Genomic DNA, 56893 nt, shown 5'->3' on the forward strand with positions numbered 1-56893 from the left:
CGAGCGTGCCGTGGAATGGCTCGACACCGCGCTCGCCGAGAAGCGCAAGATCATGGGCTTCGGGCACCGGGTCTACAAGAACGGCGACTCGCGCGTGCCCACCATGCGCGACTCGATGGAGCGCATGGTCGAGCACTACGACCGGCCCGACCTGCTCGAGCTGTACGTCGCGCTCGAGCAGGCGATGGGCGAGCGCAAGAACATCAAGCCGAACCTCGACTATCCGGCCGGCCCGACCTATCACATGATGGGATTCGACACCCTGACCTTCACCCCGCTGTTCGTCGCGAGCCGCATCACCGGTTGGACGGCGCACATCATGGAGCAGGCCGCGTCGAACGCGCTCATCCGCCCGCTCTCGGTCTACAACGGCCACGACGAACGGCACGTACCCGCGAAGGGGTGACGCCATGTCGCACGTGTTCCTCGAGATGACGATGACCCTCGACGGGTTCACGGCGGCCCACGGCGTGAGCATCGAGCACCCGCTCGGCATCGACGGGGAGTGCGTGCACGAGTGGATCCGCAACTCGGTGTTCCAGGGCGCGCCGCCGCGCGACGACCGGCACGGCGTCGTCGACCGCCTTCCCGACGAGGTCGATCGGCGTGCCCGCGCGGCGATGTTCGAGTCGACCGGCGCGTTCGTGATCGGGCGACGCGCGTTCGATGTCGGCGAGGGGCCTTGGGGCGACGACCCCGTGTTCCAGGGCCGGCCCTGCTTCGTCGTGACGAGCCGCCAGCGCGATGCGTACGAACGCGGCGGATCGCGCTACGAGTTCGTCACCGGCGGGGTTCGCGAGGCGGTCGAGCGGGCGAGCGCGGCCGCGAGCGCCGCGTCGGTCTGCATCATGGGCGGTGCGGATGTCGCACGCCAGGCATTGCACGCCGAACTCGTCGACGAGGTGCGCCTGCACCTGGCGCCGTTCCTACTCGGCGGCGGCTCGCGGCTGTTCCCCGACTCGACGGAGCACCGCATCGATCTCGGACCCGTCGCCGTCGAGCAGGGCGCCCTCGCCACACACCTGCGCTACCGGGTGCTGCGCCAGGTCGCCTGACCGCTGGCGCGCGCCGCCCCGGCCCCCTCCACAACACCGAGAGTGCAGTGGGCGCCCTCGCGTGGGGCGCGGAGTGCACTTTCGGTCATGAGGCGCGCCACGCTCCTTCGTCGAGAGTGCAGTGGGTGCCCTGTGTGGGGCGCGGAGTGCACTTTCGGGCATGAGGCGCGCGCCGCCCCGGCCCCCTCCACAACATCGAGAGTGCAGTGGGTGCCCTGTGTGGGGCGCGGAGAGCACTTTGGGGCATGAGGCGCGCCACGCTCCCTCGTCGAGAGTGCAGTGGGTGCCCTGTGTGGGGTCGGGAGTGCTCTCTCGGTGCGACGCGAGTGATCGAGCGTTCGCACAACCGCCCCCCGTGGCATCCGCATCGCGACTGTGGCAACTCGCCAACGCGAGACAATCTACGACGGAATCGACGTACAGTCGTGGACTATGCACATGATCTTCCGCACGCTGCTGCACGTGCTGTTCCTCGCGCGCCGTAAGCCCGACCTCGCGCACGACGAGGTCGCCCGCACGAACTTCATCACGCTGCCGACCGACCTCGACATCAACCGGCACATGAACAACGGCGTGTACTTCTCGATCATGGATGTCGCGCGCTTCGACATGCTCGTGCGCAACGGCGTCTGGCAGATGATGCGCGACAAGGCCTGGTACCCGGTGGTCGCGAGCGAGACGATCACGTTCCGCAAGTCGCTGAGCCTGTGGCAGCGCTTCACGATCGAGTCGCGGCTCGTCGGCCATGACGACAAGGCGGTCTACATGGAGCAGCGCTTCGTGCGCCCTTCGACAGGCTCAGGGAACGGTGCGGGCGGCGAACCCGAGATCTACGCGACCGGCTTCATCCGCGCGCGATTCCTGCGCAAGTCGGGCGGCACCGTGCCGATGAGCGAGATCGTCGAGGCGCTCGGCGTGACCGACGCGCACGGCATTCCCGAATGGCTCGAGCGATGGGGCACGGATGTCGCACTGCCCCCCACGCGCGCCGCGGCGCCGTCGGTCTGGCACTAGCCCGCCGGTCGAGTAGCCGCGAAGCGGCATATCGAGACCTGCCCGTCTACGACAGCGCCTTCTTCGGCACCAGGACGTTCGCCGGCATTCCTACGTTAGGCACGGTGAACGTTTCGCGGGCAGTTTCGTGAGTCAAGCCGGGCGCTCGACAAACACCAGAGCCGGGTATCTAATGGCCAGTGGAGACGTCCTGCAAAGGAGGCACCCGTGGGTGCGGACACTGGGCGGGAGGCCCCCACGACGAGGGGTGACAGAGTGCGTATCCCCCCTGTGAGTTGGGGTCTGCTCGCACTGGCAACGATCCTTGGCGCGCTCAACGGCCTCTATGTCCTTGTCGTCCCAGTAGGTGGCCAGACGGAACTGACCGGGCGCACCTGGGACCAGTTCGCTGCGGACGACGCCGAGATGGCGTCCCTCTATTCGATGGACCTGGCTCTCCTGGGCATCACCTGGGTGGCCTTTGGCCTCCTCGCCGCTGTTGTGTCGCTGTTCGCCTACCGACTCGGGGAGCGCTGGTCCTGGTACGCGCTCTGGCTCGTGCCTCTCGCGTACGGCGGCGCCGCAGCCCGGATGCTTGTCGACGAGTACTCGGCCGGGTGGTCGGATCCGCCTACGCGGTCCTGGCGGTCGTTGGCCTCCTGATCCCCGCCCGCCGCGTTCTCGCGCCGGGAGGGCGGAGCGGCGATTAGAGCGTGTGTGCTAACTATCGGGGGACGGGTCGGGAATCGTGGCCTTCGTGCTTCGCGATGGTGTGATCAGTGACGATTTGTGGGATGTCCTCGAGCGGGTGATGCCGGGACGCCGGTCGACCCGGCCGCCCGTGGAACTGCCATCGCACGACGCTGGGGGGATCATGCGGCGGTTCCGCCGTGTTCGAGGGCCGGTCCTGCTTCACCGTCACCAGTCGCGAACGCGACGGGCATCCCCGAGTGGATGGAGCGCTGGGGGGCGGATGTCGCACGTCCGCCCACCCGTGCCGAAGCGCCGTCGGTCTGGCGGTAGCGGGTCTCGATACGCGCTTCGCGCTACTCGATCCACCGCTCGACCGACGTCGTCACGATACCGCCTTCTTCGGCACCACGACCTCTTTGATGATGAGCAGGATGCCGGCCGCCACCGGGATCGCGACGAGCGCGCCGGGCAGACCGGCGAGCGTGCCGCCGGCGAGGGCGGCGATGAGCACGATCGACCCCGGCACCTGCACCGCCTTGCTCATGACCTTCGGCGTGAGCACGTAGGCCTCGACCTGCATGTAGATGAGCATCGCGACGAGCACGATGAGCGCCGCGACCGGTGAGACGAACAGCGAGAGCACGGTCATCACGATGGTCGTGAGCACGGTTCCGATCAGCGGGATGAGCGTGATGAAGAACGCCGCGACCGCGATCACGAGGGCGAACGGCACCTGCACGAGCCACAGCAGGATCAGGCTGTACAGCGCGTTGAAGAACGCGAGCACGACCATGCCGCTGAGGTAGCGGCCCACGTTCTGCATGATGCGCTCGGCGTAGCCGACGACCCGCTCGCGATGCGACGCCGAGATCAGTGTGTAGATCGCCGCCTTCGACACGTCGAGCGTGGCCGTGAAGTAGATGGTCAGGATGAAGATGAAGAACGCGCTCGAGATTCCGCCCACGATCGCGAGGCCGACGTTCAGTGCGCCGCCGCCGATCGTGGCCCAGAAGTTCGGATCGCTGAGCAGGCCGGTGATCCACGTGTAGATCGTCGTGAGCACCCCGCCCGTGCCCGATGACGCCTCTTGGAACCAGTCCTGTGCGCGCAGGTTCGCGAGCATCTGCGGCAGTTGATCGATGAGCAGGGAGATCTGTGAGATCACGAGCGGCAGCACCAACCACAGCATGCCGGCGATCACCAGGATGAAGAGGATGATCACGGTGACGATCGCGACGCCCCGCTTCATGCCCCGGCGCTCGAACCACCGCACCAGCGGGTCGAGGCCGAGGGTGATGAACGCCGCCGCGAGCACCGAGAAGACGACGCTCGAGATGCTCGCGAATGCGGCGGCGAGCCCGAGCGCGACGACCACGCCCAACGTGGCGACGAACGCCCACTGGAACGGCCGGTTCGCCATGAAATCGGCAGCGCGCCTGGGGCCGCGTTCGGTCGCCTGCTCGGCCTCGCGGGCACGTCGCTCGATGCGTTTCACGGCGTCAGTCTAGGGCTTCGGATGTCGCGTGGTCGGGACATCCGCATCGCCGGCGACGATGCCGGGCTCAGGCCTTCGCGGTACTCGGAACCGTCAGCTCGCGGTAGTGGGGTGCGAATACGGGATAGTACGTGTCCCACACGGGGAGTTCTGCCCCGGCGCGGGCCGCGATGAGCCGGTCGAGGTAGTAATCCCAGCCTGGGCCCATGCTCTCGGCCTCGGCCGCGTCGTTCATGCGCTGGCCGAGGGTGAGCGTGGTCATGCCGCCGCCCTCGATGAGGTGGCAGAAGACGCGGATGCCCTCGGGCCCGGAACCGGAGTCCGCAGTGAAGCGGTACGGTCGCTCGCACTCGAGAATGCTCACGTTCTGCCACTCGGCCTCGGCGCCATCCTCAGCCGTCATCTGGAAGCGCACGCCACCGGTGGAGGGTCTGCCCGTGTACGTGCCGATCCACGCCTTCATCGCGTTCGGATTCGTGAGGCTGAACCAGACGTCTTCGATGGGGGCATGGAACAGCCGATCGAACTGCAGGTACAGACCATCGGCCTTCAACACGTAGTGTCCGGTCGGTTTCGCGGTCATCTTCGCCTCCTGTCGCTCGTCTCCTCAGGCTAATGCGGTGCGGTGGCTATCTCTAGAGCGACGGGGCTCCACTAGAGTGACGCCATGGGTTCCAGTGGAGGCGCGAAGCGCAAACCGAGTCATCCGTCGAGCGGGCAGGCGCACGAAGAGACGATGAACGTCACTGACGGCAAGTCTGGGCTGTGGGGCGCGCTCGCCGGGCTCTTCGTGTTCGCGCTCATCGCCATTCCGTTGTCGGCGGCGTTCGCGTTCGCGACCAACCCGCACACGCAGCAGCTCTTCGCCGGCCGGCTCTCCGACGCGACCCAGGGCGGGTACCAGGCCTTCTGGTGGATCGTCACACTCTTCCTGCTCGCGCTGCCCTTCCTCGTGGGCTACGGCGTCGCGAGGCTGTCGGCGAAGTCGCTCGCGATCGTCGGCGCCATCGTGGCGCTGTTCGTGATCGCGATCCTCGTGCTCGGGCAGCTGTTCGTCTTCTAGTCGGTCAGCGACCGACGAGATCATGCAGTTGGCGAAGGCCTCCGACGAGGCGAAGGCACTGTTCCGTTCGGTGATTCCGGATGCCCCGGGCGTCGAGGTCAAACCGATGTTCGGCAATCTCGGCGCCTTCGTCAACGGCAACATGTTCGCGGGGTTGTTCGGCGACCGGATCGGCGTGAAGCTGCTCGACGACGAGGTGCGCGCAGAACTGGCCGCGATCGACGGGGTCGGGCCGTTCGGGCCCGCTGAGCGGCCGATGGGCGGGTATCTGTCATTGCCCTCTGCGTGGGCGGGGCAGCCCGCGAGGCTGAGCGAGTGGGTCGGGCGTGCGCTCGAGGGGGTGGCGGCGCTGCCGCCGAAGGCGCCGAAGGGGTCGAAGGCTCCGAAGAAGGGCTGAGGTCGCTCGACGGGCTGACGTGTCGTTCGACACGCTCTCGGCGTTCTCGCGCGCTCGCGCGCGGGGGACGAGAGAAACTGTCGTGCGTCACCGTTGACAGCGTGAACGATGTCCGCTAGCTTGCCGGAATATAGTTACTATAGGCGTTGCCTAAAGTAGGTCACAGCGCACCAACGGACGAAGGAGTTCTGCATGCGAGACCGGACCCGACCCCCGAGGCCGAGCGCGGCACGAGTCGCGATTGTGGGCGTGCTTTCAGCCGTCGCGCTGCTCGCCACGGCGATCTCAGCGCCGGCTGCGGCGGCAGAATCGGCGGCGCCGGTCACCGGCGAGAACGTCGCACTGGCCTCCGCAGGCGGGGTGGCGACCGCGTCGGGCAGCGAAGGCGACGGGTCGTTCGGCTGGACGCCCGACAAAGTGATCGACGGGGTCACCAGCGGTCCGGCAGGCACCGGCACCTCGCGCTGGTCATCGAACTACTCAGATTCCGCGTGGATCACCGTCGAGCTGGCCGAACCGACGGTCATCGACCACGTCAACATCTATTGGGAGGCCGCCTGCGCAGCCCAGTACCGGCTGCAGGTCTCGACCGACGGCGCCTCGTGGACCGACGCGACCGGCGTCGTGCGCCCGGCATGCGGCGCCCTCGACACCCAGGCCATCGGTGCCGCTGCCGACCCCTCGGCCGCGTACAGCCACGTGCGCATGCAGACGATCGAGCGCACGCCGATCGGAGGCAACAAGTACGGTGTCTCGATGTGGGAGTTCGAGGTGTGGAACGGGGCCGAACCCGAGCCGGTTCGTGAACTTCCGCTGGTGCCGAAGCCCGCGGTCGTCGAGACCACCGACGCCGAGCCGTTCACGATCACGCCGAAGACACGGGTGATCGCGCTCGGAGCGGCGATTGCGCCGGCAGAGTTCTTCGCCGACGTGCTGCGCCCGTCGACCGGATTCGACGTGCCGGTCAAGGACGACGGGCCCGCCGAGCGGGCGATTCGCATCACGGTCGACGCGGATGCCGACTACACCGTCGACGGCGCTGCGCCGACCGAGGAGTCGTATGTACTCGACGTCGCCGCTTCCGGCATCAACCTCACGGCGACGACGGCGCACGGTGCGTTCAACGGGGTGCAGACGCTGCGCCAGTTGCTGCCGGTCTGGGCCGAGTCGGATGTCGCGGTCAACGCCGACTGGGAAGTGCCCGCCGTGCACATCGAAGATGCGCCCAGGTTCTCCTACCGCGGCGTGATGCTCGACGTGGCGCGGTCGTTCCAGACCGTCGCCGAGGTGAAGCAGCACATCGACGCCCTCGCCCAGCTCAAGCTGAGCGTGCTGCACATGCACCTGGCCGACGACCAGGGGTGGCGCATCGAGATCACGAACGAGGGTCGCGCCGAGGGCGACACGATCGACTACTCCAAGTTGACGAGCGCATCGGGCATCACCGCGATGAACAGCGGAGGTTATCGTAACGAGGTCGGCCGCACCGGCTTCTACACGCAAGACGACTACCGCGAGATCGTCGAGTACGCGAACGAGCGCTTCATCACGATCGTCCCCGAGGTCGACGTGCCCAGCCACACGAACGCGGCGCTGCACGCCCTGCCCGAGCTGAACACGGCACGGTCGCTGCCGGCAGCCGACCCCGAGACCGGCGTGGTGCCGTGGAACGGCACCGGCTCGGTGGGGTACTCGGCGCTCGACGAGCAGCATGACGCGTCGTACGCGTTCGTCTCGCACGTCTTCACGCAGCTCGCCGAGCTGACCGGTGGCCCCTACGTGCACATCGGCGGTGATGAGGCCCACGCAATGGGGCACTCCCGCTTCGTCGACTTCATCACCCGGGCCGTGCCCGAGGTGAAGGAGGCGACCGGGGCCGGCGTCATGGGCTGGAGCGAGTTCGCCGAGGCCGGTCTCGACCAGCCCGAGGGGTTCTGGGACGGCTCGGTGGTGCAGTACTGGATCGGCTCGGGCGACTGGGTGCGCAACTTCATCGCGAAGGGCGGCAAGGCGGTGATCTCTGCCGCGACCGGAAGCTACCTCGATCAGAAGTACAACTCGGCGACGCCGATCGGGCTGAGCTGGGCGTGCGGGGGCTCGTGCGACTTCGACCGGTACTACGGCTGGGACCCCACGACCACGGTGGCCGGCGGGGTTGCTGAGGCGGGCGTGCTCGGCGTCGAGGGCCCGCTCTGGTCCGAGACCGTGCGCGGCGCCGACCAGGCGCAGTATCTGGTGCTGCCGCGAGCGGCATCGATCCTCGAAACAGGCTGGACGCCGAAGGCCGACAAGGACATCGAATCGTTCCGGCAACGGCTCGGCGACTTCGGTGCCCGGTTCGCCGTGCAGGGGCACAACTTCTACGAGTCGCCCAACACGACCTGGGCCTTCGGAGTGGCAAGTGCCGACGTTGCGCCGCGCACCGGCGCCGAGGCCGAATGGCCGGTCGGATACGTCTCGGCGCCCGGTACGAAGCTGTCGCAGGACGGTACGCAGATCCTCGCGGACACCGTCTCGACCGACGGCGACCCGGCGTCGAAGAGCGCGCTCGCCGAGCCGCTCACGGCCGAACTCGTCTGTGGCACGGATCGATACCCCGTGGTGTTCAGCACGAGCCGGGCACGCGACATCCTGCACGGAGCAGGGGTGTACACGGCGACCGTGACCGGCGCGTTCCACGGTGACATCGACTGCGAGCTGACGACCTCCACGGGGCATGAGGGCGCGGTCCGCGTCGACGTCGGGCCGAAGCATCCGCTTCCGGCCGACGCCCCGGCACTCGGTGAACCGACGCTCGCGGTGGGCGACGGCGGGGTCGTGCGCGCCGGCGACTGGGTGTCGCTCGCGCTCGACGGGTTCTCGCCCGACGGGCACGTCGAGATCCTGATCGACGGTGCGATGGCATTCACCGTGCGGCAGCCCGTCGGCGGCTTCGAGGGCTACGCGCCGATCCCGGCGGCCACGTTCGACGGCGAACGCGAGTTCACCGCGCGGCAGGGTGACCGCACGATCAGCCTGGTTGTCGAGGTCGAATCCGACGTCCGCGACCTGGCGAACCGCATCGACCAGTCGCAACTGACCATCGCCGATGTGTCGAGCGAAGAGACGGTCGGCGAGAACGCCCCGGCGACGAACGCGATCGACGGCGACCCGAACACCTTCTGGCACACCAAGTGGCAGGGCAGCGCGCCGGCGTATCCGCACCACATCACCATCGACCTGGGGGCGAGCTACGATGTCACTGGCTTGCAGTACCTCACGCGCCAGAACGCCGCGAACGGGCGGATCAAGGACTACCAGGTCTACGTCTCGCTCGACGGAGCGACGTGGGGCGATCCGGTGGCGACCGGGTCGTTCACCTCGGCCCTCATCGCGCAGACGGTCGACATCGACGCCGTCGCCGGTCGGTACGTCAAGCTCGTTGGATTGAACTCGATCCCGGGCAACGCGTTCGCCGGCGCGGCCGAGATCAATATCGGCGGCGTTCCGCGATGAGTCCGCTGCGCCCCACCGGCGGAACGAACGCCGTGGGGCGCAGCGGATCTCACCCGTCGAACTCACCGTCGTCTTCGTCGCGCGCGAGTAGCATCTATCCGATGCATCCCCTGATGGCCCGCGCGGACCTCCGTCACCAGAACCTGCGTCGCGCCCTGCAGATCGTGGTCCGCGACGGCGGCGAGGCGACCCGCGCGAAGATCGCGCGCGAGACCGGGCTGACCTCGGCAACGGTGTCTTCGCTCATCGCCGAGCTCGAGCAGTCGGGGTTCGTCGACGAAGGCGGGCAGGCGTCCAGCACGGGTGGCAAGCGAGCCACGCTGCTCCGGGCTGCCGAGCGCGGGCACGAGATCATCGCCGTGGGCGTCCGGCCGCACCGAATCTCGGGCGGCGTGTTCAACCTCGCAGGCGAGAAGCTCGCCGAGGCTCGCGCCGAATTCGAGTCCGGCGTGCGCGCCGATGACGTCGTCGACTTCGTCGAGCGCCTGGCGAACGATCACTGCGAACGGCTGCTGGCGGTGGGCATCCAGGTGCCGGGTGCCGCCGAATCGCGCGTCGTCGTCGAGAGTGTGCAACTCGGATGGTTCGAACTCGACCTCGGCGGGCTCGTCGAGAAGGCGGTCGGCGCGCCCACCCACGTCATCAACGACGCCCACGCCGAGGCGCTCGGCGAGTTGATCGATGATCGCGAGCGAGAGGGCGTTCATCTGTTCGTGCACCTCGGCGAGGGCATCGGTGCCGCCGTCGTGCATCGCGGCGAGCTGCTTCGCGGCGCCTCGGCCAGGGGAGGCGAGATCGGGCATGTTCGCGTCGTGTTCGAGGGCGAGCGCGCGCAGTGCCGTTGCGGGCTCTACGGCTGCCTCGAATCCGCAGCATCGATGAGCGCCATGATCGGCGACGAGTTCCGTGATGAGCTCACGGCCGTCGAGGTCGCGCAGCTCGTCGGCGGTCCGTACATCAGGGCACGGCTGGCAGCGGGCGCGTCGGCGTTCGCCCGGGCGTTGCGGCTACTGTCGGCGATGCTCGACCCCGACGACGTCGTCATCGGCGGGGCCGCGCCGTCCCTCGGTCCCGACTTCCTCAACATGCTGCAAGACGAGTTGGATCTGTACCGTGCGAAAGGCGCCGGTCCGGTCGCCGTGCGGTACGCCCGCCCGACCGACCCCTTCCTCGGTGCGGCCCAGCACGCCCTCATGTCGACGCTCGGCGTGCGGTGGAACCGCCCGGGCGTTGCACTGGCCGGCTGAGCCGCGCGGCGCTCGATAGGGTTCGAGCATGAGTGATGCGATGCCGCTGCCCGACGACGCCCGTGCACGAATCCTGAACGCCGAGATCGCCGGTTACGCGTCGAAGGGATGGACCGTGCAGACGGTCGCGGCCGGCCAGGCGGTGCTCGCGCGCAACAAGCGCATGGGCTGGTTCTGGAATCTGATCCTGGTGCTCATCACCGGAGGGCTCTGGCTGATCTACGTGATCTACCGAGCGCTCAACCGCAAGAAGCAGACGCTCGTCGTCACGGTCGACGAGTTCGGTCGGGTGCACGTCTCGTAGCCGCGGCGCGGCCGCTCAGGCGCCCGATGCCTCGAGCACGGCCATCGCCGCGTTGTGTCCGCCGATGCCGCTGACGGCGCCGCCGCGCACCGCGCCCGAACCGCACAGCAGGATGCGCTCGTGCGCCGTCGCCACACCCCAGCGCTGGGCGGGCGTCGCGAGCGAGGCATCGTCTTCGGCCCAGGGCCACGTGAGCGGACCATGGAAGATGTTGCCGCCCGGCATGCGCAACGCCTCCTCGAGGTCGTGCGTGGTCTTCGTCTCGATACAGGGCCGGCCCGAGGCATCCGTCGCAATGATCGCCTCGATCGGCTCGGCGAGCACCGAATTCAGGGACTCGATAACGGCCGCCTGCAGGCGCTCGCGCAGCGCGTCATTACCGTAGCGCTCGACGAGGCGGTCGGGCGCGTGCAGTCCGAAGACGGTGAGGGTGTGCATGCCGGATGCCGCGAGCTCGGGTGCGAGGATCGACGGGTCGCTCAGGGTGTGGCAGTAGATCTCGCACGGCAGCGGCGAGGGGATCTCGCCGCGTGCCGCCGTGGCGAAGGCGCGATCGAGCTGCGTCTCGAGCTCGTTGATGTGGAAGGTGCCGGCGAACGCGGCCTCGGGGGCGACTTCGCTGTCGCGCAACCGCGGCAGGCGCGTGAGCAGCAGGTTGACCTTCACCTGGGCGCCCTCGGGCACGGCGAGCCGGCGCAGGCGCTCGCGCACGACGGCGGGCACGGCGAGCGACTCGTCGCGGGTGAAGGGGGGCTGGTCGCGTGGGGCGATGGCCGGTGCGGTGTCTTCTGAGGCGGTGCCTTGCGGCAGGGTGTCGACCGGCCCCGACGCACCCGCGTCGAGCAGCCGCTCGAGCACGGCGGGGGCGACGTTGGCAAGCACGGTCGCGGTGGTGATCGTGTGCTCGGCGCCGTCGAGCCGGTACCGCACATGCCCGTCGCCCGAGACGCCCAGTACCTCGGCACCCGTCACGAGCTCGGCGCCGGCCTCGCGTGCGGCACGGGCGAGCTCGCCCGGGACCGCGCCCATGCCTCCGACCGGGACATCCCAGTCGCCGGTGCCGCCGCCGATCACGTGGTACAGGAAGCAGCGGTTCGCGTCGAGTTCGGCGTCGTCGAGGTCGGTGAACGTGCCGATCAGCCCGTCAGTCGCGACGACGCCGCGCACGAGGTCGCTCGTGAAGCGGGCATCGATCGTCTCGCCGAGCGGCTGGTCGATGAACTGCTGCCAGATGTCGTTGTCGCCGACCAGGGTGCGCGCCTCGGAGCGGGTGGGCAACGGCTCGGTGAGGGTCGGGAAGAGCCGCTCGGCGAGCCGCGCGGTGTCGGCGTAGAACGCATCCCATGCGCCGTGGTCGCCGGCCGCGTCGACGCGGGCGAACGCGGCGACGGATGCCTCGGCCCCCGCCTCGTTGTCGATGAGCAGACCACGCTCGGGGTCGGCGGGGTCGGGCGTGTACGACGAGTAGCGACGGCGCACGAGCCGAACATCGAGGCCGAGGTCGTCGATGATGCGCTGCGGCAGCAGGCTCACGAGGTACGAGTAGCGCGACAGCCGTGCGTCGACCCCCTCGAACGCCTGCGCCGACACCGCCGCGCCCCCGAGGTGGTCGTCGCGTTCGAGCACCAGCACAGCGAGCCCGGCGCGGGCGAGGTAGGCGGCAGCGGTAAGGCCGTTGTGGCCACCGCCGAGGATCACGACGTCGTGGGGCATGGTTCGAGGGTAGGCGACGCGGATGGGACATCCGACCGGCCTCACGCGCTGCGCAGCACGTTGCGCCAGATCGAGATGAGCATCGCCGCAAATGTCACGAGCCAGGCCGCGAGGGCGATCCAGATCGCGACGGAGCCGATCGCGTGCACGATCGGCAGATGGTCGACGTCGCCGAGGAACTGGGACCCGACGCTGTACATCCCGAGCGGGAAGATGATGCTCCACAGCGTCGCCTCGTAGCGAAGCGGCACGCGGTGGCGCACATGGCGCCAATAGCCTGCGATCACGAGCGGCGGGATGAGCCAGGTGCCGAACGCCCAGAAGAACACGGAGGCGCCGGCGATGAGCCCGCGGGTGGCGTCCACCATCGGGGCATCGGCCATCTCGACGATGCGGGCGCCGGCGACCACGGTGATCGCGGTCGCGCCCATCGCGACCCAGTACGGCGGCGTGAGATCGGCGGGGCGGAACGGGTAGGCCAGCATCCGCACGCCCACGAAAACGCCTACCGCACAGTACAGGAACGTGCCGACCGACCACGAGAACACCGCGAGGAGCGCCATTGCCGGGCGCCATTCGGCTGCCAGCTGCACCTGCAGCGTCGCCGCGAGCATCGCGATGGACTGACTGGCCACAGCCCAGATGAACCAGGTGCCGTTCGCCGTCGCGAGGGCGGTGACGGCACGCTGCCCGAGCACGGCCGTCCACGGCACGGTGTAGCCCAGTGCGATCCATGCCGCTGACGCGATCAGCAGCAGTGCAACCGAGAGGGGGAGCAGGCCTTCCAGAACCAGCCGGCTGCCCAGCACGCAGGTCGCTGCCACGAACGTGAAGTACCCGAATGCGCGCGCCGGATCCGCGAAGTCCGCCGCCATCTCGCCGCGGTGACGGAAGAGGCGCACGAGGTTGAGGGCGATGAGGGTGACGTACGCGACCGCGGCGATGGCGAGCAGCAGCATCGAGACCGGCATCGCATCGTTGGTGCGCATCGCCACGGACAGGATGCCGGTGGCCATCACCAGAGCGAAGTAACCCGGAGTGAGCCCGGTCACTGCCGCATCGGCGCGGGAGATCAGGGTGCTGCTCTCAGCACGCGACGGGCGGTGCAGCGTGGACACGCCCTCAGCGTATCGCCGCGGGTCACGTTGTCGTTGGGGCATAGCTTTCCGTGCGCTCCCACCGCGGCGTAACGATCGAGGATAGAAATCGCAGTCCGCACCTCACCGCGTGGCCGGCCGAAGCGCCACCATTTCGTTCGGAAACCGGGATCGGCGTTCTCGTCACGAACATGGTCTTTGCATTCGACGACGACCACAGCATGGGCGTCCTGCTCTCCCGAGCACGCGACGCGTGGGCATGGGCGCGGTCGTCGACGCTCAAAGGCGACCTTCGGTACTCACCGACCACGGCATTCGCGACGTTCCCGTGGCCCGACCCAACGCCAGCGCAGCGAGAGGCGGTGGCCGCGGCATCCGTCGCCCTGTATGCGAAGCGAAGCGAGCTCTGCGTCGAGCACGGGCTTGGACTCACGAAGCTCTACAACCTCATGGACGAGGGCGGGTTCACCGAACTCGCGGCGCTGCACAAGCAACTCGATGAAGCGGTCGCCGCGGCATACGGGTGGCCGAAGTCCGTCGCACAGCAGCCGACCGAACTCGTCGCCCGGCTCAATGAACTGAACCGTCGCATCGCGGAGGGCGAACTCGCCTACGCACCGTTCGCGTAGGCGAGCTCGCCCGATTGGCGCCGAGGTTTCGAGACGCTCGCTTCGCTCGCTCCTCAACCCGCGACTGATGGGTCAGCGAGCGCGGCGCATTGCGCGCACGCCGACGAACACGCCGAGCGCGCAGGTGGCGACCGCGGCGATGACGCCGCCCACCACTGCGGGAACCCCGAAGTCGCCCGCGAGCAGTGCGCGCTCGGCGCCGACCAGGTAGCTCAGCGGGTTGATCGCCGCGGCGACCTGCATCCACGCCGGGCCGTCCTCGAGCGGAAGCAGCATGCCCGAGAGGATCATCAGCGGGAACAGCAGGGTCTGGTGCACCATCCAGAACATCCAGTCGCGGTTGCGGCACGCGAGCGCGAGCGTGTAGCTGAGCGCCCCGAACCCGATGCCGAACACTGCGAGCACCACGAGGCCCGCAACGAGCCCCGGCACATCGAGCGAGAACCCGAACGGCACCGCGACGAGCACCACGATCGTGCCCTGGATCGTGAGCGGCACGACCTCCTTCAGCGCCCGGCCGACGAGCAGGGCGCTGCGTGAGAGCGGGGCGACGAGGGTGCGCTCGTGCGAGCCCGTCTGCATCTCGAAGAGCAGGTTCGCGCCGGTCGAAGCGGTGCCGAACAGCGCGACCATCACGAGGATGCCGGGCACGAACCACTGCAGCGTACCGGCGACGTCACCGCCGGCCGCGCCGACGAGCAACGGCCCGAACAGGCCGAGGAAGACGAGAGGCTGCACGAGCGAGAACATCACGCTGAACGGGTCGCGCACGAGCGGGCGCGACTCCCGCACGAACACGGCGGCGGTGTCGCGCACGAATCCGGTGGGGCGAGCGGATGCCGCGTGGCGGTCGCCCGCGTTCGCACCCGGTGTGGCGGTGGTCGGGGTGATCGTGTTCATTTCGGTGCTCCTTCATGTAGCGAAAACAGGAAACCGTGTTGCGAGACCGCACGTCGAGCCTGTTCTCGGTGCCGTCGCGGCGTGTATTCCTGTTTTCGGGGAGGGGGGAGGGGAGGTGAGGGGTTGATCAGGCGAGTGCGGGCTCGGGGGCCGTCGGCTCGGCCGCGGCGGCCTCCTCGCGGAGGCTGCGGCCGGTGAGGGCGAGGAAGACGTCGTCGAGCGTGGGCTGGCGGTGCGTGGCGGCCACGACCTCGAGACCGGCATCCGCGAGCGAGCGGATGTACCGGGGCAGCGCCCGATCGCCGCCCGGCGCCGTGACGGCCACCACACGGGCATCGGCACCCTCCTCCGCGGAGACCTCGCCGCCGATGCGCGCGGCTGCGGTCGCGGCATCCGATGCGGTATCGAACGTGAGCGTCACGCGGTCGCCGGCCAACGAGCCCTTGAGCGCGTCGGCCGTGTCGTCGGCGATGACCGCGCCGTGGTCCATGACCATGACGCGCTCGGCGAGCTGGTCGGCCTCGTCGAGATAGTGGGTGGTGAGGAAGATCGTGGTGCCGGTCGCCCGGCGCAGGTCGACGATGTGCTCCCACAGGTTGGCGCGCGAGTGCGGGTCGAGCCCGGTGGAGGGCTCGTCGAGGAACAGCAACTCGGGCCGGTGGATGAGACCCAGCGCGATGTCGAGCCGCCGCTTCTGCCCGCCCGACAGCGACTGCACCGTGCGGTTCGCGACCTGGCCGAGCTCGAGCGACTCGATGAGTTCGGCGGCCCGCGCGCGGGTCTCGCCCCGGCCCATGCCATAGAACGCGCCCTGCGCGTGCAGCTCGTCGCGCACCCGCTGGGTGTGGCCGCCCGAGTTGCCCTGGCCGACGTAGCCGATGCGACGGCGCACGCCCGCGGCGTCGGTGCGGATGTCGCAGCCGGCCACGATCGCCTCACCGGTGGTCGGCGGCAGCAGGGTCGTGAGCATTCGCAGCGTCGTCGACTTGCCGGCGCCGTTCGGCCCGAGGAACGCGACGAGCTCGCCGGCGGCGACCGACAGGTCGACGGAGCGGACGGCCTCGACGACCTGCCCCTTCGAGCGGAACGTCTTCGTGAGGCCCTGTGCGGTGATCATCTGGTGTGTTCGGTTCGTCATACCTGCAGTCTTCCGAGGCATCCGGTCACTTTCTGTCCTTATTGCAGCAATACTTGAGCCATGGCCGCCACGACCTCGCGAACCCTCGAGCTCCTTTCTCTCCTGCAGAGCCACCGGCACTGGTCGGCACGCGAACTCGTCGATCGCCTCGGCGTGAGCGATCGCACCCTGCGCCGCGATGTCGAGCGGCTGCGTGAGCTCGGCTACGGCATCGAGTCGATGCGGGGGAGTGCGGGCGGCTACCGGCTCGAGGCCGGCACCGGCCTGCCGCCGCTGCTGCTGAGCGACGACGAGGGCGTCGCGATCGCCGTCGGCCTGCGCTCGCAGGCGACCGCCGGGCTGCGCGGCGCCGAGCACACGACGCTCAGCGCCCTCGCGAAGATCGAGCAGGTGCTGCCGCCCGCACTCCGGCGCCGCATCGACGCGCTCGCGTCGCACGCGACGGTCGGCGCCGTTGGGCGCGGGCCGGGCGGCAACGGCGCCGGCGGGCGGCCGGCACCTGAGGTCGACGCCGAACTGCTCGGCCTGCTCGCGCTGGCCTGCCGCGATTCCGAGCGGCTGCGATTCCGGTACACGGATGCCTCGGGCGAGGCATCCGCTCGCTCGATCGAGCCCTACCGGCTCGTGCCGGTCGCCCGCCGCTGGTACCTGCTCGCGTGGGATCGCGATCGCGACGACTGGCGCACGTTCCGCCTCGACCGCATGAGCGAGGTGTTCCAGACCCGGGTGTCCTTCGAGCCGCAGCCGATGACCGACGACGAGGCGCGCACGCGCGTTGAACGGGCGCTGCGCTGGCGGGCACGCAGCGTGAGGGCCCGCGCCGTCGTCGAGATGCCCGCGGCCGAGCTCACCGAGTACCTCGGCTGGTACGGCCGCGACATCGTCGCCGACGGGCCGACACGGTGCGTGTGGCCGCTCAAGTCCGACGCCGTCGAAAGCATGTTCCTGGCGCTCATGTGGCTGCCCCGGGGCATCCGCTATCGCGTCGAGGCGGAAGCCGACGTGCTCGCCTTCCTCGCCGAACAGGGTGAGCGGTTCTCAGCGGCGGCCGGCGCCGAGGATCTCGTCGACCCCTGAACACGGGGGTGCCCCGGCCGTCGTCGGAACGACCGCCGGGGCACCTGTTGGGGGCGTCTTCACCTCGTTGCGACGAAGATGTCGCCGTCGCGGCCGAAGTACAGCCGGTGGCCATCTCGCGACAGTGACGGTCGTGACTCCGCTCCGGCGGTGTTCACGTTCGGGCCGAGCCTGACCGGCGGCTGCCAGGTGCCGTCGGGTCCGCGCACGGACGAGTAGATGTCCATGCCGGCACTCCCGGGTCGAGACGATGCGAAGACGATCTCCCGGCCTCCGGGAAGCACGTTGGGCATGACGTCGGCGGCATCGGAGTTGAGCTCCGCGACCGGCGTGGGCGCGGCGAACCGGAAGTCGCCGACCATCGTGCTCACGTAGATGTCCTGCCCGGCTCCGGGGAGCGGCGGACCACTCGAGAAGTAGAGCGAGAGACCGCCCGGCCCGCTCGCCAGCGACGGCCCGTACTCCATGCCCGGCAGGTTCGGCCCGTCGGGCGCGCACCCGAGGTTGCGGGGTGGTGCCCACTCGCCACTGGCCGGGTTCTGCGACGTGATGTAGATGTCGCCCAACCCGCACGCGACGGTGCCATATGCGTCGGTGCCGCCGCGCGTGGAGACGAACAGCAACTCATTGCCGGGCAGCGGCGTCGGACAGAAGTCCTGGGCGGTGCTGTTGACCGGTGCCGGAAGTATCGTCGGCGCGCCGAACGAGGTCACGGCGCTCTCTCGGGTCGCCACCCAGATGTCGTTGTCCCCGCCGTCGCGCGTCGATGCGATGTAGAGACTCTTTCCGTCGGGGGACTCGATGGGGCAGCCGTCGGCTCCCGGCGCGTTGACCGCTGAGACGGGCGCGGACGGTCCCCACTCATCGATTCCGCCGCCCGCGGCGTGGGCGGGCGCGGTGACGAGCGCTCCGATGACGATCGACGTCGCGACCGCGGCGAACGCGACCGTTCTTCTGGTGCCTAGCATGCCGATTCCCCTTTTCTCGGGTCGGGGCAGCGAATGCTGCGGAACCCAGTGGAGCGCAACCCGTTATCAGCCTGTTAACGGCGCCATTGACGGGGAGCGGCCGGCGTTCCAGAGTGGACGCGTGGAGATCGGCGTACTCGGGCCGGTGACCGTCGGCGGTGGGGCGGTCGCGCTTTCCCCACGGGACCGCGTGGTGCTCGCCGCGCTCGTCGCGCGGGCGGGCGAGGCGGTGCCGGCGGCGGAGCTCGCCGACGCGCTCTGGAACGGCTCGCCGCCTGCATCATGGACGAAGGTCGTTCCCGGCTGCGTGATGCGTCTACGGCGTGCGCTGGGCGACGCGGGCGCGATCGAAACCGTGGGCTCCTCCTACCGCCTGGTCGTCGAACAGGTCGAGATCGACGCCGCCCGCTTCCGGCAGCGTGTGGCGCGGGGGCACGAGCTTCAGCAGCTCGGCGAGCCCGACCGTGCCGTCCACGTGTTCGCCGAGGCGCTCGAGCTGTGGCGGGGGCGCGCATACAGCGAGACCGACGAAGCGCCGATCGAGCGCGTCGAGGCGAGCGCCCTGGAGGAACTGCGCGCCGACACCGAGGAGGCGCTCGTCGCCGCGCGGCTCGAGGTCGGGGCGCTGGGTGAAGCGGTCGGGGAGGCGCAGGCACTCGTGGTGCGGGAGCCGCTGCGCGAGAAGCGCTGGGCGCTGCTGGCTCAGGCGCAATATCGGGCGGGCCGACAAGGCGACGCGCTCCAGACGCTGCGCGATGCCCGCACGACCATCGCGGAGGAGCTCGGGCTGGACCCCGGGCCCGAGCTCGCGGAACTCGAGCGAGCGATCCTGCGTCACGATTCGAGCCTGCGCGTCGGCGAGGCCGCGACGCCTCCCAGTCTCGACTGCCCCTACTTCGGTCTGGTCCCCGCCGGACTCGACGATGCCGACCTGTTCTTCGGTCGAGAGCACGAGCTGCGGTCCTGGCTGCCCGCTCTCGCGGAGTCAGGCGTGCTCGTCATCGCGGGGCCGTCGGGCGTCGGCAAGTCCTCCCTGGCGCGGGCCGGTGTCGCCGCCGCCCTGCGCTCACAGGGGCGAACCGTCTCGGTGATCACGCCCGGGGCTCGGCCGATGGCGGCGCTCGAGGGCGGCGTCGCGTCCGGCCCTCGCGCGCTGATCATCGATCAGTGCGAGGAAGCGCTCGTGCTCTGCCAGGATCCCGCCGAGCAGCAGCGGTTCTTCCGCACCCTCGCCGAGGGCTTCTCACACGAGCTCCTCGTCATCACCCTGCGCGCCGACCGGTTGGGCGACTTGGCGAATCACCCCGAGTTCGCCCGCCTCGTCGAGCGGAACCTCGTGCTGCTCGGGCAGCTCGACACCGACGGGCTGCGCGCCGTGATCGAGCGGCCCGCGCGTCAGGCGGGTCTGCTGCTCGAACCCGGTCTCGTGGATCTGCTGCTGCGTGACGTCGCGGACGAACCGGGCGCGCTGCCGCTGCTCTCGCATGCACTGCGGCAGACGTGGCTGCGCCGGGAGGGTCGCACGCTCACGGTCGCGGGTTACACCGAGGCGGGTGGCATCAGCGGTGCTGTCGCGCAGACCGCCGAGCAGCTCTACGGCGAGCTTTCCGAGGAGCAGCGACGGCGTCTGCAATCACTGCTGCTGCGCCTTGTGGACGCGACGCCTGAACTGCTCCCCACCCGACGTCGGATGCCGATCGACGTCGTCGCCGCGGACCCTCGTCGTGCAGAGCTCGTGCGCCTCCTTGTCGATGCACGGCTGCTCACGAGCGACGACGGCACCGTGGAGGTCGCGCACGAAGCGCTCGCGCGGGCATGGCCGCGACTCACGGAGTGGCTGGAACAGGACGTCGACGGGCAGCGCATCCTTCGGCACCTCAGTGCGGCAGCCTCGGGGTGGGACGCCATGTCGCGTCCCGACAGCGAGTTGTACCGGGGCGCGCGGCTCAGCGCCGCCCTCGCGTGGCGGGATGCCGAAGCTCCCGAGCTCACCTCGATCGAGGAGTCGTTCCTCGATGCCGCGGTCGATCGCGAGCAGGCCGATCTGCGGGCCGCCACCATTCAGCTGGCGAAGCAGAGGCGGAGCGTCGCCTGGCTGCGGCGGCTCGCGGCGGGCGCCGCCGTCCTCGCACTGGTGGCCGGTGCGGCGGCGACCTTCGCGTTCATCGAGCGCGGGCGGGCAGACGAGCGCGCGTTGGTCGCCGAGGCGCGCCGCGTCTCGGCACGTGCGCTCGTCGACCGACCGTACGATCGGGCGCTCCTGCTGGCCACCGAGGCGATCGGGCTCTGGGACAGCGTCGAGACACGGGGAAGCCTGCTCAACACGATCCAGCGCAGTCCGCTCGCGTCTCGCGTCATCCGCAGCGGCGACGCGTCGATCATCCACTTCGATCTCTCGTCCGACGCGACGCGTGCGGTGGCGGTGGACAGCCTCGAGAACGTCGCCCTCATCGAGACTGAAGGCCGATCGCTCGTCACCGGCCTCGACGAGGAGGGTACGTCGTACATCGATGCCGAACTCAGCCCCGACGGCCGGAACGTCGCCGTGTCGTCGGTCAACGTGGAGTGCTGGTTCGCCGACTGCCGTGATGTCGGCGTGCGGTTGGTCGACGTCGACGACCTCACCGGACAGGGCGCGAAGCTCGGTGGCTTCCCGCTGCCCGTCGCCGACGTGTCGTTCTCGCAGGACGCCGACATGATCGCCGCCATCGCGCCGATCCCGTGGTATGCGGCGCCGGGCAACATCGCGGTGTGGAACGCGGACGACCTCGAGGCGCCCGTCGTCGTCATGGACCTGACCGAGCTCGGGGAGAACCCGGCGTTGACCCCCGACCACTTCGTGTTCGGCACGGTCGAGTTCGCGCCCGACGGGGACACGCTGTATGCGAGCGGCTACGGCCCCACGATGGCCTTCGAGACCGCGACCGGGCAGGCCACCGCCACGTACGGCGGGCTCGGTCTGCTCGCCGTCAGCCCCGACGGCCGGACGATCGCACTCGTCGGCCAGGGCAATGAGGCGCTCCTCCAGGACACCGCCACCGGCGAGACCATCGAACTCGTCGGGCACACGGCCCCGGTGCGCGATGCCGCATTCAGCCCCGACGGTGCGGTCGTCGCGACGGTCGGGAACGATCACACCGCCATGGTGTGGGACGCGCGCACCGGTGCGCGGAACCACATCCTCGCAGCCCACGTGGGGGCGGTGCACGGCGTCGAGTTCGGGCCGTCCGGTGCCCTCTTCACCGCGGGAGCGGACGGCGCCGTCATCGAATGGGACCTCACCGGCGATTCCGGCCTGTTCCGGGAGATCCTGTCGGATCGCCCGCTCGAGCACGTCGTCGCCGGCCTGCCGTTCGTGGATCCGCGGGGCGAGCGCGTCGTGGTGATGGGCGAGACGAGTGTGGACCTCATCGAGGTGACGACGGGTACGGTTCGCTCGATCCCCGCCGGGCCCGCCCGGTGGGCGGCGTTCCATCCCGACGGCCATCGCTTCGTCACCGTGACCGATCGCGGCGTCGCCGAACTGTGGGATGCATCGACCGGCACGCTCGTGGCGGGAAGCGCTCCGGGTGGGACGAACGACGGGGCGATCGCGTTCACCTCCGACGGCCGGAGCGTGGTCGTGGCCGGGCATGCGGGCGACGTGCGCATTCTGGACGCCCGAACGCTCGAGCAGCTGCGACCGACGATCGATGTCGGTGCTTCGGCGGCCGGTGTTCGCGCGGCCGACGGCGTCATCGCGGTGACCTCGCAGGGACTCGACACCGGGTCGGGCACCGAAGTGGTGTTCGTCGATGCGAACGACGGCGCGATCCTGCGTCGCGTCGAACTCGACTCGTGGGGCGTCCGCGCTGCGTTCAGTCCCGACGGTTCGCGGTACGCGTTCGGCGGGCGCGACGGCGACGTCGGCGTCGTGGACGTCGCCACCGGCGAGGTCGTGTACGGCTCGACGGAGCCCATCCATCAGGGGCCCGTGGCGGGGGTCGTCTTCAGCGACGACAGTGAATCGCTCGTGAGCCTCGGGTTCGACGGCGAGGTCGTCGTCTCGGCAGGTGATTCGGCTGTGCCCTTCGCCCGCCTCTCATCGGCGCACCCGAGCAAGGCGGTGCACGGGGTGTTCCGCGATGCGACCATGCTGCGGATCGGTTACGCAGACGGCTCGGTCGCCGAGTTCGACACCGATCCCCGGCTGTGGGTGCGGCATGCGTGCACCGTCGCAGGACGCGACCTCACCCTGTCGGAATGGCAGGATGCATTCGGCGCGCGTGAGTATCGGCCGACGTGCGGAGGGCACACGGCCGCCGCGGGTCGCCGTAGGCCGCGCACGTCCGTGGTGGCCTAGTACCCCGAGGGTGCGTCGGCGCCGGCCTGCTCGAGCGTGCCGATCTCGGCGCCGTCTTGGCCGAGCACGGTCATCGTGGTGTCGGCGATCGTCGCCTCGGTGAGCCCGGCGAGCCACGTGTCGACGTCTTCGCACGCCATCCTCGTCGAAGCGACGTCGTCGAACTGCACATGGTCGGCCTCGTCGACCGACCATGAGCCGTTGAGCCGATTGCAGCCGTCGGTGCCGCTGAAGGTGCCGTCGTCGGCGAGGTCGAGCGAAGGCGCGGTCGTGTCGGAGGTATCGCCCCACGTGCCGACGGGATCGACCGAACCGCCCTGCGCCTCACCCTGCATGCCCGCGCAGCCCGCCAGCATGAGCGCGGCGATGAGGGCCGTGCCGACCAAGATCTTCCGAGTTCCAGCCATGCTCGCAGGGTAGACCCGCGGGACACGCGCCGCCATGGAACCGGGTCTCGATTCGGGTGTCGGCATGACCTCATCGCGACCGGGCGCGAGTTCGCCCGCCGCGGGTATTCGGCGCCGCGCTATCGGCCTGCGCCGGCTGAAAGCTCGACGACCACCGAAGCGTCGACGCCGAGTCCGTAGATGCCGCCGCCGGAGCCGCCGCTCGACGGGCACCCGGTGAGCGTCATGACGGCAGCCGCTGCGACGATGACCATGCCGACGCGGGTCGTGGAACGAGATGTCCGTGCCATGGGCCCAGCGTAGGCCGAGGTTTCCTCAGGTTGGGTGGGAATCGTGATCGGCGTCGGGCGTCGCGTGGTGCCGCCGTCGCCGTCGCGCTCGCCGTCGCCGTCGTGGTCGTGGTCGCCGTCGCCGTGAGCTCAGGGGGTGCCGTCGGCTGGGGTCGCGGTGGCTCGGGCGGCGCGCGCCAGCGCATCGCGGCACGCGACGACGGCCGGGCGGGCTGCGGCGGCATGCCGGGTAGAGGTGAACACCTCGCGCTGCGGATGTCCCGGCAGGTCCACGAGCGTCACGCTCGGCGCCTCGCCCGCCCAGACGAGATCGGGCAGCAGCCCGACGGCGTTGCCCGAACGGATGAGCCGGATGTGCGCCATGAGGTCGGCCGTCTCGAATCGCACGTCGGGCTCGAACCCGGCGTCGCGGCAGAGCTGCTCGGCCCAATCGCGCGACGCCGTGCCCTCGGGCTCGAGCACCCACGGCATCCCGGCCGCAACTGACAGACCGTCGGTCGAGTAGGCGCGAATCGCCGTATCGAGGCGCAGCGCGCTGGTCTGCTCCGCCGGTCGAGTAGGCCGCGCAGCGGTCGTATCGAGACCCGTTGGGGTGGGCATGGTCTCGATACGCTCGCCGGCGCTCGCTACTCGACCGACGGGCATGGTCTCGATACGCTCGCCGGCGCTCGTTACTCGACCGGCCGGGGGCCGGCGACGCGAGGGGTGCGGCGGCAGCGCCAGGCGTATCGCGTCGGCGGCGAGGGGCACGCGGTCGAGCTCGACGCGGTGCGCGCGGGTGTGGCCGGGGTACTGCTCGGCGACCACGAGGTCGAAGTCGCGCGCGGCGACGTCGAAGAGCGCGAGTTCGGGCTCGCGCTCGGTGATCTCGACGCGCAGGCCGGGGTGCTCGGCGCGCAGCAGCGTGAGCGCCTGCGGCACGACGGCGTGCGCGGCCGACTGGAATACCGCGATGCGCACCGTGCCGCCCACGGTCGTGAGCGATCGGGCGACCTCGGCCTCGGCCTCCTCGAGGCGGTCGAGCACGGCGCGGGCGTGGGCGACGAGCAGCTCGGCCTGCGGAGTGAGCTGCACGCGACGGCCCGACTGCACGAGCAGCGGCACGCCCGCCTCGCGCTCGAGCTGGCTGAGCTGCTGCGACACCGACGACGGGCTGTACGAGAGCGCTTCGGCGACGGCCGCGAGCGTGCCGCGCTGGCTCAATTCGACGAGCAGGCGCAGGCGTCGCACATCGAGCATGTGGGCCTCCGGGACATCCGTTCGATCATTCGGTTTCATCGAACAGTATCCGTCAGAATCATTCGCTGTACTGAACGGATGTCGCGGCGCACACTTAACCCGACAGGCGCGCGGTCCCCAACGCGCCCGAAGAAAAGGAACGTACCCTCGTGACCATGTCGAATGCCGCCACCGACGCCCGGCCGAACACCGATCACGTCGTCGCCCTCGTGCGGCGCTGGCTCGCCGAGAGCGCCGAGCATCCCGTCGAACCCGCCGCCGAGCGCCTTGCCGGTGTGCTGAAGGACCCGAACGGGCTCGCCTTCACCGTCGGATTCGTCGACGGCGTCATGCGTCCCGAAGACCTCGGCGTCGCGGGCCGCAACCTCGAGCAGGTCGCGAAGCTCACCCCGAAGTTCCTGCCGTGGTACCTGAAGGCCGCGATCCGCGTCGGCGGCGTGATGGCGCCGGGGTTCCCATGGCTCGTCATCCCGATCGCGCGCCGCGTGCTGCGCCAGATGGTCGGCCACCTCGTACTCGACGCGACGCCCGAGAAGCTCGGCCCTGCTATCGCGACGCTGCGCGAGTCGGGCAACCGTCTCAACCTGAACCTGCTCGGCGAGGCCGTGCTCGGCGAAGACGAGGCGAACCGTCGCCTGCAGGGCACCCATGAGTTCCTCGCCCGCGACGACGTCGACTACGTGTCGATCAAGGTGTCGAGCGTCGTGAGCCAGCTGTCGATGTGGTCGTTCGACGAGGCCGTGCAGAAGGTCGTCGCGAAGCTGACGCCGCTCTACGAGCTGGCGGCGCAGAGCCCGACGCCGAAGTTCATCAACCTCGACATGGAGGAGTACCGCGACCTCGATCTCACGATCGCGGTGTTCACGACCCTGCTCGACCAGCCGCAGCTGCGCGGGCTCGAGGCGGGCATCGTGCTGCAGACCTACCTGCCCGACGCGCTCGGCGCCATGCAGGAGCTCACTGCGTGGGCGAAGCAGCGCCGCGCGGCCGGCGGCGCCCCCATCAAGGTGCGCGTCGTCAAGGGAGCGAACCTCGCGATGGAGCACGTCGACGCCGCGATCCACGGCTGGCCGGTCGCGACCTATGACACCAAGCAGGATTCCGACACCAACTACAAGCGCGTGCTCGACTGGTCGATGACCCCTGAGCGCACCGACGCCGTGAAGCTCGGCGTCGCCGGACACAACCTGTTCGACGTCGCGCACGCCTGGCTCACCGCGATCGAGCGCAACGTCGCCGACAAGGTCGAGTTCGAGATGCTGCTGGGCATGGCGACCGGCCAGGCCGAGGCCGTGCGACGCGACGTCGGCAACCTGCTACTCTACACGCCCGTCGTGAACCCGAGCGAGTTCGACGTCGCGATCGCCTACCTGATTCGCCGCCTCGAAGAGAACGCGAGCCACGACAACTTCATGTCGGCCGTGTTCGAGCTCGCTGACGACCGCGGGCTGTTCGATCGCGAACTGGCCAGGTTCCAGCGTTCGCTCGTCGCCCTGCGTCCCGAGCTCGTCGAAGGGGCGGATGTCGCGACCCCGACCCCGAACCGCACCCAGAACCGTCACACCGAATGGGAGGGCGACGCACTCGCCGCCGCCATGGCGATCCCCGAGGCGCCCGCCCCCGGCAGCGAGCTCGACGACGACGCGTCGCTCACGGCCGTCGTGCTCGGCATCACCCGCGGGTCGGGCGGTGGCTTCGACGCAGCTGACGCTGCGACATCCGCTGATTCGCAGGCGCTTGCCGGCGCGCCCGCCGGCGTGCCCGCGGGCCCGGGCGCGACGCCCGGCTTCCGCAACGAGCCCGACACCGACCCGGCGCTCGCCGCGAATCGCGACTGGGGCCGGCGAATCCTCGCCCGCGTGCCCGAATCGCGGCTCGGCCTCGACACGATCGCCGCCGCACGGGTCGACGATGCCGCAACGCTCGAACACATGATCCAGACGGTCTCGGCTCGCGGCCGGGCGTGGGGCGAGCTGCCGGGCGCCGAGCGTGCCGCGGTGCTGCACCGTGCGGGTCTCGCGCTCGCCGCGAACCGCGACCGGCTCATCGAGGTCATGGCCGCAGAGGCCGGCAAGACCATCGCCGAGGCCGACCCCGAGATCAGCGAGGCCATCGACTTCGCGCACTACTACGCCGAGCGCGCCCGCGAGCTCGACCACGTGCAGGGCGCCGTCTTCGTGCCGCCGCAGCTCACGGTCGTCACCCCGCCCTGGAACTTCCCCGTCGCGATCCCCGCCGGCGGCGTGCTCGCTGCGCTCGCCGCGGGCTCGGGCGTCATCATCAAGCCCGCGAAGCTCGCGCAGCGGTCGGGCGCGGTCATGGTCGAGGCGCTGTGGGAGGCGGGCGTGCCGCGCGAGCTGCTCGCACTCGTCGACCTGGCGAACCACGACCTGGGCCGGCAGCTGGTCTCGGCCCCAGAGGTCGGCAGGGTCATCCTCACCGGTGCGTACGAGACGGCGCAGCTGTTCCGGTCGTTCCGCAACGACCTGCCGCTGCTCGCCGAGACGAGCGGCAAGAACGCGATCATCGTCACGCCCTCGGCCGACCTCGACCTCGCGGCATCCGATGTCGTCAAGAGCGCGTTCGGGCACGCGGGCCAGAAGTGCTCTGCCGCGTCGCTCGTGATCCTCGTCGGGTCGGTAGCGAAGTCCGAGCGGTTCCACCGTCAACTCGTCGACGCGGCGATGTCACTGCGCGTGGGCTACCCGGCCGACCCGCAGAGCCAGATGGGCCCGATCATCGAGCCCGCGAACGGCAAGCTGCTGCACGCGCTCACCCAGCTCGGCATCGACGAGGAGTGGCTCGTCGAGCCCAAGCAGCTCGACGCCACCGGCAAGCTGTGGTCGCCTGGAATCCGCACGGGCGTCGCCGCCGGATCGTACTTCCACCTCACCGAGTTCTTCGGGCCGGTGCTCGGCATCATGCACGCGAAGGACCTCGACGAGGCGATCCGCATGCAGAACGCGGTCGACTACGGACTCACCGCAGGCCTGCACTCGCTCGACTCCGACGAGCTCGCGACCTGGCTCGACCGCGTCGAGGCGGGCAACCTCTACGTGAACCGCGGCATCACCGGCGCGATCGTGCAGCGCCAGCCGTTCGGCGGCTGGAAGCGTTCGGCCGTCGGCGCCGGAGCGAAGGCGGGCGGACCCAACTACCTGTTCGGCCTCGGCGACTGGATGCCCCAGCACGGCCCGAGCTCGAGCACCCTGCACCTGCGCGGACTCGAGCAGCGGGTCACCCAGCTCATCGAGCTCTCGCAGCCGGCCCTCGACTTCGAGGCGTTCGAGGTGCTGCGCCGCTCGGCCCTCAGCGACGAACTCGCGTGGGCCGAGGAGTACGGCGCGGTGAAGGATGTCTCGGGCGTGGGCGTCGAGCGCAACCTCTTCCGCTACCGGCCGCTGCCGGTGACCGTGCGCGTCGGCGAGCAGGCGACGCTGGCCGAGGGCCTGCGCGTCATCGCCGCCGGACTGCTCGCGAACGCGCCCATGATGGTGTCGACCGCGGTCGAGCTACCGCAGGGCGTTCGCACGCTGCTGTCGGCGCGCGAAGTGACGGTCGTGCGCGAGGGCGACGGCGACTGGCTCGCCCGCGCCGCTCGAGGCGGCATCACGACGCCGCGCGTGCGGCTCATCGGCGGCGGGGCCTCTGCCCTCGCCGATGCGCTCGGCGGAGCCCCCGACATCGCCGTGTGGTCGCACCCGGTGACACCGTCGGGTCGGGTCGAGCTGCTGCCGTTCCTGCACGAGCAGGCGATCTCGATCACGAACCACCGGTTCGGCAACCCGACGACGATCTCCGACAGCGTCATCTGACCGGCGTCACCTCGTCGGTCGAGTAGCGCGAAGCGCGTATCGAGACCCAATCCCCGGGCCGTGGTCTCGATACGCTTCGCTACTCGACCGACGCCGTTCAGACCCGCGGTGTCGGCGCGTGCCGGCCGCGATTGCGGCGACGGATGCCCCGTGGCGCGCGCCCGCCCAGGAACGAGCGTGCCGGGTCGACCATGAACCCGTGCCGCAGCGCCTCACGGCCGATGAGCATGCGGAAGCCCATCTCATCGCGATTCGTGAGTGTGACCTCGGCGGTGACGGGCTGGCCCATGAGCACGACCTGCATGAGCACGACGACGCGCTCTTCACCGTGCCCCGACGAGCTGCGCACATGCCGGCGGTCGTATACGGGGCACTCGTACACGACGGCGTCGTCTTCACTGTCTTGCCACGGGTGGATGCCGAAGCGCACGAACGGCTGGTCGCCGCGGCGCAGCTCTTCGACGTCGAAGGCATGCAGTGACGAGGTGCGTGCACCGGTGTCGAGCTTCGCCTTGATCCATGCGACCTCGGCCTCGGGAAGGCTCACCCATTCGCGCCATCCCGCGATGGTGTTTGAATGGTGAGGCTTCGACACGACACCATCTTCGCAGGGACAATGATGAAACTCGCGATTCTCTCGCGCGCTCCACAGGCATACTCCACCCAACGACTCAAGGCGGCCGCGCAGCAACGCGGCCACGACGTCAAGGTGCTGAACACCCTGCGCTTCGCGATCGACCTCTCACGCGGCGAACCCGACCTGCAGTACCGCGGCCGACAGCTCAGCGACTACGACGCGGTGCTGCCGCGCATCGGCAACTCGATCACGTACTTCGGCACGGCGGTCGTGCGCCAGTTCGAGCAGATGGACGTGTACACGCCCAACACCGCCAACGGCATCTCGAACTCACGCGACAAGCTGCGCGCCACCCAGATCCTCTCGCGCCATAACATCGGCATGCCGCCGACGGCATTCGTGCGCAATCGTGCCGACGTGCGGCCGGCGATCGAACGGGTCGGCGGCGCGCCGGTGGTCATCAAGCTGCTCGAGGGCACGCAGGGCATCGGGGTCATCCTCGCTCCCGAGGTCAAGGTCGCCGAGGCGATCATCGAGACGCTGCATTCGACGAAGCAGAACGTGTTGATACAGCATTTCGTGAAAGAGAGCCGCGGTCGCGACATCCGTGCCCTGGTCGTCGGCGATCGTGTCGTCGCGGCGATGCGGCGCGTCGCGAGCGGAGACGAGTTCCGCTCGAACGTGCACCGCGGCGGCTCCGTCGAGCCGGTCGAACTCACGCCCGAATACGAGCAGGCGGCAGTGCGATCGGCGCAGATCATGGGCCTGCGGGTCGCCGGTGTCGACATGCTCGAGGGCGACGACGGGCCGCTGGTCATGGAGGTGAACTCGTCGCCGGGCCTCGAGGGCATCGAGACCGCGACGAAGCTCGACGTCGCCGGCGCGATAATCGACTACATCGCGAACCAGGTCGCGTTCCCCGAGATCGATGTGCGCCAGCGGCTCACCGTCTCGACCGGTTACGGCGTCGCCGAACTGCTCGTGCACGGAGCCGCCGACCTGATCGGCAAGTCGCTCGGCGAGTCGGGGCTGTGGGATCGTGACATCACGGTGCTCACGCTGCATCGCGGCACGACGGTCATCCCGAACCCGCGCAAGGGCGTCGTGCTCGAGGCCGACGACCGGCTGCTGTGCTTCGGCAAGCTCGAGGAGATGCGCTCGATGATCCCCGAGCGCCGCCGCCGACGGGCGAAGGTGCGCAAGCTGCCGAAGCAGCCCATCCCTGCGCCCGCCGAATAGGGGGCGGGCGCTCGTTCCGAAACAGGAACACGCACGCGACACGCCGCTGCCCCACCTGTTCTCGGTCGCGAGTCGGCGCGTCCACCTGCTTTCGAAACGGGGCAGGCTGGTGGAGCCGGGTCAGCGCGGCGCGTCAAGGGCCGACGACACGAGGCGCAGCGCCTCGTCGCGCTCGACGCCGAGGTGGTGCATGCGGTCGGCGAAGGCGAGTGCGGCGTGCTGCGCCTGCTGCGCGACGGCGTCGCCCCGCGCCGAGACGAAGCTGCCCGAGCGACCACGCGTCTCGATCACCTGGTCGGCCTCGAGCGCCCGGTACGCCTTGGCGACCGTGTTGACGGCCAGGTCGAGCTCGTCGGCGAGCGCGCGGACGGTGGGCAGCCGCGTGCCGGGTGCGAGCGTTCCGTCGGCCACGGCGTTCGTCACCTGCCGACGTACCTGTTCGAACGGGGGCTCGGATGCCTCGTGGTCGATCGTGAGCCGCATGGCGTCGGTCAGTCGCGGTTGCGGTTGACGAGGCGCGACAGCACGATGGCGCTGCGCGTGTGGTCGACGTTCGGCGCGACCCGCACCCGTTCGAGCGCGTCTTCGAGCGAGGCGATGTCGCGGGCCCGGATCTGCACGATCGCGTCGGCGCTGCCGGTGACGGTGCCGGCGTAGACGACCTCGGGCACGCCCTGCAGAATGCGCTGCAGTTCGTCGGGCGCGACGGTGCCGCGGCAGAACAGCTCGACGTACGCCTCGGTCGACATGCCGTCGACCGTCGGGTCGACCTGGATCGTGAACGAGCGGATGACGCCGTCGGCGACGAGCCGGTCGACGCGCCGCTTCACGGCCGAAGCCGAGAGGCCGACCGACGATCCGATGTCACCGTACCCCGCCCGGGAGTTCTGCCTGAGCAGATCGAGGATCGCGCGATCGAGGTTGTCCATGCTCGGAGTGTACGTGGATCCGTTGCGTTCGAATAGCGCTCGACGCGGATTTCCTGCGCACACGTGGAAGACCCCCGACCATGTGGTGGATCCATGCGTCGCGATTCCCCCGTGGCCCTGGGGGCTGCCCGGCTCAGTGCGGCGTTGCGAGGTGAACGACACCGTCGGGGGTCCAGGCGACCTCGACGACGATTCCGGGTGCGCCGGCCGTCATTCGCAGGCCGTCGGTCGGGAATCGGCCTCGCTGGGTGCACACCGAGGCGGCACCGCCGTCGCCGAAGTCGGCGACCAGGCAGAGGTCGGTGTCGTCGCGCGCCGCGAAGAGGGTGACGCCGTTCGGGCTCGTTGCCAGCAGTCGCGTGTCGACGGGCGCGAGGAGCGCCGTGAGCTCGGTGAGCGGGGTCTCGAGGTCGAGTGCGTCTGCAGGGGTCGGCTCGCGTTCGAAGACGCGCGCGGCATCGGTCTCGAGGGCGATGGGCATCGAGGCGAACACGTCGGCGTGCAGGCGGGGGCCCAGCTCGACCGGGCCGGACGAGCCCGCGAGTGTCGTAGTGCCCCCGAGGTCGCCGGGTCGCGACTGCCAGCCCACGGCGAAGCCGGCGGCGACGCCGAACACGAGGGCGACTGCGCCCGCGATCACGCCAGCACGCACTGTGAACCGCCTCGATCGGCGCGGCACCGGCGTCGCGCGGCCGTCGACGGCAGCTTCGGGCCCGGCGCCGTCGACGGCAGCCTCGGGCTCGACGCCGTGGGCGGGGTCGGGGGTCGCTGCTGCCGAAGCGTCGTCGACGCTGGCCGTCTCGAACCGCCCGAGCCGATCGAGTTCATCGAGGGCGGCGCTGCGCTCCTCGGCAGAGGCGTTCGCACCGTACGCGATGCGCTGCAGCCGGCGGACGTGTTCGTCGTCTCTGCCGTCCACGATGCTCCTTCCGGCGTGATCGTGTCGCGTGATCGCGCCGTCGCTTCAGGATGCCCCAGCGCCGGGCATGCGGCAAGCCGATGTCTGCGACATCCGTGGGGTTTCGCGCGAGTTCGTTGCGAACGGCGAGCGAATGCGCGCGAATCATGCGTTCGAAGCGCCCAACCGCAACGGATTTCGGTTCACACTGAAAGGAGTCCCCGGCGGCTGCGCAACCCGAACGTCGTCGCCGGGGTCACGCACCGCGCCCTACGAAGGAGTGAGATGTCGACTCTGGCCCGAACCCAGCCGCAACCCGCCACGACCCCCGAGCGTCGCCCCACGGGCCGCTCCGTGTTGATGTGCCGCCCCGAGCACTTCACGGTGGTGTACCGCATCAACCCGTGGATGAATCCTGCGGCGCCGACCGACACGAACCTCGCCCTCGCGCAGTGGCAGACCCTCTATGACACCTACGTCGGGCTCGGCTACGACGTGGCGCTCATCGACCCGGTCGACGGGCTTCCCGACATGGTCTACGCCGCCAACGGCGGCTTCGTGCTCGACGGCATCGCCTACGGTGCGAAGTTCACGCACCCCGAGCGGCAGCCCGAAGGGCCCGCCTACATGCGGTGGTTCGGCGAGGCGGGCTTCGACGTGCATGTGCCCGACGAGGTCAACGAGGGCGAGGGCGACTTCCTGCTCGTCGGTGAATCCATCCTCGCGGGCACGGGATTCCGCAGCGACTCGCGCTCTCATGAAGAGCTCGCACGAGTGTTCGGCCGCGAGATCGTGACCCTGAAACTCGTGAACCCGAGCTTCTACCACCTCGACACGGCCCTCGCCGTGCTCGATCCGACGCCCGGTCAAGAGCACATCGCCTACCTGCCGAGCGCGTTCGACGAGGCATCCGTCGCCGTGCTTCGCGAGCGGTATCCCGACGCGATCATCGTGAACGAGACCGACGCCGCGATCCTCGGCCTCAACTCGTTCAGCGACGGGTACAACGTGGTCATCGCCTCGCGTGCCGCCGACTTCGAACGCCAGCTGCGCGAGCACGGCTACAATCCGATCGGCGTCGATCTGTCGGAGCTGCTGCTCGGCGGCGGGGGCGTCAAGTGCTGCACCCTGGAGCTGCGGCGATGACCACGTCCCCTGCCTCGACCTCGACCGATGCGACGAGCGCCGCCATCGCGCTCGAAGACGAGCACACCGCGCACAACTACCATCCGCTGCCCGTCGTGGTCGCGTCAGGCGAGGGCGCATGGGTGACGGATGTCTCGGGCCGCCGGTACCTCGACTGCCTCGCCGCGTACTCGGCGGTGAATTTCGGTCACGGCAACCCACGGCTCGTCGCGGCGGCACGCGAACAGCTCGACCGCATCACACTCACGAGCCGCGCGTTCCACAATGACCGGCTGGGGCCGTTCGTCACCGAGCTCGCCGAGCTGTGCCGAAAAGACATGGTGCTGCCGATGAACACGGGCGCCGAGGCCGTCGAGTCGGGCATCAAGGTCGCGCGGGCCTGGGGCTACCGGGTGAAGGGCGTCGCGCCCGACACCGCGAACATCATCGTGATGGCGGGCAACTTCCACGGGCGCACGACGACGATCATCTCGTTCAGCGACGACCCCGACGCGCGCGACGACTTCGGGCCGTACACGCCGGGCTTCCGTACCGTGCCCTACGGCGACGCCGCCGCCGTGGCCGAGGCGATCGACGACAACACCGTCGCTGTACTCGTCGAGCCGATCCAGGGCGAGTCCGGAATCATCGTGCCGCCCGCCTCCTTTCTGCCGCGACTGCGTGAACTCTGCACCGAGCGCAGGGTGCTGCTCATCGCCGACGAGATCCAGTCGGGCCTGGGCCGGGTCGGGGCGACCTTCGCGTGCGACCTCGTCGGAGTCGTGCCCGACCTCTACCTGCTCGGCAAGGCGCTCGGCGGCGGCGTCGTACCCGTGTCGGCGGTCGTCGGCGACCGCGACGTGCTCGGGGTGCTGCGGCCGGGCGAGCACGGCTCGACCTTCGGCGGCAACCCGCTCGCCGCGGCGGTGGGCCTCGAGGTCGTGCGCATGCTCGCCACGGGCGAGCCGCAGCAGCGGGCGCGCGAACTCGGCGCTCGGTTGCACGAACGCCTCGGGCTGCTCGTCGGGCACGGTGTCGTCTCGGTGCGCGGGGCCGGACTGTGGGCGGGCATCGACATCGATCCGTCGATCGGCACGGGGCGCGAGGTGTGCGAGGCACTCATGCGTCACGGGGTGCTCGCGAAGGACACGCACGGCTCGACCATTCGGCTCGCCCCGCCGATCGTCGTCGAACCCGCCGACCTCGACTGGGCGGTCGAGCGGTTAGCCGAGGTGCTCGAGGAACTCGGGGGGTAGGCCGCCGATGCGGTTCGTCAGGGCTCACGTCAGTTCCCGGATCTGCGTGTATGTATACAGTCCTCTCCGATCGCGCGATCTGCGTCGATGACGCGGGGCGATGTGCCCGCGCTATGTATACAAATACGCCGCTTGCCGCGTAATCCATACCACTCGTCGCGCACCGCGGGCGGTCGCCGGATCGGAGTCGTAGTGTTGGCTACGTCGCGATGACGCGGCGCCGGTCGCGTCATCTCCGAACGGAGGAAGCGCATGACCGAGACCAACGTCCGTCGTCACGCCGACGAATATCGCCGCAGCATCGAGTCGCCCGACGAGTTCTGGCTCGAGGCATCCGCACTCGTCGACTGGCGTCACGCTCCCACACGGGCGCTCGACGACAGCGCGGCTCCCATCTACCGCTGGTTTCCCGACGGAGTCCTCAACGTCAGCGAGAACGCGCTCGACCGCTGGGTGACGGCGGGCCGTGGTGATCAGGTGGCACTCGCCTACGACTCGGCCATGACGGGATCGAAGCGCACCTTCACCTACCGCGAACTGCTGCATGAGGTTGCGCGCTTCGCCGGCGTGCTGCGCAACAACGGCGTCGAGCAGGGCGACCGCGTCGCCATCTACCTGCCGATGACGCCCGAGGCCGTGATCGCGATGCTCGCCTGCGCCCGCATCGGTGCCGTGCACTCCGTGGTGTTCGGCGGCTTCGCGGCGAACGAACTCGCCGTGCGCATCCAGGACTCCCGACCCCGGGTCATCGTCACCTCGTCGGGTGGCCTCGAGCCGGGCCGCGCCGTCGAGTACCTGCCGATCATCGAGAAGGCGCTGGCGATGATCGTCGGCGACCGGTCGGTGACCGACACGGTGACGCAGTCGATCAGCGTCATCGCCCCCGACGAACTCAGCGTCGAATCAGTCATCGTGCGCGATCGCGAGGCCGTGCCCGGCACTGCCGCCGAGTTCGACGGTCACGTCGGCGTGCGATGGAGTGACTGGGACGAGGAGCTCGCGACCGCCGTGCCCGTCGAACCCGTCGCCGTCGCGGCGACCGACCCGCTGTACGTGCTCTACACGTCGGGTACGACCGGTACGCCGAAGGGCGTCGTGCGCGACAATGGCGGGTACGCCGTGGCCCTCGCGTGGTCGATGAAGAACATCTACAACATCGACGCGGGCGACGTCATGTGGACGGCCTCCGACGTGGGCTGGGTGGTCGGCCACAGTTACATCGTCTACGGCCCGCTGCTCGCCGGAGCGACGACGGTGCTCTACGAGGGCAAGCCCGTCGGGACGCCCGATGCGGGGGCGTTCTGGCGCATCGTCGACGAGTACGGGGTGAAGGTGCTCTTCTCGGCACCGACCGCCGTGCGGGCCATCCGCCGCGTCGATCCCGACCTCGAGGAGCTGGCCGAGCACGACACGTCGAGCCTCGATGCCCTCTTCCTCGCCGGGGAACGGCTGGATACCGAGACGTATCACTGGATCAGTGAGGCCCTGCATTGCCCGGTCATCGATCACTGGTGGCAGACCGAGACGGGGTGGGCGATCGTTGCGAACGCACGTGGTATCGAACCCCTGCCCGTGAAGCCGGGCTCGCCCTCGATGCCCGTGCCCGGCTACCGCCTCGCCGTCGTCGACGGCAAGGGAAGGCCGGTCGAGACCGGAGTGGAAGGCAACATCGTGCTCGGGCTGCCGCTCCCGCCCGGCAGTCTCCCCACTCTCTGGAGCGGCGACGAGCAGTACGTCTCGTCGTACCTCACCGCCTTCCCCGGGTACTACGCAACCGGCGACAGCGGTTACGTCGACGACGACGGCTACGTCTACGTCATGGGTCGCACCGATGACGTCATCAACGTCGCCGGTCACCGGCTCTCGACCGGCACCCTCGAAGAGGCCATCAACCATCACCCCGCGGTCGCCGAGGTCGCCGTGGTCGGCCTCAAGGACGAGTTGAAGGGACAGCGCGCCGCCGGATTCGTGACGCTCAAGCACGGGACATCCATCGACCACGACGTGCTCGTCGAAGAGATCGTCGCGCTGGTTCGCGAGACAGTGGGGCCCGTCGCAGCGTTCCGGGACGTCACCGTGCTCGAGCGCCTGCCGAAGACTCGCTCGGGCAAGATCCTGCGCAAGACCATGCGCCAGATCGCCGACGGTGAGCCCTACAAGGTGCCCGCCACGATCGAAGACCCGACGGTGCTCGAGGCGCTGAAGGCGGCATTGCGTGGGTGAGGGGGTGCTGCAGCACCGTCAGGTGGCGTGAGTCCCGCGCTATCCTTGCACCGACCGCACGGGTTCGACCTTGCGGCGTCGGGTCAGGGGTGGGCAATGGCACGGAGCAAGGCCGAGAAGGCTGAGAAGAAGGCGAAGAAGGCGCTCAAGCAGGCGCGTCGTGCACTCGATGCGGCGGCGGAGGCGCTCGCCGAGGCGAAGCGACTCGCCGACAAGGCCGACAAGAGCACCAGGAAGCGCGCGGCCCACGCCGAGGCGAACCACGCCCGTGTCGCGTCGCGCCTGCGCGTCGAGGCGGCCGTCGTGAAGCAGCGGCTCGAGAATGCGGCGAAGGCCGACAGGCCGGCGAAGCCGGTGAAGCCGGTGAAGCCGGTGAAGCCGGTGAAGCCGGCCAAGCCGGTGAAGCCGGTGAAGCCGGCCAAGCCGGTGAAGGCCGACAAGCCGGTGAAGGCGGGCGCGTCCAAGGTCGCGAAGCCTGCAGCCGAGAAATTGGAGCCCGCGGCCGCGAAGGCCGCGGCCAAGAAGTCAGCTGCCGCGAAGCCCGCGGCCAAGAAATCAGCCGCCGCGACGCCCACGGTGGTCAAGAAGTCCACCGCCAAGCCGGGGGCGGCGAAGTCAGCGACGGCCGAGCCCGCCTCGCCAACGAAGCCGACGGTCGCCGGCGCCGCGGCGACGCAGCGGCTCGAGGAGATGACGGTCGTGCACCTGCGCAGCCTCGCCCGAGAGCGCGGCATTCCCGGATACTCCCGGTTCAGCAAGGCGCAACTGATCGTCTTCCTCCGCGATTGACACGTGATCGCTCCTCCGCGGTACCGCGCAGGGCGGGCCGCGTCGGCAGCGAATCCTCAGAGGAGGTCGCGTGACGACCGATGCACCCGGAATCCTCGATCGCACGAACGAGGTCACTCCGCCGCGCACCCTGCTCGACGTGTTGCGCGATACGACGCAGCGGCATCCCGACGCCTCGGCGCTCCAAGACGCCGACGGCGCGCTCAGCTACCGCGAACTGATGGCGCGGGTCGTGCGCACGGCGGCGCGGCTGCACGAGGCGGGGGTGCGCCGCGGCGATCGCGTCGGCGTGCGCATGGCCTCAGGCTCGCGCGACCTGTACATCGCGATCCTGGGGGCGATGGCCGCGGGTGCGGCGTACGTGCCCGTCGACGCCGACGACCCTGAAGAGCGCGCGCAACTCGTCTTCGGCGAGGCCGTGGTGCGGGGCGTCATCACGGGTCGCGGTGAGTTCCGCCCGAGCGGCGAGTTCCGCCCGAGCGGCGAGTTCGGGCCGAGCGGCGAGTTCCGGTCGGGCGTCGGGTTCGCGGATGTCCCATCGCCGGAGTTGTTCGACGGCGATCCGCCGCACCCGAGCACGCACGCGACGCCCATCGCGACGCCGCCCACCCTCGACGACGACGCGTGGATCATCTTCACCTCAGGCTCGACCGGCACGCCCAAGGGCGTCGCGGTGACGCACCGTTCGGCGGCGGCGTTCGTCGACGCCGAGGCGAGGCTGTTCCTGCAGGGCGAGCCGATCGGGCCGGGCGACCGCGTGCTGGCCGGGCTCTCGGTGGCGTTCGACGCCTCGTGCGAAGAGATGTGGCTCGCCTGGCGGCACGGCGCCTGCCTCGTGCCGGCGCCGCGCAGCCTCGTGCGCAGCGGCATGGACCTCGGGCCGTGGATGATCACGCACGGCATCACCGTGGTCTCGACGGTTCCGACCCTCGCGGCACTGTGGCCGGCCGAGGCGATCGAGAACGTGCGGCTGCTGATCTTCGGCGGTGAGGCGGTGCCGCCCGAGCTCGCGGCTCGGCTCACGTCGCCCGAGCGAGAGGTCTGGAACACCTACGGGCCGACCGAGGCGACCGTCGTCGCGTGCGCGGCCCTCATGGACGCCGAGGGGCCGGTGCGCATCGGCCTGCCGCTCGACGGCTGGGCCCTCGCCGTGGTCGATGCCGAGGGCAACCCCGTCGCGCAGGGCGAGCCGGGCGAGCTCATCATCGGCGGAGTGGGTCTTGCACGGTACCTCGACCCCGAGAAGGACGCGCAGAAGTACTCGGCCATGCCGACCCTCGGGTGGGAGCGGGCGTACCGCTCGGGCGACCTCGTCGTGTTCGACGGCGTCGGGCTGCTCTTCCAGGGTCGCGCCGACGATCAGGTGAAGGTCGGGGGGCGTCGCATCGAGCTCGGCGAGATCGAGTCGGCGCTGCTCGAACTGCCCGGCGTGAACGCGGCCGCCGCCGCGGTGCGCACGACCGAGGCGGGCAACAAGGTGCTCGTCGGGTACCTCGCCGTGACCGAAGCGTTCGATCGGGGCGCGGCTCGCGCCCGGCTCACCGAAGAGCTGCCGGCGGCACTCGTGCCGCTGCTCGCGGTGCTCGACGACCTGCCCACCCGCACGTCGGGCAAGGTCGACAAGGCCGCGCTGCCGTGGCCACTGCCCGGGGTCGAACTCGACGCCGCCGGCCTGGGCGAGTCGGCGGCCTGGCTCGCCGAGCAGTGGCAGGCCGTGCTGGGCGTTCCGGTCACCGAGCCCGACGCGAGCTTCTTCGACCTCGGCGGCGGCTCGCTCGCCGCGGCGCAGCTCGTGAGCCGCCTGCGCACCCGCGACCCCGAGTTCACGGTCGCCGACATCTACGACCACCCCAGGCTCGGCTCGATGGCCGACGAGCTCGACGCGCGGGTCGGGGACGGGTCATCCGAACCGGCGACGTTCCACCAGCCCGAGCCGACGCCGCGAGGCACGCAATGGATGCAGACGCTCGCGGGTGTGCCGCTCTTCATCTTGAGCGGGGCGCGGTGGCTGCTCTACCTGCTCACCGCGACGAGCATCCTGCGCGCGGTCAGTGACGAATTCGACGTCCTGCCCACCGTGCCGCTGTGGCTGCTCATCGTCGGCCTCGTGATCTTCGCGACCCCGTTCGGCCGCATGGGCATCGCCGTCGTCGGGGCGCGCGTGCTGCTCGCCGGCCTCGAGCCGGGCGACTACCCGCGCGGCGGCTCGGTGCACATGCGCATGTGGCTCGCCGACCAGATCGCGCACCAGGTCGATCCCGTCGGCCTTGCGGGGGCGCCGTGGGTGACGAACTACGCCCGCGCGCTCGGCGCGACGATCGGCCGCGACGTCGACCTGCACACGCTGCCGCCCGTGACCGGCATGCTCACGATCGGCGATCATGCGGCCATCGAGCCCGAGGTCGACCTCGCGGGCTACTGGATCGACGGCGACCTCGTGCGCATCGGGCGGGTGCGCATCGGCGCCGAGGCGACCATCGGCACGCGCAGCACGCTGCTGCCCGGCGCGCGCATCGGCCGCGGAGCCGAGGTCGCGCCGGGCTCGGCCGTGTTCGGTCGTGTGCCGTCGGGCCAGCGCTGGGCCGGGTCGCCCGCCGAGCGCGTCGGCCCGGCCGAGCCGAAGTCGGCCGAGCCGCCTCGCCCCAACGGGTGGCTCTTCGCCTACGGGCTGTCGTCGGTGTTCCTCGCGCTGCTGCCGCTGACCGCCTTCGCCGCGGGTGGCGTCGTGATCGCTTTCGGCATCGCCGGATCCGAGGACCTCGGCGAGGCGGCGCTGCGCGCGCTCGCGTGGCTCGTTCCGGCGACCCTCGTCACCGGGGTGGTGTTCGCCGGACTCATCATCATCGCGGTGCGGTTGCTGGCGATCCGGCTCGACGAGGGGCGCCACCCGGTGCGCAGCCGCATCGGGTGGCAGGCGTGGACGACCGAGCGCCTGCTCGACGCGTCGCGCACCATCCTGTTCCCGCTCTACTCGAGCCTCATCACCCCCGTTTGGCTGCGCCTGCTCGGCGCAGATGTCGGGCGCGGCGTCGAGGCATCCACCGTGCTGCTCATCCCGTCGCTCACGACGATCGGCGACCACGCGTTCCTCGCCGACGACACCATGGTCGCCTCGTACGAGCTGCAGGGCGGGTGGATGCGGCTCGCGCGGGCCCGCATCGGCAAGCGTGCGTTCCTCGGCAACTCGGGCATCGCGACCGCCGGCCACCGGCTCGCGAAAGATGCGCTCGTGGCCGTGCTCTCGGTCGCGCCCTCGAAGTCGAAGCCGGGCACGTCTTGGCTCGGTTCGCCGCCGGTGCGGCTGCGCCGCGCAGCACTCGCGTCAGACGAGGGTCGCACCTATGCGCCGCCCTACGGCCTTCGCCTGGCTCGCGCCCTGTGGGAGCTCTGCCGCATCGTGCCGGTGTTCGCCACGTGCGGCATCGGTCTCGGCGTGTTGTTCACGCTCGCGTGGCTCGCCGACGCCTACGGCGTGTTCATCGCGCTGCTCGTGAGCGGCGTCGTCGTGCTCGCGGCGGGCGGTGTCGCGGCGCTCGTCTCGACGATCGCGAAGTGGGCGTTCGTCGGGCGCATCACGGTCGCCGAGTACCCGCTCTGGTCGAACTTCGTGTGGCGCACCGAGGTCTCGGACACGTTCGTCGAGATGGTCGCCGCGCCGTGGTTCGCGAACGCCGCCGCGGGCACCCCCGCGCTCGCCGTGTGGCTGCGCTCGCTCGGCGCGCGCATCGGTCGCGGGGTGTGGTGCGACAGCTACTGGCTGCCTGAGGCCGACCTCGTCACCCTCGGCGACGGATCGACCGTGAACCGCGGCTGCGTCGTGCAGACGCACCTGTTCCATGATCGAATCATGAGCATGGACCACGTGACCCTCGAACCCGGTGCCACGCTCGGCCCGCACAGCGTGATCCTCCCGGCCGCGACCATCGGCGCCCACGCGACCGTCGGCCCGGCTTCGCTCGTGATGCGCGGCGAGGCCGTACCCGTGGGCAGCCGCTGGAGCGGCAACCCCATCGGTCCATGGCGCGCGGTGCGCGTCGCCGACTACCACGCGCCGGTGCGCTGATGCAGGCTGGCGAGATCGGTGCCGAGACCGCCGGCGACTCGTATGTGCCGCACAGCGGCAACGGCGGGTATCGCACGCTGTCGAACTCGCTGAACCTGAAGTACCGCATCGCGCGCAACCGGCTCGACGGGGTCGCCGAGCTGCGCCTGCAGGCCACGCAGCCGCTCGCCCGGTTCACGCTCGACCTCGTGGGGCTCGCCGCGTCGCGCGTGCGGGTCGACGGGCGCAAGGCCGACTTCCGCCAGGTGCACGGCAAGCTGCGCATCACCCCGCCGCATGCGATCGAGGCGGGCGCCGAGGCATCCGTCGTCATCGAATACGGCGGCGCCCCGAAACCGCGACGCACCCGCTGGGGCGCGATCGGCTGGGAGGAGCTCGACGACGGCGTGCTCGTCGCATCGCAGCCGTCGGGCGCGCCCACCTGGTTCCCGTGCAACGACCACCCGAGCGACAAGGCGAGCTACCGGCTGCGGTTCGAGACCGACGAGGCGTACACGGTCGTCGCCAACGGCGAGCTCGTCGAGCACCGCGTCGTCGCCGGGCAGGGCGTGTGGGTCTACGAGCAGCGCGAGCCGACGGCGAGCTACCTGGTCATGCTGCAGGTCGGCCGGTACGCGAAGCGCGAGCTCGCGAGCACCGTCACCGAGACCGCGGTGTTCTTTCCCCGGCCGCTCGAACGCCGGGTGCGCGCCGACTTCGACCCGCTGCCCGCGATGCTCGAGGTGTTCGACGACTGCTTCGGGCCGTACCCGTTCGAGCAGTACTCGGTCGTGGTCACGCCCGACGAGCTCGAGATTCCGCTCGAGGCCCAGGGGCTCGCGGTCTTCGGCGCGAACCACGTCGACGGGCAGGGCGGTGAAGAGCGACTCATCGCCCACGAGCTCGCGCACCAGTGGTTCGGCAACAGCGTGGGCGTCGAGCGCTGGCAGGACATCTGGCTGAACGAGGGCTTCTGCTGCTACGCCGAGTGGTTGTGGTCGGATGCCGCGGGCAAGACCTCTGCCGACGAGCTCGCCCGCGAGCACCACGCGCTGCTGTCGCGGTTGCCCGCCGACCTGATGCTCGGAGATCCGGGGCCCTCCGACATGTTCGACGACCGGGTGTACAAGCGTGGGGCGCTGACCTTGCACGCCCTGCGCCTCGCGATCGGCGACGACGCGTTCTTCGACCTGCTGCCCGAGTGGACCGCAGCCAACCGGCATGCCACCGCCACGACGACCGCGTTCATCGAGCTCGTCGAGCGCCGCACGGGCGATGACTTCGGGTCGTTCTTCGAGTCGTGGCTCTACGACCCCGCGCTGCCGGCGCTGCCGCCCGCCCCCGTGGTCGACGAGTCGTTCGCCGGGCGCGTCAGGTCGTGGGTCGCGCGACGGCGAGACTGACGAGGCACCCCTCGATGCGGCGGTCGAACAGGTCGTAGACGGTCGGCGCGTCGGGCAGTCGCGCGGTCACGCGACGGCCGCTGCCGCCGCTGCCGCCGCTCGTCTCGGTGAAGGCGACCCGGCCGGGTTCGACGCGCAGGCCGCGGCCGTCGGCCTTCAGCACGGCCTCGGCGCGCACCCATCGGCGCACTGCGGTGCGCGTGGTGCCGCCGAGCAGCTCGACGATCGCGCCGCGGCGGGCCGCGTCGGCCTCGCGAGGCACGCGGGCCGGTTCGACGTCGACGCCGACCGTGATGCCCGCGGGTGCGATGGCGGCGATCACCAGGTGCGCGCACGAGGCGAGGCTCGCGGTCGGTGGCGGGGCAGGGGCATCCGACCATCGCAGCTGGGGCCGGCCGTGCTCGGCGCCGCAGCGTTCGCAGACGGCGGCGACCTCGACGGCCTCGGCGCGCATGCCGCCGGCCTCGGCGGCGAGGTCGCGCAGCAGCATGCGCCCGAGCAGGAACCGGTCGCGCAGGCCCTGGTGGGTGGTCGCGACCGCGCGGGCGCGTTCGGTGCTGCCGAGCAGGTGCAGGGCACGCCCGCGATCGAACTCGTCGGGGTTCGCCCACGCGAGGCGCACCCCGCCGTCGAGCGTGGCCGATCCGGGCATCTCGTCAGTCCACCACTGCGGCCGGAGCGACGCAAGGCTAGGCTGCCCCCATGGGCAAGGTCACCGAACCTGCCCCGGGGGAGTACGGGCCGCCTGAGCCGGCCGCGAACGGCGCCGAGCCGATCGAACGCGACACCCGGGGAGACCACGGCTTTCTCGGGCAGCCGCGACCACTCGTGCACATCTTCGGCGTCGAGATGTGGGAGCGGTTCAGCTTCTACGGCATGCAGGGCATCCTGCTGCTGTACCTGTACTACTCGGCCGCCGAGGGCGGCCTCGGCATGGACCAGACCTCGGCGGCCGGCATCGTCGGCGCCTACGGCGGGGCGGTGTACCTCTCGACGATCCTCGGCGCGTGGATCGCCGACCGGCTGCTCGGGTCGGAACGGGTGCTGTTCTACTCCGCCTGGGTGATCATGGCCGGGCACATCGCGCTCGCCGCGCTGCCCGGGTTCCTCGGCGTCGGCGTCGGACTGGTGCTCGTCGCCATCGGCTCGGGCGGACTCAAGGCCAACGCCACGAGCGTCGTCGGCACGCTGTACTCCGAGCACGACCCCCGGCGCGACGCCGGGTTCTCGATCTTCTACCTCGGCATCAACCTCGGTGCCTTCTTCGGGCCGATCCTCACCGGCATCGTGCAGCAGCAGTGGGGGTTCCACTGGGGCTTCGCGCTCGCCGCGGTCGGCATGGCGTTCGGATTGACGCAATACGCGTTCGGCCGCAAGAGCCTTCCGCCCGAGGCATCCGTCGTGCCCAACCCGCTGCCCGCCGCGCGACGCCTGCTCGTGATCGGCATCGCGATCGCGGCCGTGCTGCTGATCGCGGTGCTCGTGCTCACCGGCCTCGTTAACGCGACGAACCTCGTGACCTGGGTCATCGGCGGCACCGTGATCGCGGCCGTCGCCTACTTCGTGGTGATCCTCTCGAGCCATCGCATCACGCCGACCGAGCGCAGCCGGGTCTACGGGTTCATTCCGCTGTTCATCGCGAGCGTCGCGTTCTGGTCGCTGTACCAGCAGCAGTTCACCGTGCTGACGATCTACTCCGACGAGCAGCTGAACCGCAACCTGTTCGGCTGGGAGATGCCGGTGCCGTGGGTGCAGTCGATCAACCCGATCTTCATCATCATCCTGTCGGGCGCGTTCGCCGCGCTCTGGACGAAGCTCGGCGACCGCCAGCCCGCGACGCCCGTCAAATTCGCGCTCGGCACGGCGGTCATGGGCGTTGCGTTCCTGCTGTTCCTGCCGTTCGCCGGCGGCGGCGCCAACTCGACGCCGCTGCTGTGGATGGTGCTGATCCTCTTCGTGTTCACGGTCGCCGAACTGCTGCTCTCACCGGTCGGGCTCTCGGTCGCGACGAAGCTCGCGCCCACCGCGTTCCACACGCAGATGGTGGCGCTGTTCTTCCTGTCGGTCGCGCTCGGCACGTCGATCGCCGGGCAGCTCGCGGAGTTCTACACGGTCGTGAACGAGGCGACCTACTTCGGCGTGCTCGGTGCGATCGCGATCGTGCTCGGCGCCGCGCTCTGGCTGGCGCGCAAGCCCGTGCTGCGGCTCATGGCCGGGGTGCGCTGACGCCGTGCGCTGACGCCGTGCGCTGACGCCGTGCGCTGACCTACCTGTTCGACTCGACGGTGATCGAGCCGTTCGACGTCGACAGGTCGAGCGTGAACTCGCCTGAGGAATCGTTCGGCACGTCGACGTTCGTGCGGCCGTTCGACGTCTCGGCGCTCACGCGATAGCTGCCGTCGGGCACCGCGAGGTCGATCGAGCCGTTCGACGTTCGCGCCTCGACGTCTTGCGCGACGTCGAGGCGAAGGTCGATCGCGCCGTTCGAGGTCGACACGACGATGCCGCCGTCGCCGTCGAGGCCTGAACCCTCGATGCGCCCGTTCGACGTCGCCGCCCGGATCGTGCCGGTGACGCCATCGAGCGTGATGCGCCCGTTGCTCGTCTCGACATCGACGTCGTGCACGAGCGTCAGGTCGACCTCGCCGTTCTCGGTGTGGCCGCTGATGTCGAGCCCCGCCGGAACCTCGAGGACATACCTCACCGAGCAGTTGCGGCCGCAGCCGCCGAGCACGAGGGTGTCACCCTCGACGGCATGGGTGTCCTCGAATGTGCGATCGCCGCGGTAGCGGATGGTTCGTTCGAGTGAGATGTCGGTGGCCCCTTCGACGCCGCGCACGATGACTCCGCCGTCGTTGTCGTCGATCTCGATCGTGCTGATCGCCGCGTCGACGGTGGCCTCGTCGCTCAGGGTCTTGGGTGGTTGCAGCAGCGCGCATCCGCTGAGCAGGAGTGCAGCGATGCCGACGCCTGTGGCCGCCGCGAGCCGTGTGTTCCGTCTTGCCGAGTGCATGTCTTCGACGGTACCGCGCCTCGGTGCGGCCGGCTCGGGGGCATGCCCCCGGCGGCTCGGGAGCATCCCCCCGGAATGGGGCGGTTACGATTGCGTGGTCACGACGTGAGGAAGGAACGCGATGCGGCGACCCCTCGTGGTGATCCCCACCTACAACGAGCGCGAGAACCTCGCGTCGATCGTGGGCCGGGTGCGCGACGCGGTTTCGGATGCCTCGGTGCTGGTCGTCGACGACAGCTCGCCCGATGGCACCGGAGAGCTGGCCGACGAGCTCGCCTCACGCGACGCCGCCGTGCACGTGTTGCACCGGGCCTGCAAAGCAGGGCTCGGCGCCGCCTACCTCGAGGCGTTCGAGTGGGCGCTCGCGCAGGGCTTCGACCCGATCGTGCAACTCGACGCCGACGGGTCGCACCTGCCCGAGCAGATGCCGTCACTGCTCGCCGCGCTCGAGGGAACCGATCCCGCGGGTGAGCCGGTCGACCTCGTCATCGGTTCGCGGTGGATCCCCGGGGGCTCGATCGAGAACTGGCCGCGTCACCGCGAGCTGCTCTCGCGCGGCGGCAGCGCGTACGCCCGGTGGGTGCTGCAGTTGCCCACGCGCGACGCGACGGCGGGCTACCGCGCGTTCCGCGCCGAGGCGCTGAGGCGCCTCCACCTCGATGAGGTGCACACCCGGGGCTACGGCTTTCAGGTCGACATGCTCTGGCACGCCCGCGAGGCAGGGCTCACGGTGGTCGAGGTGCCCGTGACCTTCGTCGAGCGGGTGCAGGGCCGGTCGAAGATGAGCCTCGGCATCGTCGTCGAGGCGATGTTCAAGGTCACCGGCTGGGGCATCTCGAGCCGGCTTCGCCGGCGACGTCAGCCGACGAGCAGCAACGGGTCAGCCACCAGGCGTTCGCGCGCCTGACGCCGGGCACCTACGAGCGCCGCATCGGGGCCGAGCCGGGCAGGCGCGAGGGTCGGGATCGCGCGCAGCGCACCGCCGCCGATCGTCGGCCGGTTCGCCCGGAACGCGGCCTCGATGTCGCCGAGCAGCGGCGCCCAATAGCCGCCGATGACCACGGCGGTGGGGTCGACGGTGGGCACGACGACCTGCAGCGCGCGACCGATCCAGAGCGCGGCGTCGAGCCACGACCAGCGTGCCCGGTCGTCGCCGTCGTCGACCCTCGCGACGAGCTCCTCGAGTGCGGCAGCGTGGCCGTTGGCAGCGGCGAACTCTGCGAGTCCCGCGCGCTCGAGCACGACTCCCGACGCGGCCACCGTGGCGAGGCATCCGGTCTGCCCGCAGTCGCACCGCACGCCGCCCTGCACGACCGGCAGGTGGGCGAACGTCGCCGCGAGTCCGTGAGCGCCGATCAGCGGCCGCCCATCCGAGATCACTGCCGCGGTGATGGCGCCGTCGCCCGAGAGGAAGAGCACATCGTCGACGCCCGGTAGCTCGGCGCGTTCGGCGTGGGCGGCCGCGGCAGCCGTCGACTGCAGCGCGAGCGGCAGCGGCAGGGCGGCCTCGGCATCGTCGAGTCCGGGCGTGGCACCGCGCAGCACGCTGACCAGGTCGACCGGTTCGGCGCCCAGGCGTGCGTCGGTGATGACCACTGCGGGTTGGCCGACGACGGCGCCGTCGACGAGCACGGTGACGTCGGCGATCGGATGTCCCGCCCGGTCGGCACGCGCGAGCGCTCGGCTCAGCGCGGCGGCGAGGAGTTCGGCGGGCGTCGGCAGCGCCTCGGTCGCCCGGTCTGGGTCATCGTCATCGAGCGCAGGCGTCGGCGGTGTCACGAGGGGCGCGACGAAGCGTGCGATCTCGTCACCTCCGAGGGTCGCGACCGTGGCGATCGCCTCGTCGCGCGCGAGCATCGCCGTGACGAGCACGTGATCGGATGCGGTCAGGGCGAGGGGTGTGGTGCGGCCGTCGGCCGAGGTATCGGCCTGGTTCGCCCGGATGACGCCCGCCTCGAGCAGGCGCGCCGTCAGGCCGGCGATTGCGCCGCGACCCAGGCCGGTCGCCGTTGAGAGCTCGCTGCGAGTCGCGGGGCCGTGCACGATGAGGTGCTCGAGCAGGCGCGCAGCCTGCGCGCGATGCGCGTCGTCGATGGGGCCGGTGTGGGTAGGGGCGGATGTCTCGCCGACCTCAGTCATGAGTGAAGCATGGCGGTCGGAAGGCATCGCGGTCACGTACCCCGTTCGGGGGGCACATCGCTGCGACTTCCTCTGACGGCATCGCGGGAATCGAACGGTGCGCATCAGACTGCCGCATCACGCGCGTTTGCGCACGTGCCTCGTGCCTCGTGCCTCGTGCCTCGTGCCTCGTGCCTCGGCCCGCGCACCGCGCCAAGCGCCCGGTACCGCGCCGCGGCAGGCGCACCGCGCCAAGCGCCCGGGACCGGGTGTCGACACTTGCGCTCGGTGGTGGGCAGAGTTCTACCCCGCGATCGAGGTGAGGCGTTCGCGCTCGGGTGGATGTTCTCGCATTCGGGTAGGCGATGCGGTCGTCGCCGCGGGCAGTCGCGTCGGGTCGATGGGGTTGATGATGTCGGTGGGGGTGTTGGGTCGCATCAACCGGGGTGTCTGTTCGGGGTCGATGCCGGGTGGTGGGATGAGCCAGTAGGTGGTGCCGTCTCGGCGGACTTCCCAGCCTTGGTTGTGGTATCTCAAATGGTCTCTTCGGCAGAGGAGGATGCCGTCGGCGAGGTCGGTTCGGCCCTCGTCACGTTCCCAGTGGTCGATGTGGTGGGCTTCGCACCAGGACGGGGGCCGGGTGCAGTCGGGGTCGAGGCAGCCGCCGTCGCGGACGGCGAGGATGGTCTTCTGTTTCGGGGTGAAGAGGCGTTCGTCACGGCCGAGGTCAAGACACTCGCCCTGTTCCCCGAATCGGATCGGCAGGTACCCGGTGCAGAGGCCGGTGTGCACGTTGGTGAGGGGGATGCGGTCGGGGTGGCCCTCGAGCATGCCCGACCCGTGCCCGGTGGTCAGGGTGTGTTCGTTGACCACGATACGCACCGAGGGTTTCTGCAGGTTCAGCACCCGGCCCGGGTCGACGCTCGCGCCGGCGCGGAGCAACTGGACGAGCCCGTCGGCGGCGTTGCGTTCGCGGGTCGCTTTCGCGTCGGCGTAGGCCTGGTCGCCGTGTACCGGGTCGCCGAACCCGCGCCGCACTTTGGGTTCGATCAGGCGGGGATGGGTGAGCTGGTCGAACACCGCCTTCACGTACATGCCTTGGCTTCGGGTTCGAGTTCGAACTCGCCGCGCACCGAGCCGTCGGGTTTGACCCAGACCCGCCAGAACTGCGCAAGCTGCTGCCGATCGGCGCGGGTCTGGACCCCGGCGGTGTCGATGCGGTCACGGGCCTGCCGGGCGGCCCGCCGCGCCGCATCAGCATGCACGGTGCGGCAGAGGGGGATCAGGGTCTCGAGTTCGGTGCGCAGGCACCCCTCGTCGGCGTCGCCGCCGGGTTCGCCCAGGCCCGAGCGGATCGCGTCGGCCAGGGCCACGGTCAGCAGCCCGGTGACGACGGCGTCCCCGAGGGCTGCGAACCACGGCGGCGCCACGTCGGGCAGCACGGCGGCGATGTCGGGGTCGTGGCGCAGGCGGTCGAGTTCGGCGGCGGCCTCGACGTCGGCGACCATCTCACCCACCGCGACCAGTGCGGCCGCGTCACGCTTCGACGACCGGGTGATCGACTGCAGCATCGCCCCGGCCGAGGTGTGCCCGTCACGCCGCGCCAACCACTGCTGCCCGAACCCGGCCCTGGAGCGGCGCGCGAGTTCGGCCGCGGCGAGCGCCTGATGCCGCTCGACCTCGTGCCGCAACACCGAGATCGCCTCGAGCGCGACCACCAACGCCCGGTCATCGGCCGCGTGAAACACCGCCGGGGTCAGCCCGAACGCCCGCAACGCACCGGTGATACCAGCGAAGTCGGACAACGGTTCGGACATGACCACATCCTCCCAGCAGCCACCGACACTCGAACGAAGATTCGACAGACTGTGAACAACCCCGTGGAAAACCCATTGTTGAGGACGGGAGCCGGAAGAGGAGGGGGAGAGGATGGGTAATGAGACGGGCGAGCGGGAGGAGGAGGAGCAAAAGAAGAAGAAGTTCCGCCCACCGCATCGACCAGGACCGATACTGGAGACGTAACCCGACAGGAGGGTGACATGGCGCGGATAACCGACCCTCGTCGCGACGAGCGACGTGAGGCGCGAAAGGCGGTCGCCGAGGCCAGGCGCGCGAGCGCCGAGGCGGGAAAGCTGGCGAAGACCCTGTCACGCGAAACGAGGGCGAACCTCGAGACGCTCACTGCGGCCGCCCGCGCCGACGTTCGGGGCGCGCGCAAGGAGCTCTCCGACGACCCACGGCACGCAAAGCACCGGGCGAAGCAGGCGGCGGCGCGGCTCGAACTCGCATCGCTGCGGGTCACGGCCTCAGGCGATGCAGAACGAAAGACCCTCGCCGACGCCGCTGCCAAGAAGCACGCCAAGGTGATCAAGCGCAGACGGGTGCAGTCGCAGCAGGCGCGCAAGATGGCCCGCTCCGCTGCATTCCACGCCATCGTGGGATCCGTCACCCTGTCGACCGACCGCGAGCAGGCGAAGGCCGACTTCGCGCTCGATGAGCGGCTGCGCGATCGCGTGGCCAAGTACGCCCACCGCTGACGAACGGGCGACGCAGGCGACGCGGCCGAGACGCGGGTCCGCGGCTCCGAGCCCGCCCTGAGACGACGCAGGCGTGACGGAGCGAAATGCCGCTCCACGAGGCATCCGTCAATGGGTGCTTCTCCCGATGCGGGGCACCCCGGCGTTCCGTACGTTCGGTGCCATGGATGTCGCCGTGCTCGCCGGCGTCGTATCGACCGGCCTCTTCGCGATGAGCTATATGCCCATGCTGGTGAAGGCGGCGCGCACGAAGGACCTTTCGTCGTACAGCCTCGGCAACCTCGCGATCACCAATCTCGGCAATGTCGTGTACTCGCTCTACGTGTTCAGCCTGCCGTTCGGGCCCATCTGGTTCCTGCACTCGTTCTACCTGGTCGCGTGCGGGCTCATGCTCGTGTGGTTCCTGCACTACGGAGGCGCATGGCGCCGGTTCGTCGCCCGGCGGCGTGCGGCATGGCGGGCGCACGCTGCGGCGAACGACGGGTCGAGTCAGTCGCCGGTGCGGTCGGCCGCGTAACATCCGGGCGGATGCCGCGCGCCCTGGTCTGCACTCGAGCGGCGCGCCGCTTGCCGCGCCGAGCCGCTTGCCGTGCCGAACACCCGGCGGTACCGTGACCGTGAGTGGCGGATGCACGGCGCGCTGCCGAGCATGGGTGCGCCCGCCGCGGAGACGCCATGACGTCACCTGACGTAGTCGAACGTGGACTCGAGGCCTACGCCCAGCAGCGGTGGCGCGAGGCGTTCGACGCGCTGACCGAAGCCGATGCCGATGCCGAGACGGAGTTGCCCGCCGACCTGATCTCGAGGCTCGCGACCGCGGCGATCCTCGTCGGCGATCCATCGGGAATCGACACGGCGACTCGGGCGCATGAGGCGTTCCTGCGTGCGGGCGACGGGGCTGGAGCCGCACGGACGGCCGTGTGGATCGGCATGCACCTGCTCGACGAGGGCGAGGTCGCGCGTGCGGGCGGGTGGATCGCGCGCGCTCAGCGCATCGTCGGGTCAGGCGGCGATGCCGAGTCGGTCGGCGGACTGCTGCTCATCCCCGAGGCCATGGGTGCGCTGTACGGGGGTGATCCGACGCGTGCCGGCGAGACGTTCTCGCAGGCGCTCGCGCTCGGCGAGCGCTTCGACGATCGTGACGCGGTCGCCCTCGCACGAATGGGGCTCGGCGAGATCGAGATCACCCGCGGTGAGTCCGAGGCCGGGTTCGCGCTCTTCGACGAGGTGATGGTCGCGGTCACGGCCGGCGAACTCTCACCCGTGCCGTCGGGAATCGCCTATTGCGAGGTCATCGGACTCTGCCAGGTCGCCTTCGACTTCAGCCGGGCGCGCGAATGGACGCTCGCCTTCGACCACTGGTGCAGCGCCCACCCCGACATGGTCGCGTTCAGTGGACAGTGCCACGCGCAGCGCGCAGCGCTCTATCGCCTGCACGGTGCCTGGCAGGAGGCATTCGAGGCGGCGACCGCGGCACTGGCGCGTGCGCGCCGTGGCAACCGCGACGCGTTCTATGGAGCCTGGTACGAGCAGGGCGAGATCCAGCGACTGCGTGGTGAGTTCGACGGCGCCGAGGAATCGTACCGTCATGCGAGTGAGACGGGGTACCCGCCCGAGCCGGGACTCGCACTGCTCCGGTTGGCGCAGGGCAGGTCGCGGTCGGCGCAGTCGCTGCTCCGCGAGGCCATGGCGAGCGCCGCCGTGGTCGATCGGCAGCGATTGGCGCCCGCCCTGATCGAGGTCGAGCTCGCCATGCACGACACCCGGGCGGCGCGCGAGTTGGTCGACGAACTGATCGCCATGACGCCGAGCGCCCCGAAACCCATGCTGCGGGCGGTCGTCGATGGTGCCGAGGGGGCGGTGCTGCTCGAAGAGGGTTCGGCGCGCGACGCGCTCGACCGACTGCGACGGGCATGGACGACGTGGCACGAGCTCGACATACCGTACGAGGCCGCCCGGTGCCGGGTACTCGCGGCACGGGCGTGCCGCACACTCGGCGACGAGGCATCCGCATCGATGGAATTCGACGCTGCGCGCACGGCGTTCGCCGAACTCGGTGCGGCGACAGATCTCGCCCGGCTGGATGCGCTCGCGCGCTCGATCTCGAACGCCGCCTTCGGGCCGCTGACCGCGCGCGAGGTCGAGGTGGTGCGGCTGGTCGCCGCGGGGAAGACGAATCGGGCCATCGCGAACGAGCTCTACCTCAGCGAGAAGACCGTCGCCCACCACCTCAGCAACGTGTTCGTCAAGCTCGCGCTCACCTCGCGTGCGGCGCTGACGGCGTACGCGTACGAGCACGCGCTCGTGTAGGGCTTGGCTGCGCGTTCCCGAGGACCGCACTGTGCGACTCCGACACTGATGCCACACGGCATCAGTGTCGGAGTCCGCCCCGCATTCCGCGCGCAGGATGGGGAATTCGTCCGATGTGGGCGTCGATCGTTGCCCATACCGTCGTCGGTATCACCCACACCATCGCGTGACGGAGGCCCCGAAATGATCACCGACCACACCGAGTTCGTCGACACCGTCGTCATCGGCGGCGGCCAGGCGGGCCTCGCCATCGGCACCGAACTGGCGCGCCAGGGGCGCGACTTCGTCATCCTCGACGCGGCGCAACGGGTGGGCGACGCCTGGCGGCAGCGCTGGGACTCGCTGCTGCTGAACACGCCGGCCCGCTACGACGGGCTGCCGGGTACGCCGTTCCCCGGTGACCCGCTCGCCTTCCCCACCAAAGACGAGGTCGCTGCGTTCCTCGAGGACTACGCCGCGGCGCAGGGCCTCCCGGTGCGCAGCGGCATGCGCGTGGACGGCGTGCGGCGCGAAGGCGATCACTTCATGACCTCGGCCGGCAGCAACCGTTGGGAATCGCACAACGTCGTCGTCGCCACGGGCGGGTGCCAGGCGCCCAAGGTGCCCGACATCGCCGATCGGCTCGGCGACGCCATCGTGCAACTGCATTCGAGCGACTACCGCAACCCGGCTCAGCTGCCTGCGGGCCCGGTGCTCGTCGTCGGGGTCGGCAATTCCGGCGCCGAGATCGCCCGCGAGGTCGCCGCGTCGCACGAGACCCTGATCGCGGGTACGCCGAGCGCCCAGCCCCCGGTGCGCCCGAACCGCGCGAATGCACGCTTCTTCTACCCGGTGATCCGCTTCGTGGGCCTCCACGTGCTGACCCTGGCGAACCCGCTCGGTCGCAGGTCGGCCGCGAAGATGGCTGCCGCGCCGCTCATCCGCACCAAGGTCTCGGACCTCGTCGCAGCGGGCGTGCGAGTCGTGCCCCGGGTCACCGGCGTGCACGACGGCCGCCCGGCCTTCGCCGACGGCACGGCGTGCGAGGTGTCGAGCGTGATCTGGTGCACGGGCTACCGGAACGACTTCGCATGGATCGACCTGCCGGCCTTCGGCGACGACGGCGAGCCGCTGCATCACCGGGGCGTGGTGGAGTCCGTACCCGGGCTGTACTTCCTCGGCCTCGAGTTCCTCTACGCACTGTTCTCGGCGACGCTTCCCGGGCTCGTGCGCGACACCCGATACCTCGCGAAGCGGATGCCCCGCCCGAAGGTCGTGGCGGTCGTGCCTGCGGAGGGCGGGGTCCGCGTGTGATCCGCGCACTCGCCTCGGCGACGCCCCGGGCGGATGCGACTCGGGCGAGTGGCGGGTCAGGCGTCGGGCAGGAGTCCCGCGACGAGCGCGTCGATGACCTCGTCGGTCGTCGTGCCGGGATCGATCGGGGTGGTCAGCCGGTCGAGCATGAGCCCGTCGATCGCGTAGTGGAAGAGCGCGATCTCTCGCGCGCCGCCCGGTAGGCCGGCCGATCGGTTGAAGTCGACGTCGGCCGAGAGTCGACCGCGTTCGAGTCAGGGGTCACCTTCGGCGAGTACGTGCGCCGTCGCTGAGGACGGGGATTCGACTCGGTGACAAATCGGCAGCCCGCTCTTGAATCCCGGCTGCGGCGAGCGCAGAGTGGGATGAGCGAGGGAGGTCCCCATGCGCGACACAATCGTTCACCCCGATGTCATGCCGATCCTGTCACCGGGCCGACATCGCTCGCCACGGCGCGGCGCATGCTTCATGGAGTTCGCGTCGTACCTCGCGGGCGAGCGCTGGAGCGATCATCCCGCGTGCACGCAGGGCACCCTCGCACTGCTCGCCCGCATGGTGAACGACCGCACGAGCGATGCCGGCCGCGCCCGGCTCACACCGCTCATCCCGAGGGTCATCGGCCTGACGAGCGACGACCCACTGCTCGACGTGCTGCTCGCCGTGCGGGCCGCGCACGACGCATTGCCCGTCGCCGCAGAAGAGCGCCAGCGCTCACAGGCCGTCGCGCTGCATGTCGCCGTCGTCGTCCTCTCGGAACACCGTGGCGTGCTCGCCGCAGAGGCGAGCGAGTCGGCCCGTGCCGCTCTTCGCGCGGCCCCGGCCGCGAACGCATGGGCCACCCGATTCATCGAGAAGGTCGGTCCGGTGCGCCGCGCCGGAATGAGCGTGCGGCAGTGTCGGGAGGTCGTGACCGGTGCCGTCCAGGGGATCTCGCAGGCGTGCGTCGGCGATGCCGACGATCGACTCGTCGCCCTGTTCACGGCGGCCGTGTCGGACACGGAGCGCTTCGTGAAGGCCGAGCGCGCGGCAGCGGATGTCGCCGCCACGGTCGGCGCGCCCGTCGCGAGCTCGCTCAGCCGCTAGCGTCGCAGCCCGCGCCACGTCGTCTCGGCCGGCGGCATCACGCCGGCGGCATCAGGATCGGGCGATCGCCAGGGAACGGGAGACTCATGACCGGGTTGATCGGGGTGTACGAGAAGCTCGCCGGGTTGTACGAGAACCTGCCGCTCCCCGCAGGGCAGATCCTCGGGGTCGCGACAGCCGTCGGGCTGGGCCGGGTTCGTCCGGCACCGCTCCGGGGCTCACGAGCCCTCCAGCGCGCAACGGGTGCCGCCGCGATCGCGGCGGGGTGCGCGCTCAATGCGTGGGCGCTCCTCGAGCGCCGCCGCCGCACCTCGGGCCGGTTCGAGCTCGAGCAGCCGGAGTCGCTCGTGACGACGGGCCCGTACGCGCTGAGTCGGCACCCGATGTACGTCGGATGGTGGTTCATCCACCTCGGCGCCGGCCTGCTGGTCGGCTCCGCGTGGGTGGCCGCGACGATGCCCGCGGCGACGCTCGTGGAACACCTGGGCGTGCTCCACGAGGAACACGTGCTCGAGCGGGGGTTCCCCGACGAGTTCGCACAGTATCGCCGGCGCGTGCCACGCTACCTCGGGCTGCCTCGCCGCTCGCCGCGGCGACCTACTTCGTGACGGAACTCCGCGCGGCAGGCTTCGAGGCCGCGCTCTTCGATGAGGCCGGCTTCGACGCCAGCGAGGCCGAGCGAGGGGCACGAACGGTCTTCGGCTTCGACGAGGTCGCCTGCTCCGCGGCATCCGCAACTGAATGCGCGATCGGCGCCAGCCGCGACAGCTGCGTGACGTGCTGCGGGCCGAGCTCGTCGAGCGTCGCGACCTCGAGCAGCTTCATCGTGCGCTCGATCTCACCGCGAAGGATCTCGATCGTGCGATCGACCCCGCGCCGGCCACCGGCCATGAGCCCGTAGAGATATGCGCGTCCGATGAGCGTGAACCGGGCGCCGAGCGCGACCGACGCGACGATGTCGGCGCCGTTCATGATGCCGGTGTCGAGGTGCACCTCGAGGTCGGCGCCGACCTCGCGCACAACGCGCGGCAGCAGGTGGAACGGGATCGGCGCGCGGTCGAGCTGACGCCCGCCATGGTTCGAGAGCACGATGCCGTCGACGCCGCGGTCGGCGAGCAGTGCCGCATCGGCGACGGTCTGCACGCCCTTGACCACGATCTTGCCCGGCCACATCTCACGGATGACGTCGAGGTCGTCCCACCCGATGGTCGGGTCGAACATGCCGTCGATGAGCTCGCCGACCGTGCCGCCGGTCGATGTGAGCGACGCGAACTCGAGCGCCGGAGTCGTAAGGAAGTTGATCCACCACGCCGGGCGGGGGATCGCGTTCATGACCGTGCCGGGCGTCAGCTGCGGCGGGATCGAGAAACCGTTGCGGGTGTCGCGCAGGCGCGCGCCCGCGACGGGTGTGTCGACCGTGAAGAAGAGCGTGTCGAAGCCGGCTGCCGCAGCGCGGCGCACGAGTTCGTACGAGACCTCGCGGTCGCGCATGACGTATAACTGGAACCAGTTGCGGCCGCCCGGGTTCGCCGCCTGCACATCCTCGATGGAGGTCGTGCCGAGCGTCGAGAGCGTGAACGGAATACCGGCTGCCCCCGCGGCGCCGGCGCCCGCGATCTCGCCCTCGGTCTGCATCATGCGAGTGAATCCCGTGGGTGCGATGCCGAACGGCAGGGCGCTCGTGGCGCCCAGCACCTCGCG

Annotated in this window: 48 protein-coding genes and 1 pseudogene (1 of these 49 cut by a window edge); 28 read left to right on the top strand and 21 right to left on the bottom strand. The window is 70.2% G+C overall.

Annotated elements, in window-relative coordinates:
• The 4 genes from ABD164_RS07585 to ABD164_RS07600 form a co-directional block, all read left to right on the top strand.
• Positions 1-406, top strand: a 406-nt coding sequence (locus ABD164_RS07585; protein ID WP_344295098.1) for a citrate/2-methylcitrate synthase, incomplete at its 5' end; no start/stop codon positions are given.
• A 4-nt stretch (positions 407-410) separates the two neighbouring features.
• Positions 411-1055: a dihydrofolate reductase family protein gene (locus tag ABD164_RS07590; RefSeq protein ID WP_344295101.1), complete on the top strand. Its 645-nt coding sequence runs from the start codon at positions 411-413 to the stop codon at positions 1053-1055.
• Between the two features lie 438 nt (positions 1056-1493).
• The gene (locus tag ABD164_RS07595; RefSeq protein ID WP_344295103.1) at positions 1494-2069 is read left to right on the top strand and encodes an acyl-CoA thioesterase; all 576 of its coding nucleotides are present in this window, start codon (positions 1494-1496) and stop codon (positions 2067-2069) included.
• A 207-nt stretch (positions 2070-2276) separates the two neighbouring features.
• Positions 2277-2711, top strand: a complete 435-nt coding sequence (locus tag ABD164_RS07600; protein WP_344295105.1) for a hypothetical protein — start codon at positions 2277-2279, stop codon at positions 2709-2711.
• Positions 2712-3123: 412 nt separating this feature from the next.
• On the opposite strand, the gene ABD164_RS07605 is transcribed toward ABD164_RS07600, so the two are convergent.
• On the bottom strand, positions 3124-4236 hold the full coding sequence (locus ABD164_RS07605) for an AI-2E family transporter (RefSeq protein WP_344295107.1): 1113 nt from the start codon (positions 4234-4236) through the stop codon (positions 3124-3126).
• 67 nt (positions 4237-4303) lie between these two features.
• Complete coding sequence (locus ABD164_RS07610; protein ID WP_344295108.1) at positions 4304-4819, bottom strand: SRPBCC domain-containing protein; 516 nt, start codon at positions 4817-4819, stop codon at positions 4304-4306.
• 84 nt (positions 4820-4903) lie between these two features.
• On the opposite strand from ABD164_RS07610, the gene ABD164_RS07615 reads away from it, so the two are divergent.
• The 5 genes from ABD164_RS07615 to ABD164_RS07635 all read left to right on the top strand — a co-directional run bounded on the left by ABD164_RS07615 (position 4904) and on the right by ABD164_RS07635 (position 10742).
• Positions 4904-5299: a hypothetical protein gene (locus tag ABD164_RS07615; protein WP_344295110.1), complete on the top strand. Its 396-nt coding sequence runs from the start codon at positions 4904-4906 to the stop codon at positions 5297-5299.
• A 22-nt stretch (positions 5300-5321) separates the two neighbouring features.
• Entirely contained in the window at positions 5322-5696 is a 375-nt protein-coding gene (locus ABD164_RS07620) for a TfoX/Sxy family protein (protein ID WP_344295112.1), read from the top strand.
• Between the two features lie 192 nt (positions 5697-5888).
• On the top strand, positions 5889-9191 hold the full coding sequence (locus ABD164_RS07625; RefSeq protein WP_344295114.1) for a family 20 glycosylhydrolase: 3303 nt from the start codon (positions 5889-5891) through the stop codon (positions 9189-9191).
• Positions 9192-9292: 101 nt separating this feature from the next.
• Positions 9293-10438, top strand: coding sequence for an ROK family transcriptional regulator (locus ABD164_RS07630; RefSeq protein WP_344295116.1), 1146 nt, complete (start codon positions 9293-9295; stop codon positions 10436-10438).
• A 28-nt stretch (positions 10439-10466) separates the two neighbouring features.
• On the top strand, positions 10467-10742 hold the full coding sequence (locus ABD164_RS07635; RefSeq protein WP_344295118.1) for a hypothetical protein: 276 nt from the start codon (positions 10467-10469) through the stop codon (positions 10740-10742).
• 15 nt (positions 10743-10757) lie between these two features.
• Here the strand turns inward: ABD164_RS07635 and ABD164_RS07640 are convergent, their stop codons facing one another.
• Both ABD164_RS07640 and ABD164_RS07645 read right to left on the bottom strand, forming a co-directional pair.
• The gene (locus ABD164_RS07640) at positions 10758-12455 is read right to left on the bottom strand and encodes a phytoene desaturase family protein (protein ID WP_344295120.1); all 1698 of its coding nucleotides are present in this window, start codon (positions 12453-12455) and stop codon (positions 10758-10760) included.
• A 41-nt stretch (positions 12456-12496) separates the two neighbouring features.
• Positions 12497-13573 carry a tellurite resistance/C4-dicarboxylate transporter family protein gene (locus ABD164_RS07645; RefSeq protein WP_344295123.1) on the bottom strand — a complete coding sequence of 359 codons (1077 nt, stop codon included), beginning with the start codon at positions 13571-13573 and terminating at the stop codon, positions 12497-12499.
• A gap of 170 nt (positions 13574-13743) precedes the next feature.
• Between ABD164_RS07645 and ABD164_RS07650 the strand changes: the two genes are divergently transcribed.
• The gene (locus ABD164_RS07650) at positions 13744-14181 is read left to right on the top strand and encodes a hypothetical protein (RefSeq protein ID WP_425545920.1); all 438 of its coding nucleotides are present in this window, start codon (positions 13744-13746) and stop codon (positions 14179-14181) included.
• 72 nt (positions 14182-14253) lie between these two features.
• Here ABD164_RS07650 and ABD164_RS07655 read toward each other — a convergent pair whose 3' ends face one another.
• Both ABD164_RS07655 and ABD164_RS07660 read right to left on the bottom strand, forming a co-directional pair.
• Positions 14254-15081, bottom strand: coding sequence for an ABC transporter permease (locus tag ABD164_RS07655; RefSeq protein WP_344295127.1), 828 nt, complete (start codon positions 15079-15081; stop codon positions 14254-14256).
• A 127-nt stretch (positions 15082-15208) separates the two neighbouring features.
• A complete protein-coding gene (locus ABD164_RS07660; protein WP_344295128.1) occupies positions 15209-16219 on the bottom strand; it encodes an ATP-binding cassette domain-containing protein in 1011 nt (336 codons plus the stop codon).
• A 60-nt stretch (positions 16220-16279) separates the two neighbouring features.
• Here ABD164_RS07660 and ABD164_RS07665 point away from each other — a divergent pair, with 60 nt between their 5' ends.
• Positions 16280-17296, top strand: coding sequence for a helix-turn-helix transcriptional regulator (locus ABD164_RS07665; protein ID WP_344295129.1), 1017 nt, complete (start codon positions 16280-16282; stop codon positions 17294-17296).
• Between the two features lie 59 nt (positions 17297-17355).
• On the opposite strand, the gene ABD164_RS07670 is transcribed toward ABD164_RS07665, so the two are convergent.
• Positions 17356-18264, bottom strand: a complete 909-nt coding sequence (locus tag ABD164_RS07670; protein WP_344295131.1) for a hypothetical protein — start codon at positions 18262-18264, stop codon at positions 17356-17358.
• Positions 18265-18385: 121 nt separating this feature from the next.
• On the opposite strand from ABD164_RS07670, the gene ABD164_RS07675 reads away from it, so the two are divergent.
• Positions 18386-22606, top strand: a complete 4221-nt coding sequence (locus ABD164_RS07675; RefSeq protein ID WP_344295134.1) for an nSTAND1 domain-containing NTPase — start codon at positions 18386-18388, stop codon at positions 22604-22606.
• Here the strand turns inward: ABD164_RS07675 and ABD164_RS07680 are convergent.
• The 3 genes from ABD164_RS07680 to ABD164_RS07690 all read right to left on the bottom strand — a co-directional run bounded on the left by ABD164_RS07680 (position 22603) and on the right by ABD164_RS07690 (position 24542).
• Positions 22603-23013, bottom strand: coding sequence for an META domain-containing protein (locus ABD164_RS07680; protein WP_344295137.1), 411 nt, complete (start codon positions 23011-23013; stop codon positions 22603-22605). The two genes, ABD164_RS07675 and ABD164_RS07680, sit on opposite strands and share 4 nt — an antisense overlap.
• 119 nt (positions 23014-23132) lie before the next feature.
• Positions 23133-23303, bottom strand: coding sequence for a hypothetical protein (locus ABD164_RS07685; RefSeq protein WP_344295140.1), 171 nt, complete (start codon positions 23301-23303; stop codon positions 23133-23135).
• 129 nt (positions 23304-23432) lie between these two features.
• The gene (locus ABD164_RS07690) at positions 23433-24542 is read right to left on the bottom strand and encodes a LysR family transcriptional regulator (RefSeq protein ID WP_344295473.1); all 1110 of its coding nucleotides are present in this window, start codon (positions 24540-24542) and stop codon (positions 23433-23435) included.
• Positions 24543-24697: 155 nt separating this feature from the next.
• Between ABD164_RS07690 and ABD164_RS07695 the strand changes: the two genes are divergently transcribed.
• Positions 24698-28357 (top strand): proline dehydrogenase family protein, encoded by a 3660-nt coding sequence (locus ABD164_RS07695; protein ID WP_344295142.1) that lies wholly within the window; start codon positions 24698-24700, stop codon positions 28355-28357.
• A 97-nt stretch (positions 28358-28454) separates the two neighbouring features.
• Here the strand turns inward: ABD164_RS07695 and ABD164_RS07700 are convergent, their stop codons facing one another.
• Complete coding sequence (locus ABD164_RS07700) at positions 28455-28952, bottom strand: ATP-dependent zinc protease family protein (RefSeq protein ID WP_344295143.1); 498 nt, start codon at positions 28950-28952, stop codon at positions 28455-28457.
• Between the two features lie 24 nt (positions 28953-28976).
• Here ABD164_RS07700 and ABD164_RS07705 point away from each other — a divergent pair, with 24 nt between their 5' ends.
• Complete coding sequence (locus tag ABD164_RS07705) at positions 28977-30173, top strand: RimK family alpha-L-glutamate ligase (protein ID WP_344295475.1); 1197 nt, start codon at positions 28977-28979, stop codon at positions 30171-30173.
• 120 nt (positions 30174-30293) lie between these two features.
• Here ABD164_RS07705 and ABD164_RS07710 read toward each other — a convergent pair whose 3' ends face one another.
• The 3 genes from ABD164_RS07710 to ABD164_RS07720 form a co-directional block, all read right to left on the bottom strand.
• Positions 30294-30656, bottom strand: coding sequence for a GntR family transcriptional regulator (locus tag ABD164_RS07710; RefSeq protein ID WP_344295145.1), 363 nt, complete (start codon positions 30654-30656; stop codon positions 30294-30296).
• 8 nt (positions 30657-30664) lie between these two features.
• Complete coding sequence (locus ABD164_RS07715) at positions 30665-31102, bottom strand: Lrp/AsnC family transcriptional regulator (protein ID WP_344295147.1); 438 nt, start codon at positions 31100-31102, stop codon at positions 30665-30667.
• 133 nt (positions 31103-31235) lie between these two features.
• Positions 31236-32021 (bottom strand): hypothetical protein, encoded by a 786-nt coding sequence (locus ABD164_RS07720; RefSeq protein WP_344295150.1) that lies wholly within the window; start codon positions 32019-32021, stop codon positions 31236-31238.
• Between the two features lie 264 nt (positions 32022-32285).
• Here ABD164_RS07720 and ddaH point away from each other — a divergent pair, with 264 nt between their 5' ends.
• The 6 genes from ddaH to ABD164_RS07750 all read left to right on the top strand — a co-directional run bounded on the left by ddaH (position 32286) and on the right by ABD164_RS07750 (position 42838).
• Positions 32286-33146: a dimethylargininase gene (gene ddaH, locus ABD164_RS07725; protein WP_344295151.1), complete on the top strand. Its 861-nt coding sequence runs from the start codon at positions 32286-32288 to the stop codon at positions 33144-33146.
• Complete coding sequence (gene rocD, locus ABD164_RS07730; protein ID WP_344295153.1) at positions 33143-34381, top strand: ornithine--oxo-acid transaminase; 1239 nt, start codon at positions 33143-33145, stop codon at positions 34379-34381. The genes ddaH and rocD overlap by 4 nt, the downstream gene beginning before the upstream one ends.
• A 252-nt stretch (positions 34382-34633) precedes the next feature.
• Positions 34634-36604 (top strand): AMP-binding protein, encoded by a 1971-nt coding sequence (locus ABD164_RS07735; RefSeq protein ID WP_344295155.1) that lies wholly within the window; start codon positions 34634-34636, stop codon positions 36602-36604.
• 96 nt (positions 36605-36700) lie between these two features.
• Positions 36701-37393, top strand: coding sequence for a Rho termination factor N-terminal domain-containing protein (locus ABD164_RS07740; RefSeq protein WP_344295157.1), 693 nt, complete (start codon positions 36701-36703; stop codon positions 37391-37393).
• A gap of 70 nt (positions 37394-37463) precedes the next feature.
• On the top strand, positions 37464-41456 hold the full coding sequence (locus ABD164_RS07745; RefSeq protein WP_344295159.1) for a Pls/PosA family non-ribosomal peptide synthetase: 3993 nt from the start codon (positions 37464-37466) through the stop codon (positions 41454-41456).
• Complete coding sequence (locus tag ABD164_RS07750; protein ID WP_344295161.1) at positions 41456-42838, top strand: M1 family metallopeptidase; 1383 nt, start codon at positions 41456-41458, stop codon at positions 42836-42838. The genes ABD164_RS07745 and ABD164_RS07750 overlap by 1 nt, the downstream gene beginning before the upstream one ends.
• Here ABD164_RS07750 and ABD164_RS07755 read toward each other — a convergent pair.
• Complete coding sequence (locus ABD164_RS07755) at positions 42807-43490, bottom strand: 4'-phosphopantetheinyl transferase family protein (RefSeq protein ID WP_344295162.1); 684 nt, start codon at positions 43488-43490, stop codon at positions 42807-42809. The genes ABD164_RS07750 and ABD164_RS07755 overlap by 32 nt on opposite strands.
• A gap of 50 nt (positions 43491-43540) precedes the next feature.
• Between ABD164_RS07755 and ABD164_RS07760 the strand changes: the two genes are divergently transcribed.
• The gene (locus ABD164_RS07760; RefSeq protein ID WP_425545921.1) at positions 43541-45064 is read left to right on the top strand and encodes a peptide MFS transporter; all 1524 of its coding nucleotides are present in this window, start codon (positions 43541-43543) and stop codon (positions 45062-45064) included.
• A gap of 40 nt (positions 45065-45104) precedes the next feature.
• On the opposite strand, the gene ABD164_RS07765 is transcribed toward ABD164_RS07760, so the two are convergent.
• Positions 45105-45851: a DUF4097 family beta strand repeat-containing protein gene (locus ABD164_RS07765; protein WP_344295163.1), complete on the bottom strand. Its 747-nt coding sequence runs from the start codon at positions 45849-45851 to the stop codon at positions 45105-45107.
• A gap of 121 nt (positions 45852-45972) precedes the next feature.
• Between ABD164_RS07765 and ABD164_RS07770 the strand changes: the two genes are divergently transcribed.
• Positions 45973-46758, top strand: a complete 786-nt coding sequence (locus ABD164_RS07770; protein ID WP_344295165.1) for a polyprenol monophosphomannose synthase — start codon at positions 45973-45975, stop codon at positions 46756-46758.
• Here the strand turns inward: ABD164_RS07770 and ABD164_RS07775 are convergent.
• From ABD164_RS07775 to ABD164_RS07785, 3 genes are all read right to left on the bottom strand, one after another.
• Positions 46710-47990 carry an ROK family protein gene (locus tag ABD164_RS07775; RefSeq protein WP_344295166.1) on the bottom strand — a complete coding sequence of 427 codons (1281 nt, stop codon included), beginning with the start codon at positions 47988-47990 and terminating at the stop codon, positions 46710-46712. The genes ABD164_RS07770 and ABD164_RS07775 overlap by 49 nt on opposite strands.
• 282 nt (positions 47991-48272) lie before the next feature.
• Positions 48273-49064, bottom strand: a complete 792-nt coding sequence (locus tag ABD164_RS07780; RefSeq protein ID WP_344295168.1) for a DUF222 domain-containing protein — start codon at positions 49062-49064, stop codon at positions 48273-48275.
• Complete coding sequence (locus ABD164_RS07785; RefSeq protein WP_344295170.1) at positions 49055-49786, bottom strand: hypothetical protein; 732 nt, start codon at positions 49784-49786, stop codon at positions 49055-49057. The genes ABD164_RS07780 and ABD164_RS07785 overlap by 10 nt, the downstream gene beginning before the upstream one ends.
• Positions 49787-50008: 222 nt before the next feature.
• Between ABD164_RS07785 and ABD164_RS07790 the strand changes: the two genes are divergently transcribed.
• The 4 genes from ABD164_RS07790 to ABD164_RS07805 all read left to right on the top strand — a co-directional run bounded on the left by ABD164_RS07790 (position 50009) and on the right by ABD164_RS07805 (position 54109).
• Positions 50009-50506, top strand: coding sequence for a hypothetical protein (locus ABD164_RS07790; RefSeq protein WP_344295172.1), 498 nt, complete (start codon positions 50009-50011; stop codon positions 50504-50506).
• A gap of 127 nt (positions 50507-50633) precedes the next feature.
• Entirely contained in the window at positions 50634-51023 is a 390-nt protein-coding gene (locus tag ABD164_RS07795; protein WP_425545922.1) for a hypothetical protein, read from the top strand.
• Positions 51024-51181: 158 nt separating this feature from the next.
• A complete protein-coding gene (locus tag ABD164_RS07800; RefSeq protein ID WP_344295174.1) occupies positions 51182-52816 on the top strand; it encodes a LuxR C-terminal-related transcriptional regulator in 1635 nt (544 codons plus the stop codon).
• Between the two features lie 183 nt (positions 52817-52999).
• Positions 53000-54109 carry a flavin-containing monooxygenase gene (locus ABD164_RS07805; RefSeq protein ID WP_344295176.1) on the top strand — a complete coding sequence of 370 codons (1110 nt, stop codon included), beginning with the start codon at positions 53000-53002 and terminating at the stop codon, positions 54107-54109.
• Between the two features lie 56 nt (positions 54110-54165).
• Here the strand turns inward: ABD164_RS07805 and ABD164_RS07810 are convergent.
• A pseudogene (locus ABD164_RS07810) lies at positions 54166-54342 on the bottom strand (TetR/AcrR family transcriptional regulator); the annotation flags it as partial.
• A 151-nt stretch (positions 54343-54493) separates the two neighbouring features.
• Between ABD164_RS07810 and ABD164_RS07815 the strand changes: the two are divergent.
• Entirely contained in the window at positions 54494-55192 is a 699-nt protein-coding gene (locus ABD164_RS07815; RefSeq protein ID WP_344295178.1) for a hypothetical protein, read from the top strand.
• An 86-nt stretch (positions 55193-55278) separates the two neighbouring features.
• Complete coding sequence (locus tag ABD164_RS07820; protein WP_344295180.1) at positions 55279-55800, top strand: methyltransferase family protein; 522 nt, start codon at positions 55279-55281, stop codon at positions 55798-55800.
• Here the strand turns inward: ABD164_RS07820 and ABD164_RS07825 are convergent.
• A protein-coding gene (locus ABD164_RS07825) for an alpha-hydroxy acid oxidase (protein WP_344295182.1) crosses the window boundary here: on the bottom strand, positions 55790-56893 show its 3' portion. 273 nt of this gene lie beyond the right edge of the window; the window shows 1104 of its 1377 coding nt (coding positions 274-1377); its start codon lies off the right edge, out of view; its stop codon occupies positions 55790-55792. The two genes, ABD164_RS07820 and ABD164_RS07825, sit on opposite strands and share 11 nt — an antisense overlap.

This window comes from Agromyces neolithicus, from assembly GCF_039529735.1.
Taxonomy (GTDB): Bacteria; Actinomycetota; Actinomycetes; order Actinomycetales; family Microbacteriaceae; genus Agromyces; species Agromyces neolithicus.

What these genes read in the sequence shown, in the direction of transcription:
- ABD164_RS07590 (WP_344295101.1), top strand. Translation starts at nt 411, where the DNA reads ATGTCGCACGTGTTCCTCGAGATGACGATGACCCTCGACGGGTTCACG.
- ABD164_RS07595 (WP_344295103.1), top strand. Translation starts at nt 1,494, where the DNA reads ATGATCTTCCGCACGCTGCTGCACGTGCTGTTCCTCGCGCGCCGTAAG.
- ABD164_RS07610 (WP_344295108.1), bottom strand. Translation starts at nt 4,819, where the DNA reads ATGACCGCGAAACCGACCGGACACTACGTGTTGAAGGCCGATGGTCTG.
- ABD164_RS07615 (WP_344295110.1), top strand. Translation starts at nt 4,904, where the DNA reads ATGGGTTCCAGTGGAGGCGCGAAGCGCAAACCGAGTCATCCGTCGAGC.
- ABD164_RS07620 (WP_344295112.1), top strand. Translation starts at nt 5,322, where the DNA reads ATGCAGTTGGCGAAGGCCTCCGACGAGGCGAAGGCACTGTTCCGTTCG.
- ABD164_RS07625 (WP_344295114.1), top strand. Translation starts at nt 5,889, where the DNA reads ATGCGAGACCGGACCCGACCCCCGAGGCCGAGCGCGGCACGAGTCGCG.
- ABD164_RS07630 (WP_344295116.1), top strand. Translation starts at nt 9,293, where the DNA reads ATGCATCCCCTGATGGCCCGCGCGGACCTCCGTCACCAGAACCTGCGT.
- ABD164_RS07635 (WP_344295118.1), top strand. Translation starts at nt 10,467, where the DNA reads ATGAGTGATGCGATGCCGCTGCCCGACGACGCCCGTGCACGAATCCTG.
- ABD164_RS07640 (WP_344295120.1), bottom strand. Translation starts at nt 12,455, where the DNA reads ATGCCCCACGACGTCGTGATCCTCGGCGGTGGCCACAACGGCCTTACC.
- ABD164_RS07650 (WP_425545920.1), top strand. Translation starts at nt 13,744, where the DNA reads ATGGTCTTTGCATTCGACGACGACCACAGCATGGGCGTCCTGCTCTCC.
- ABD164_RS07655 (WP_344295127.1), bottom strand. Translation starts at nt 15,081, where the DNA reads ATGAACACGATCACCCCGACCACCGCCACACCGGGTGCGAACGCGGGC.
- ABD164_RS07660 (WP_344295128.1), bottom strand. Translation starts at nt 16,219, where the DNA reads ATGACGAACCGAACACACCAGATGATCACCGCACAGGGCCTCACGAAG.
- ABD164_RS07665 (WP_344295129.1), top strand. Translation starts at nt 16,280, where the DNA reads ATGGCCGCCACGACCTCGCGAACCCTCGAGCTCCTTTCTCTCCTGCAG.
- ABD164_RS07670 (WP_344295131.1), bottom strand. Translation starts at nt 18,264, where the DNA reads ATGCTAGGCACCAGAAGAACGGTCGCGTTCGCCGCGGTCGCGACGTCG.
- ABD164_RS07680 (WP_344295137.1), bottom strand. Translation starts at nt 23,013, where the DNA reads ATGGCTGGAACTCGGAAGATCTTGGTCGGCACGGCCCTCATCGCCGCG.
- ABD164_RS07685 (WP_344295140.1), bottom strand. Translation starts at nt 23,303, where the DNA reads ATGGCACGGACATCTCGTTCCACGACCCGCGTCGGCATGGTCATCGTC.
- ABD164_RS07690 (WP_344295473.1), bottom strand. Translation starts at nt 24,542, where the DNA reads ATGCTCGATGTGCGACGCCTGCGCCTGCTCGTCGAATTGAGCCAGCGC.
- ABD164_RS07695 (WP_344295142.1), top strand. Translation starts at nt 24,698, where the DNA reads ATGTCGAATGCCGCCACCGACGCCCGGCCGAACACCGATCACGTCGTC.
- ABD164_RS07705 (WP_344295475.1), top strand. Translation starts at nt 28,977, where the DNA reads ATGAAACTCGCGATTCTCTCGCGCGCTCCACAGGCATACTCCACCCAA.
- ABD164_RS07710 (WP_344295145.1), bottom strand. Translation starts at nt 30,656, where the DNA reads ATGCGGCTCACGATCGACCACGAGGCATCCGAGCCCCCGTTCGAACAG.
- ABD164_RS07715 (WP_344295147.1), bottom strand. Translation starts at nt 31,102, where the DNA reads ATGGACAACCTCGATCGCGCGATCCTCGATCTGCTCAGGCAGAACTCC.
- ddaH (WP_344295151.1), top strand. Translation starts at nt 32,286, where the DNA reads ATGTCGACTCTGGCCCGAACCCAGCCGCAACCCGCCACGACCCCCGAG.
- rocD (WP_344295153.1), top strand. Translation starts at nt 33,143, where the DNA reads ATGACCACGTCCCCTGCCTCGACCTCGACCGATGCGACGAGCGCCGCC.
- ABD164_RS07735 (WP_344295155.1), top strand. Translation starts at nt 34,634, where the DNA reads ATGACCGAGACCAACGTCCGTCGTCACGCCGACGAATATCGCCGCAGC.
- ABD164_RS07740 (WP_344295157.1), top strand. Translation starts at nt 36,701, where the DNA reads ATGGCACGGAGCAAGGCCGAGAAGGCTGAGAAGAAGGCGAAGAAGGCG.
- ABD164_RS07750 (WP_344295161.1), top strand. Translation starts at nt 41,456, where the DNA reads ATGCAGGCTGGCGAGATCGGTGCCGAGACCGCCGGCGACTCGTATGTG.
- ABD164_RS07755 (WP_344295162.1), bottom strand. Translation starts at nt 43,490, where the DNA reads ATGCCCGGATCGGCCACGCTCGACGGCGGGGTGCGCCTCGCGTGGGCG.
- ABD164_RS07760 (WP_425545921.1), top strand. Translation starts at nt 43,541, where the DNA reads ATGGGCAAGGTCACCGAACCTGCCCCGGGGGAGTACGGGCCGCCTGAG.
- ABD164_RS07765 (WP_344295163.1), bottom strand. Translation starts at nt 45,851, where the DNA reads ATGCACTCGGCAAGACGGAACACACGGCTCGCGGCGGCCACAGGCGTC.
- ABD164_RS07770 (WP_344295165.1), top strand. Translation starts at nt 45,973, where the DNA reads ATGCGGCGACCCCTCGTGGTGATCCCCACCTACAACGAGCGCGAGAAC.
- ABD164_RS07775 (WP_344295166.1), bottom strand. Translation starts at nt 47,990, where the DNA reads ATGACTGAGGTCGGCGAGACATCCGCCCCTACCCACACCGGCCCCATC.
- ABD164_RS07780 (WP_344295168.1), bottom strand. Translation starts at nt 49,064, where the DNA reads ATGTACGTGAAGGCGGTGTTCGACCAGCTCACCCATCCCCGCCTGATC.
- ABD164_RS07785 (WP_344295170.1), bottom strand. Translation starts at nt 49,786, where the DNA reads ATGTCCGAACCGTTGTCCGACTTCGCTGGTATCACCGGTGCGTTGCGG.
- ABD164_RS07790 (WP_344295172.1), top strand. Translation starts at nt 50,009, where the DNA reads ATGGCGCGGATAACCGACCCTCGTCGCGACGAGCGACGTGAGGCGCGA.
- ABD164_RS07795 (WP_425545922.1), top strand. Translation starts at nt 50,634, where the DNA reads ATGCGGGGCACCCCGGCGTTCCGTACGTTCGGTGCCATGGATGTCGCC.
- ABD164_RS07800 (WP_344295174.1), top strand. Translation starts at nt 51,182, where the DNA reads ATGACGTCACCTGACGTAGTCGAACGTGGACTCGAGGCCTACGCCCAG.
- ABD164_RS07805 (WP_344295176.1), top strand. Translation starts at nt 53,000, where the DNA reads ATGATCACCGACCACACCGAGTTCGTCGACACCGTCGTCATCGGCGGC.
- ABD164_RS07815 (WP_344295178.1), top strand. Translation starts at nt 54,494, where the DNA reads ATGCGCGACACAATCGTTCACCCCGATGTCATGCCGATCCTGTCACCG.
- ABD164_RS07820 (WP_344295180.1), top strand. Translation starts at nt 55,279, where the DNA reads ATGACCGGGTTGATCGGGGTGTACGAGAAGCTCGCCGGGTTGTACGAG.